Annotated in this window: 47 protein-coding genes (1 of these 47 running past the window's edge); 14 read left to right on the forward strand and 33 right to left on the reverse strand. The window is 72.5% G+C overall.

The window, feature by feature from the left end:
- A partial coding sequence (locus ACIRRH_RS10640) for a DUF6230 family protein (RefSeq protein WP_403064745.1) occupies positions 1–746 on the reverse strand: 746 nt, incomplete at its 3' end.
- Positions 747–1,153: 407 nt separating this feature from the next.
- Here ACIRRH_RS10640 and ACIRRH_RS10645 point away from each other — a divergent pair.
- Positions 1,154–1,402: a hypothetical protein gene (locus tag ACIRRH_RS10645; protein ID WP_403064748.1), complete on the forward strand. Its 249-nt coding sequence runs from the start codon at positions 1,154–1,156 to the stop codon at positions 1,400–1,402.
- Between the two features lie 177 nt (positions 1,403–1,579).
- Positions 1,580–3,424 (forward strand): ABC transporter ATP-binding protein, encoded by a 1,845-nt coding sequence (locus ACIRRH_RS10650; protein ID WP_403064751.1) that lies wholly within the window; start codon positions 1,580–1,582, stop codon positions 3,422–3,424.
- 51 nt (positions 3,425–3,475) lie between these two features.
- On the opposite strand, the gene ACIRRH_RS10655 is transcribed toward ACIRRH_RS10650, so the two are convergent.
- The 10 genes from ACIRRH_RS10655 to ACIRRH_RS10700 form a co-directional block, all read right to left on the reverse strand.
- Positions 3,476–4,684 (reverse strand): PP2C family protein-serine/threonine phosphatase, encoded by a 1,209-nt coding sequence (locus tag ACIRRH_RS10655; RefSeq protein WP_403064754.1) that lies wholly within the window; start codon positions 4,682–4,684, stop codon positions 3,476–3,478.
- A gap of 424 nt (positions 4,685–5,108) precedes the next feature.
- Positions 5,109–5,969 carry a universal stress protein gene (locus ACIRRH_RS10660; RefSeq protein ID WP_403064757.1) on the reverse strand — a complete coding sequence of 287 codons (861 nt, stop codon included), beginning with the start codon at positions 5,967–5,969 and terminating at the stop codon, positions 5,109–5,111.
- 129 nt (positions 5,970–6,098) lie between these two features.
- A complete protein-coding gene (locus ACIRRH_RS10665) occupies positions 6,099–6,896 on the reverse strand; it encodes a universal stress protein (protein ID WP_403064760.1) in 798 nt (265 codons plus the stop codon).
- A gap of 44 nt (positions 6,897–6,940) precedes the next feature.
- A complete protein-coding gene (locus tag ACIRRH_RS10670) occupies positions 6,941–9,319 on the reverse strand; it encodes a phosphoketolase (RefSeq protein WP_403064763.1) in 2,379 nt (792 codons plus the stop codon).
- A gap of 341 nt (positions 9,320–9,660) precedes the next feature.
- Positions 9,661–11,412 (reverse strand): beta-galactosidase family protein, encoded by a 1,752-nt coding sequence (locus ACIRRH_RS10675; protein ID WP_403064766.1) that lies wholly within the window; start codon positions 11,410–11,412, stop codon positions 9,661–9,663.
- 39 nt (positions 11,413–11,451) lie between these two features.
- A complete protein-coding gene (locus ACIRRH_RS10680; RefSeq protein ID WP_403065508.1) occupies positions 11,452–13,368 on the reverse strand; it encodes a glycoside hydrolase family 5 protein in 1,917 nt (638 codons plus the stop codon).
- 114 nt (positions 13,369–13,482) lie between these two features.
- Positions 13,483–14,319 (reverse strand): carbohydrate ABC transporter permease, encoded by an 837-nt coding sequence (locus tag ACIRRH_RS10685; protein WP_403064769.1) that lies wholly within the window; start codon positions 14,317–14,319, stop codon positions 13,483–13,485.
- A 5-nt stretch (positions 14,320–14,324) separates the two neighbouring features.
- Positions 14,325–15,293, reverse strand: a complete 969-nt coding sequence (locus ACIRRH_RS10690) for a carbohydrate ABC transporter permease (protein WP_403064772.1) — start codon at positions 15,291–15,293, stop codon at positions 14,325–14,327.
- 2 nt (positions 15,294–15,295) lie between these two features.
- On the reverse strand, positions 15,296–16,570 hold the full coding sequence (locus ACIRRH_RS10695; protein ID WP_403064774.1) for an ABC transporter substrate-binding protein: 1,275 nt from the start codon (positions 16,568–16,570) through the stop codon (positions 15,296–15,298).
- 213 nt (positions 16,571–16,783) lie between these two features.
- Positions 16,784–17,941 carry an ROK family protein gene (locus tag ACIRRH_RS10700; RefSeq protein WP_403064777.1) on the reverse strand — a complete coding sequence of 386 codons (1,158 nt, stop codon included), beginning with the start codon at positions 17,939–17,941 and terminating at the stop codon, positions 16,784–16,786.
- Between the two features lie 213 nt (positions 17,942–18,154).
- Here ACIRRH_RS10700 and ACIRRH_RS10705 point away from each other — a divergent pair, with 213 nt between their 5' ends.
- The 4 genes from ACIRRH_RS10705 (at position 18,155) to ACIRRH_RS10720 (ending at position 23,201) form a co-directional block, all read left to right on the forward strand.
- The gene (locus ACIRRH_RS10705) at positions 18,155–20,275 is read left to right on the forward strand and encodes an alpha-galactosidase (RefSeq protein ID WP_403064780.1); all 2,121 of its coding nucleotides are present in this window, start codon (positions 18,155–18,157) and stop codon (positions 20,273–20,275) included.
- A gap of 42 nt (positions 20,276–20,317) precedes the next feature.
- Complete coding sequence (locus ACIRRH_RS10710) at positions 20,318–21,163, forward strand: alkaline phosphatase family protein (protein ID WP_403064783.1); 846 nt, start codon at positions 20,318–20,320, stop codon at positions 21,161–21,163.
- Between the two features lie 225 nt (positions 21,164–21,388).
- On the forward strand, positions 21,389–22,255 hold the full coding sequence (locus tag ACIRRH_RS10715; RefSeq protein ID WP_403064786.1) for a hypothetical protein: 867 nt from the start codon (positions 21,389–21,391) through the stop codon (positions 22,253–22,255).
- Positions 22,173–23,201 (forward strand): alkaline phosphatase family protein, encoded by a 1,029-nt coding sequence (locus tag ACIRRH_RS10720; RefSeq protein ID WP_403065511.1) that lies wholly within the window; start codon positions 22,173–22,175, stop codon positions 23,199–23,201. The genes ACIRRH_RS10715 and ACIRRH_RS10720 overlap by 83 nt, the downstream gene beginning before the upstream one ends.
- A gap of 149 nt (positions 23,202–23,350) precedes the next feature.
- On the opposite strand, the gene ACIRRH_RS10725 is transcribed toward ACIRRH_RS10720, so the two are convergent.
- On the reverse strand, positions 23,351–28,054 hold the full coding sequence (locus tag ACIRRH_RS10725) for a multicopper oxidase domain-containing protein (RefSeq protein ID WP_403064789.1): 4,704 nt from the start codon (positions 28,052–28,054) through the stop codon (positions 23,351–23,353).
- A gap of 428 nt (positions 28,055–28,482) precedes the next feature.
- On the opposite strand from ACIRRH_RS10725, the gene ACIRRH_RS10730 reads away from it, so the two are divergent.
- Positions 28,483–29,148 carry a response regulator transcription factor gene (locus tag ACIRRH_RS10730; RefSeq protein WP_403064792.1) on the forward strand — a complete coding sequence of 222 codons (666 nt, stop codon included), beginning with the start codon at positions 28,483–28,485 and terminating at the stop codon, positions 29,146–29,148.
- Entirely contained in the window at positions 29,138–30,229 is a 1,092-nt protein-coding gene (locus tag ACIRRH_RS10735; protein WP_403064795.1) for a sensor histidine kinase, read from the forward strand. Before ACIRRH_RS10730 ends, ACIRRH_RS10735 begins: the two co-directional genes overlap by 11 nt.
- A gap of 114 nt (positions 30,230–30,343) precedes the next feature.
- Here ACIRRH_RS10735 and ACIRRH_RS10740 read toward each other — a convergent pair whose 3' ends face one another.
- From ACIRRH_RS10740 to ACIRRH_RS10760, 5 genes are read right to left on the reverse strand one after another with little or no spacing between them, the layout of a single operon-like run.
- Positions 30,344–31,114, reverse strand: coding sequence for a sigma 54 modulation/S30EA ribosomal C-terminal domain-containing protein (locus tag ACIRRH_RS10740; protein ID WP_403064798.1), 771 nt, complete (start codon positions 31,112–31,114; stop codon positions 30,344–30,346).
- Positions 31,115–31,135: 21 nt separating this feature from the next.
- Positions 31,136–32,131, reverse strand: a complete 996-nt coding sequence (locus ACIRRH_RS10745) for a carbamate kinase (protein WP_403064801.1) — start codon at positions 32,129–32,131, stop codon at positions 31,136–31,138.
- A gap of 2 nt (positions 32,132–32,133) precedes the next feature.
- Complete coding sequence (gene argF / locus ACIRRH_RS10750; protein ID WP_403064803.1) at positions 32,134–33,138, reverse strand: ornithine carbamoyltransferase; 1,005 nt, start codon at positions 33,136–33,138, stop codon at positions 32,134–32,136.
- Positions 33,139–33,157: 19 nt separating this feature from the next.
- Complete coding sequence (locus ACIRRH_RS10755) at positions 33,158–34,381, reverse strand: arginine deiminase (protein WP_403064806.1); 1,224 nt, start codon at positions 34,379–34,381, stop codon at positions 33,158–33,160.
- 19 nt (positions 34,382–34,400) lie between these two features.
- Positions 34,401–35,813 carry an amino acid permease gene (locus ACIRRH_RS10760; protein ID WP_403065514.1) on the reverse strand — a complete coding sequence of 471 codons (1,413 nt, stop codon included), beginning with the start codon at positions 35,811–35,813 and terminating at the stop codon, positions 34,401–34,403.
- Positions 35,814–36,371: 558 nt separating this feature from the next.
- On the opposite strand from ACIRRH_RS10760, the gene ACIRRH_RS10765 reads away from it, so the two are divergent.
- Both ACIRRH_RS10765 and ACIRRH_RS10770 read left to right on the forward strand, forming a co-directional pair.
- Complete coding sequence (locus ACIRRH_RS10765; protein ID WP_403065517.1) at positions 36,372–36,608, forward strand: universal stress protein; 237 nt, start codon at positions 36,372–36,374, stop codon at positions 36,606–36,608.
- Between the two features lie 53 nt (positions 36,609–36,661).
- Positions 36,662–37,297, forward strand: coding sequence for a hypothetical protein (locus ACIRRH_RS10770; protein WP_403064809.1), 636 nt, complete (start codon positions 36,662–36,664; stop codon positions 37,295–37,297).
- 246 nt (positions 37,298–37,543) lie between these two features.
- On the opposite strand, the gene ACIRRH_RS10775 is transcribed toward ACIRRH_RS10770, so the two are convergent.
- Positions 37,544–37,990, reverse strand: coding sequence for a pyridoxamine 5'-phosphate oxidase family protein (locus ACIRRH_RS10775; RefSeq protein WP_403065520.1), 447 nt, complete (start codon positions 37,988–37,990; stop codon positions 37,544–37,546).
- 68 nt (positions 37,991–38,058) lie between these two features.
- Entirely contained in the window at positions 38,059–38,778 is a 720-nt protein-coding gene (locus ACIRRH_RS10780) for a sigma 54 modulation/S30EA ribosomal C-terminal domain-containing protein (RefSeq protein WP_403064812.1), read from the reverse strand.
- A 510-nt stretch (positions 38,779–39,288) separates the two neighbouring features.
- Between ACIRRH_RS10780 and ACIRRH_RS10785 the strand changes: the two genes are divergently transcribed.
- On the forward strand, positions 39,289–39,639 hold the full coding sequence (locus ACIRRH_RS10785) for an ArsR/SmtB family transcription factor (RefSeq protein ID WP_403064814.1): 351 nt from the start codon (positions 39,289–39,291) through the stop codon (positions 39,637–39,639).
- Between the two features lie 60 nt (positions 39,640–39,699).
- Here the strand turns inward: ACIRRH_RS10785 and ACIRRH_RS10790 are convergent, their stop codons facing one another.
- From ACIRRH_RS10790 to ACIRRH_RS10800, 3 genes are all read right to left on the reverse strand, one after another.
- Positions 39,700–40,413, reverse strand: a complete 714-nt coding sequence (locus ACIRRH_RS10790) for a VIT1/CCC1 transporter family protein (protein WP_403064817.1) — start codon at positions 40,411–40,413, stop codon at positions 39,700–39,702.
- Positions 40,414–40,523: 110 nt separating this feature from the next.
- A complete protein-coding gene (locus tag ACIRRH_RS10795) occupies positions 40,524–43,268 on the reverse strand; it encodes a cation-translocating P-type ATPase (protein ID WP_403064820.1) in 2,745 nt (914 codons plus the stop codon).
- A gap of 68 nt (positions 43,269–43,336) precedes the next feature.
- Positions 43,337–44,254, reverse strand: coding sequence for a polyphosphate kinase 2 family protein (locus ACIRRH_RS10800; protein ID WP_403064823.1), 918 nt, complete (start codon positions 44,252–44,254; stop codon positions 43,337–43,339).
- 386 nt (positions 44,255–44,640) lie between these two features.
- On the opposite strand from ACIRRH_RS10800, the gene ACIRRH_RS10805 reads away from it, so the two are divergent.
- The 3 genes from ACIRRH_RS10805 to ACIRRH_RS10815 all read left to right on the forward strand — a co-directional run bounded on the left by ACIRRH_RS10805 (position 44,641) and on the right by ACIRRH_RS10815 (position 46,988).
- On the forward strand, positions 44,641–45,630 hold the full coding sequence (locus ACIRRH_RS10805; protein ID WP_403064826.1) for an ATP-binding cassette domain-containing protein: 990 nt from the start codon (positions 44,641–44,643) through the stop codon (positions 45,628–45,630).
- 2 nt (positions 45,631–45,632) lie between these two features.
- Positions 45,633–46,406, forward strand: a complete 774-nt coding sequence (locus tag ACIRRH_RS10810; RefSeq protein ID WP_403064829.1) for an ABC transporter permease — start codon at positions 45,633–45,635, stop codon at positions 46,404–46,406.
- A 144-nt stretch (positions 46,407–46,550) separates the two neighbouring features.
- On the forward strand, positions 46,551–46,988 hold the full coding sequence (locus tag ACIRRH_RS10815) for a MarR family winged helix-turn-helix transcriptional regulator (RefSeq protein ID WP_403064832.1): 438 nt from the start codon (positions 46,551–46,553) through the stop codon (positions 46,986–46,988).
- Positions 46,989–47,139: 151 nt separating this feature from the next.
- Here ACIRRH_RS10815 and ACIRRH_RS10820 read toward each other — a convergent pair whose 3' ends face one another.
- The 11 genes from ACIRRH_RS10820 to ACIRRH_RS10870 form a co-directional block, all read right to left on the reverse strand.
- On the reverse strand, positions 47,140–48,825 hold the full coding sequence (locus tag ACIRRH_RS10820) for an ABC transporter ATP-binding protein (protein WP_403064835.1): 1,686 nt from the start codon (positions 48,823–48,825) through the stop codon (positions 47,140–47,142).
- The gene (locus tag ACIRRH_RS10825; protein WP_403064838.1) at positions 48,822–49,811 is read right to left on the reverse strand and encodes an ABC transporter permease; all 990 of its coding nucleotides are present in this window, start codon (positions 49,809–49,811) and stop codon (positions 48,822–48,824) included. Before ACIRRH_RS10825 ends, ACIRRH_RS10820 begins: the two co-directional genes overlap by 4 nt.
- A complete protein-coding gene (locus ACIRRH_RS10830; RefSeq protein ID WP_403064841.1) occupies positions 49,808–50,848 on the reverse strand; it encodes an ABC transporter permease in 1,041 nt (346 codons plus the stop codon). The genes ACIRRH_RS10825 and ACIRRH_RS10830 overlap by 4 nt, the downstream gene beginning before the upstream one ends.
- Before the next feature lie 32 nt (positions 50,849–50,880).
- The gene (locus tag ACIRRH_RS10835; RefSeq protein WP_403064844.1) at positions 50,881–52,530 is read right to left on the reverse strand and encodes an ABC transporter substrate-binding protein; all 1,650 of its coding nucleotides are present in this window, start codon (positions 52,528–52,530) and stop codon (positions 50,881–50,883) included.
- A gap of 207 nt (positions 52,531–52,737) precedes the next feature.
- Complete coding sequence (locus tag ACIRRH_RS10840; protein WP_403064847.1) at positions 52,738–52,971, reverse strand: hypothetical protein; 234 nt, start codon at positions 52,969–52,971, stop codon at positions 52,738–52,740.
- 76 nt (positions 52,972–53,047) lie between these two features.
- Positions 53,048–53,614, reverse strand: coding sequence for a hypothetical protein (locus ACIRRH_RS10845; protein ID WP_403064850.1), 567 nt, complete (start codon positions 53,612–53,614; stop codon positions 53,048–53,050).
- A gap of 278 nt (positions 53,615–53,892) precedes the next feature.
- Positions 53,893–54,621: a nicotinamide riboside transporter PnuC gene (locus ACIRRH_RS10850; protein ID WP_403064853.1), complete on the reverse strand. Its 729-nt coding sequence runs from the start codon at positions 54,619–54,621 to the stop codon at positions 53,893–53,895.
- Between the two features lie 184 nt (positions 54,622–54,805).
- Entirely contained in the window at positions 54,806–55,231 is a 426-nt protein-coding gene (locus ACIRRH_RS10855; protein ID WP_403064856.1) for a riboflavin kinase, read from the reverse strand.
- On the reverse strand, positions 55,224–55,781 hold the full coding sequence (locus tag ACIRRH_RS10860) for a flavin reductase family protein (RefSeq protein WP_403064859.1): 558 nt from the start codon (positions 55,779–55,781) through the stop codon (positions 55,224–55,226). Before ACIRRH_RS10860 ends, ACIRRH_RS10855 begins: the two co-directional genes overlap by 8 nt.
- Before the next feature lie 35 nt (positions 55,782–55,816).
- Positions 55,817–57,163, reverse strand: a complete 1,347-nt coding sequence (locus ACIRRH_RS10865; protein ID WP_403064862.1) for an NtaA/DmoA family FMN-dependent monooxygenase — start codon at positions 57,161–57,163, stop codon at positions 55,817–55,819.
- 134 nt (positions 57,164–57,297) lie between these two features.
- A protein-coding gene (locus ACIRRH_RS10870) for a ribokinase (RefSeq protein WP_403064865.1) crosses the window boundary here: on the reverse strand, positions 57,298–57,671 show its final stretch. 562 nt of this gene lie beyond the right edge of the window; the window shows 374 of its 936 coding nt (coding positions 563–936); its start codon lies beyond the right edge, outside the window — the gene reads right to left on this strand; the stop codon is at positions 57,298–57,300.

Genomic DNA, 57,671 nt, shown 5'->3' on the forward strand with positions numbered 1-57,671 from the left:
ACCCCCCCCCCCCCCCCCCGGGGGGCCGCACCGGCCCCCCGGTCAGCCCCCGCGGGGGCCCGTGCCCGCGCAATCCGCGTGGCACGGGCCCTCTCGCGGTCACTCCGAGGTCGCCGGCTCCACCGGGCCACCGCTGTCGCGCGCGTGACCGTCAACGCCGCGCCGACCACGGATCTCACGAAGCTGCTCGCCGCCACCGCGACCGCGGTCACCCCTACGCCGGTCAGGTTGATCGAACGTGCCTGCTGTGCCGGGCTGTCGGGGTTGAAGAAGCGCGAGTCCCGATCGCCCCGGCTGATTTCGCCTTTGGTGACCGCTCCGGCGGCGACCCCGATGTCGAGGTGCTGGGCGCTCGACCGGGCGGCCGCCAAGTGCTTCGCGTCGATGAAGAACCCCTTCGCGGTGGCCGCTCGCTTGCCACCGGTGAGCCGCAGCGTGAAGGTGCCGAGCACCGGGATCGGGAAGACGGCGGACTGGCAGAGCCCCTGGATCGTGGCGGACTCGAACCCCGTCACCATGACCGGCACCGGGTCGTGCTCGCGGGTGAGGTCCACCGTGCCGTACAGGCTGAAGCCTTCACCGCGGAGCTCGTCGGCGGAGAGCTTGAACTCCTCCCCGGAGATGAGGAACGACGCGGCGAGCGCGTTCTGGGCCACCCCGGCCACGAGGGCCGCGGTGGCCGCGAGGCACGGCAGCAGGATGACGGCGAAGCGCTTCCAGCGGGTCCTGCCGAAGCGTTGCGACATGCCGCCCCTCCCCGACGTGGACCATGGCCCCGGGTGCCGTGCGACCGACCGGGAGTGGGCGCACGGGACACCGCACCGACTGCCCGAGATCGAAGAAGACCGAACACGGCCGATCATGCGATGCAGGAAATGGCTCCGCAAACCATTCGCGACCACATTGACGACCATGTCGCCGCACATCACTCCGCGGCCCATCGGCCACGGCACAGGAGCTCGCCACACGCGGCCTCTTGTTTGAGTCCAACCAAAAGATTTGACATTTTTTTGCCAAAAAAATCGCCGAGCTGACCGCCAGTTGCGATATTCTCATGCTTTTTTAAATCTTCAATTTTTCCCGGATTATGCTTGCCGATCCCAGGGGCTCGGATTGACGATGGTTTGAGGGGGAATCGTAGGAAGGTTTGATCATGGGACTCCTTGAGAACTTCCGCACCCTCGGCAGGTTTGACGACCACGGTGGCGGCGGCGGCTACGGCGGCGGCTACGGCGGCGGCGGCTACGACGACTTCGGCGACCACGGCGGCGGCTACGGCGGCGGCTATGGCGGCGGCTACGACGACTTCGGCGACCACGGCGGCGGCGGCTACGGCGGCGGCGGCTACGGCGGCGGCGGCTACGGCGGCGGTTACGGCGGCGGCGGCGACTGGGGTTACTGACATCCGCAGTAGCCGGACACTTGCAATCCGTTGCGACAGCAGGCCGGGCATGCTTCGTGCCCGGCCTGCCTGTCGCCCCGACCGGTCCGTCCGGCCCGCGCCACCCGGCGGGTTCCGGGCTCGGGGCGGGGTTCAGCGGGGTGACCGGTGCCGGGCAGCAAGCGGGAAGACCGTGAGATGACGCGAAAGCGGACTCTGCGAAAGGCTCTGCGAGGGCTGCTCGTCGTCGAGAGTTCCGACGCCCTGGTCGCCGCCGCACCGCCGGTCCCGCTCCGGGAGGTCTTCCGGCGCTTCTGGCCCTACACCAAGGGCGGCCGCCACTGGCTGGTGGTGCTGCTGGTCCTGGTCGTGGTGGGCCCGGCGGTCGAGGCAGCGGAGATCCTGCTGTTCAAGATCGTGATCGACGACATGCTCATCCCGCACAGGCTGAGCCTGTTCCTGCCGGTCGCCCTCGCCTACGCCGGGCTGGCCCTGCTCTCCGGAGCGCTGACCTTCGCCCGCAGGGTGACCTCCACCTGGGTCAGCGAGCGCTTCCTGCTCATCCTGCGATCGGACGTCTTCCGGCACGTCCAGGGCCTGTCACTGGGCTTCTTCGAGCGGCGGCAGCTCGGCGACGTGCTGTCCCGGGTGACCGGCGACGTCGACGCGGTCGAGACCTTCCTGCTCTCCGGGATCGTCACCGCGCTCGGCCAGGTGGCGCGGCTGGGCATCTTCGTCGGTCTCCTGCTGGCGCTGCGCTGGGACCTGACGCTGACCGCACTGGTCGCCGCGCCGCTGTTCTTCTTCACCGCCCGCCGCTTCGCCAAGCTGATCCGGGCGGCCTCACGCGAACGCCGCCGGCGCGGCGGTTCGATCAGCGCGGTCACCGAGGAGTCGCTCGGCAACATCGCACTCGTCCAGGCGTACAACCGCCAGGGCTGGGAGCACGCCAGGTTTCAGCGCGAGAGCGTCGGCCGGTACCACGCCGCGATGGCCTCGACCCGGATCGGAGCGCTCTACGGACCTACGGTCGAGTTCATCGAGCTGCTCGGCGGCCTGGCGGTGATGGGCCTCGGGACCTGGGAGCTGGTCCGTGGCCGGCTCACCCTCGGCGGCCTGATGGTCTTCCTCGCACTGCTGAGCCAGCTCTACGGCCCGATCCGGGGCATGTCCGGGCTCGGCAACACCTTCTACAGCGCTTCCGCCGCCGCCGAGCGGATCATCGAACTACTCGACCAGCGCCCGCAGGTCGCCGCCCCCGCGAGCCCGAGGGCGATCGGCCGGGCCCACGGTGGCATCGAGTTCGACGACGTGACCTTCAGCTACCCGGAGGCGGCGACGCCCGCGCTGTCCGGGGTGTCCTTCACGGTGGCGCCGGGGAAGACGCTGGCCCTGGTCGGCGCCAGCGGCGCGGGGAAGTCCACCGTCGCCAAGCTGCTGCTCCGCTTCTACGACCCGACCGCCGGCGCCGTCCGGCTCGACGGTGTCGATCTGCGCGAGCTGTCGCTCACCGAGCTGCGCGAGAACGTCGCCGTGGTCCTGCAGGAGACCCTGGTCTTCCACGGCACCGTCCGGGAGAACATCGCGTACGGGCGCCCGGAGGCGACCGAGGCCGAGATCCTGGCGGCCGCCAGGGCGGCGGACGCCCACGGGTTCGTCAGCCTGCTGCCCGACGGCTACGACACCGTGGTCGGCCAGCGCGGACGACTTCTCTCCGGCGGCCAGCGTCAGCGTCTGGCCATCGCCCGCGCGATGATCCGGGACGCACCCGTCCTCGTCCTGGACGAACCCACCACCGGCCTGGACGCCGAGTCGGCCCGGCGGATCATGGGCCCGCTGCGTGTGCTGATGGCCGGCCGCACGACGATCATCATCTCGCACAACCTGCTCACGGTCCGCGACGCCGACCAGATCGTCCTGCTCGAACAAGGCCGGCTCGCCGGCCACGGCACCCATGAGGAACTCCTCGCCCGCAGCCCCGCCTACGCCGGCCTCCACCGGCTCCACCACCCATGGGCCGAGTCGGTGAAGATCGTCCCCTGAGCCTCTGCCCGCTGCATCGACGGCCGCGCCACGCGCCGGTGCGACAGCCCGTCACGGGCACTGCGGGCGCCATTCGAAGAGCAGGATGGTCGCGTCGTCCCGCAGGCGATTGCGCTGGTGGTCGAGGATGGCGTGGATGAGCAGCCGCAGCACCTCGGCCGGGCGCTGGCCCGCGGCCGAGGAGCGGATGATGAAGTCGGTGAACTGGTCGAGGCCGAACTCCGCACCGTCCGTGTCGCGTGCCTCCACGACGCCGTCGGTGTAGAGCAGGACGCGGTCGCCCGGCTCCAGTGTCGTCTCGTGGACCTGCCGGGCTTCCGGGGCGAGGTGGCCGGCCAGACCGATCGGGGGCTGCGGGGGACTGTCCAGCGCTCCGTGGAGCACCCGCTTGGCGCGGATCAGCAGCGGCGGCGGGTGACCGCAGTTGACCCAGTGCAGCACCCCGGTCTCCGCGTCGAGCCGGCACAGCACGCCGGTGCAGAAGTGGTCGGGCAGCCAGTGGACGAGCGCCTGGTCGACGGAGCCGACGACGTCGGCCGGGGCACCGCCGGCGCGGCGCGCGTTGCGCGCCGCCGCCATGGCGACCGACGTGGTCAGGCCGGCGGTCAGATCGTGCCCCATGGAGTCGAGGATCATGGTGTGCAGCACGTTCTTGACCACCGAGTGGTCGAAGGCGTCGCCGGCGACGTCGTACGCCGGTTCCAGGACCGCGGTCGAGACGCACCTGCTGCTGCCGATGGTCTGGGGCGGCAGGAAGGCCCGCAGCATCTCGGCGGGCAACCCCATGGTCGCGGTGCGGGCGAGGGAGGCGAGCCAGTCGCTGTAGGTGCGCTTGGAGGTGATCACCATGGCGAACAGATGGGCCAGCATCCGGCTGCGGCGCATCCGCACCCCGTCGAGCGCGGCCGTCCGCACCGCCAGCACACCCAGCCGCTCCGCACCGTCGACCAGCGGCAGCCAGACGATCACGCCGCCGTCGTCGGCTGCCACCTGCGGGGAGACCCTGCGGTACGCCCAGCCGGCCCGCGAACGGTCCACCGGCAGCGGCTCCGAGGCCTCGTCGAGCGGGACGAGCAGCCGTTGTTGCAGGTCGACGAGGTAGATCAGCACGGTGTCCAGGCCGAGAGCCGCGGCGCACCGGTTCGCCAGGGCGGGCAGTTCGACCGGCAGGGCCGTCTGCGCCTCGATGATCAGCTCTTCCAGCCGATTCTCGTCGACGACGGTGTCGGGACCGGCGGACGCGTGCGGTGGGTCCGACACGGGGATCACCCCTCCCTGCCCAGTCTCACACCGATCACGGCCTCTCTCACATCAGGCGTGATCGCGCCGGGCGCGGCCGTGGCGGCACCCGGCCGAGACGACATCGGCCGCCGGTGCGCGAACCGATCACACGGCCGGCCGAACGTCCTCCGGTTCGCCCGCGCCCGCGCGGTCCCCTGCGGACACGCCGACGGGCGGGGGGGGGGGGGGCGGGGGGGGGCGGCCCCCCCCCCCGGGGGGGGGCGGGGGGGGGGGGGGGGCCCCCCCCCGCCCGCCGGCGGGGGGGGGGGGGGCCTCAACCCAACCCCCGGGGCCGCCGCCCGGCGCGGGGGCCCCCCGCCCCGGGGGGCCCCGGCCCCCCCCCGCGGGGGGGGGGGGGGCGGGGGGGCCCCCCCCCCCCCCACGGCCGTGCACGGGGCCGGTCTCAGTCGTGCGGCACGACCGCGACCGGGCTGTGCGCGTGGTGGAGGACGGCGTGGGCGACGGAGCCCAGCCAGGGCGCGGCCGGGTGGAGCCTGGGCCGGCGGCGCCCCACCACCGTCAGGCAGGCGCTCCTGGAGGCCTCGACCAGCGCCCGCCCGGCCGACCAGGCGGTGAGCTCGGCCTGCACCCGGACCTCCGGGTGCTTCTCCCGCCAGGGAGCCAGGGCCTCCTGGAGCCGCATCAGCTCCCCGGCTTCCAACGCCTCGCGGACCTCCGGCTGGTAGACCACGCCCTCGGCCGAGTACGGCCCCGCGGGCACCTTCTGGCTCTCCAGCACGCGTAGCGTCGCACCCCGTGCCGCGGCCTGTTCGAAGGCGAAGGCGATGACGTCCGGGCAGGCCTGGTCGCTGTCCAGCCCGAGCACCACGTCTTCGGCGCCGCCGTCCTGCCCCTCGGCCCCGGCACGGACCACCACGACGGGGCAGTTCGCGTGGCCCACCACGCGCAGCGAGACGGAGCCGACCAGCAGCCCGGCGAAGCCTCCCAGGCCTCGCGAGCCGAGCACCAGCAGGTCGTTCCGGCCCCCGGCGGCGACCAGCGCGTCGGCCGGGTTCCCGGGCACGTGCTCGCAGGTCAGCTCCAGCCCGGGCAGCACGCTCGCGATGTGGTCCCGGGTGGCGAGCACCGACGGCGGCAGCGGCTCGTCACCGCGGTCGGCCTCCCCGGGCGCGGGCGAGCTCGCGTCCCCGGCGTGGAGCAGCCGCAGCGGCCTGCCGCTGCGGTACGCCTCCTGGGCGGCCCACTCGGCAGCGGCCGTGCTCGGCTCCGATCCGTCGACTCCGACCACTACGGCGTACGGCACGATGACGGCCCTCCCTGGTTCGACGGTCGCGGCATGGATGCCGGCGACCCGGTGTGCGATCCATGATTGCGGTCGCCGCAGGCCGGTCCCAGGGGCCGAGCAGCCCCAAGGACGGCCCGAAGGTCCCGGTCACGCCTCCGGGACGACGGCGACCGGGCAGAGCGCGTGGTGCAGGACGGCGTGGCCGACCGGGCCGAGCGCGCCGACCAGGAGCACGGGCCGCCTGCCCAGCACCAGCAGTCGGGCCTTGGCCGACGCCTCCACCAGCGCCGGGCCCGCTCCCACGCCTGTGCTCTCCGGGACGGCCTCGACCTCGGGATGGGCGGCCTGCCACGGTGCGAGGACACGGGCGAGGAGTCCGTCCTCGTCGTCCGACGCGCCGGTGGCCGAGGCGTGCACGACCCGCAGCGGCAGTCCGTGGCGGTGTGCGGCGGCGAAGGCGAACTCCAGGGCCGCCTCGGCGGGTCGGCGGGCGTCCAGCCCGAGCACGATCTGCTCGCGCGGATCCGGGCCCGGCGGGTCCACCGGCAGCACCACGGTCGGGCAGCCGGCCCGGGCGGCCAGGTGCAGGGCGGTGGACCCGACCCGCAGGTCCGGGAAGCCGCCGGCACCGCGGGCGGCGACGACGAGCAGTTCGGCGTCCTCCCCCGCGGCCAGCAGCGCCGTGGGGGCGAGGTCGTGGACCTCGTCGGAGCGGATCTCCAACCGGGGGTACCGCACCGCCAGGACGTGGCAGACCTCGTGCAACAGGGCATCAGGGTCCGGCCGGCGCCCGGCGGGCCGGCCGGGGAGCAGCTGGGGCGTCAGCGGCAGGGCGTGCAGGACGCGCAGCGCGCGGCCGAGCAGCAGCGCCTCGCGGGCGGCCCAGTCGGCGGCGGCCAGGCTGGGGTCGGAGCCGTCGACTCCGACGGCGACGGGTAGGTCCACGGTGCTGGTCTCCTGACGGTCGGCCCCCTGGTTGCACGTCAGCCCTACCAGGTCCAGTCGGTGATCTCGGGCAGGTCGGTGCCGTGCTCGCGGATCCAGTCGTGGTGGCGGGTGCGCCGGTCGGCCATCTCCTGGCGCAGGGCGGCGGCCCGGACGGCGAGGCCGGGCACCCGGTCGATGACGTCCATGACGAGCCGGTAGCGGTCGAGGTCGTTGCGGACCACCATGTCGAAGGGCGTCGTGGTGGTGCCCGACTCCTTGTACCCGCGCACGTGCAGGTGGGGGTGGACGGCGCGCCGGTAGGCGAGGCGGTGGATCAGCCACGGGTAGCCGTGGTAGGCGAAGATCACCGGCCGGTCGCGGCTGAACAGGGCGTCGAACTCCGCGTCGGGCATGCCGTGCGGGTGCTCCTCGGCGGGCATCAGCCGGGCCAGGTCGACCACGCTGACCACTCGGACGGCCAGGTCGGGCAGGTGGCGGCGGAGCAGCTGGGCGGCCGCGAGGACCTCCTGGGTGGGGACGTCCCCGGCGCAGGCGAGCACGACGTCGGGCTCTCGGCTGCCGTCCTCGGTGCCGGCCCACTCCCAGATCCCGGCGCCCCGGGCACAGTGGGTGCGGGCCTGGTCGAGGGTGAGCCAGTCGAAGCAGGGCTGCTTGCCGGCGACCACGACGTTGACGTAGTCGCGGCTGCGCAGGACGTGGTCGGCGATGGCGAGCAGGGTGTTGGCGTCCGGCGGGAAGTAGACCCGGACGGCTTCGGGGCTCTTGTTGAGGACGTGGTCGACGAAGCCGGGGTCCTGGTGCGAGAAGCCGTTGTGGTCCTGGCGCCAGACGTGGGAGGTGAGCAGGTAGTTGAGCGAGGCGATGGGGGCGCGCCAGGGCAGGGCCCGGGTGGTGCGCAGCCACTTGATGTGCTGGTTGACCATGGAGTCGACGATGTGGACGAAGGCCTCGTAGCAGGAGAACAGCCCGTGGCGGCCGGTGAGGAGGTAGCCCTCCAGCCAGCCCTGGCAGGTGTGTTCGGAGAGGATCTCCATCACCCGGCCGTCGGGGGCGAGGTGTTCGTCGACGGGCAGGGTCTGCGCCTGCCAGGCCTTGCCGGTGGCCGCGTAGACGGCCTGGAGCCGGTTGGAAGCGGTCTCGTCCGGGCCGACCAGGCGGAAGTCTCGGCGCTCGGCGGTGTCCGCCATCAGTTGTTCGAGCAGGTCGCCGAGGACCCGGGTGGGTTCGTGCAGAGTGGCGCCGGGCTTGTCGACGGGCACGGCGAAGCGCTCCAGCGGCGGCATCGGCAGGTCGCGCAGCAGTAGACCGCCGTTGGCGTGCGGGTTCGTCCCGAGGCGGCGGTCGCCCTCGGGGACGCAGGCCAGCACCTCGGCGCTGGGCCGGCCCTGCTCGTCGAAGAGTTCCTCGGGCCGGTAGGAGCGCAGCCACGCCTCCAGCTGGGCGAGGTGGGCGGGGTTGTCCCGCACCTGGTCCAGCGGCACCTGGTGAGCCCGCCAGGTGCCTTCCACCGGCACTCCGTCGACCTCCGCGGGGCCGGTCCAGCCCTTGGGGGTGCGCAGTACGATCAGCGGCCACTGCGGGCGCTGGGTAGCGCCCTCGGCACGGGCCTCGTGCTGGAGGGCGGCGATCCGGTCCAGTGCGGTGTCCATGGCCTCGGCCATGGCCCGGTGGACGGTGAGCGGGTCCTCGCCGGTGACGTACAGCGGGAGGTGGCCGTATCCGCGCAGGAGCGCGTCGAGTTCCGCCTCGGGCAGCCGGGCCAGCACGGTCGGGTTGGCGATCTTGTAGCCGTTGAGGTGCAGGATCGGCAGGACGGCGCCGTCGTGCACCGGGTCGAGGAACTTGTTGCCGTGCCAGGAGGCCGCGAGCGGTCCGGTCTCGGCCTCGCCGTCGCCGATGACGCAGGTGACCAGCAGGCCGGGGTTGTCGAAGGCGGCGCCGTAGGCGTGCGACAGCGCGTAGCCGAGTTCACCGCCCTCGTGGATGGAACCCGGTGTCTCGGGGGCGACGTGGCTGGGCACGCCGCCGGGGAAGGAGAACTGCCGGAACAACCGGGCCATGCCGTCCGCGTCCCGGGTGACGCTCGGGTAGGTCTCGGTGTAGCTGCCGTCGAGCCAGGAGTTCGCCAGCACGGCGGGCCCGCCGTGCCCCGGCCCCCAGACGCAGACCGCGTCCAGGTCGCGGGCCCTGACCACCCGGTCGAGGTGGGTGTGGACCAGGTTCAGGCCGGGCGAGGTGCCCCAGTGGCCCAGCAGGCGGGGCTTGATGTGCTCCGGGCGCAGCGGCTCGCGCAGCAGCGGGTTGGCCATCAGGTAGATCTGGCCCGCCGACAGGTAGTTGGCGGCCCTCCAGTGGGCGTCGAGCGCGCGGACCTCCTCCTCGGAGGGTCCACCGGGAGCCGGACTGGGGGTGACGGACATGGCTGGGCTCTCCTCAGGTCTGTCGGAACCGCCGACGGTGGGCGTACCCAATCCTCCCCCCTCGGCCGAGGCCCCCGCAGGGCCGAACAGGCCACACCGGCGAGCCGCGAGGGGTCGATGGTCCCGCTGCCCACGGCCTTCACCCGAACGGCCCGGCACACCGGCCCGCCCCGGCCGAAAGCGGGGGCGGGCCCGATGCCTCCCTCGGCCGGGACATTGGTCCCTGGAGTCCCGTCGGCCCCCGGCGTGAGACTGGCCCGACCACACCGCCGGAGCCCGGCACCGTTGGCTCCTTGCCGGTTCGGTGGGGGGTCGTTCGGCGTGGGGGCACCGGGCGGGATCTACTGCTCGGTCGGTCCGAGGTCGGCGCGGTCCGTCAGTTCCACGGTCCGGCCTGCCGCGGCGTGCAGTTCCAGCACGGTGACCTCGTTGCGGCCGGGTCGCAGCACCGGCGCCGGCACGTAGAGGGTGCGTTGCGGGCCCCGGGACCAGTAGCGGCCGAGCGCGAAGCCGTTGATCCAGGCGTGCCCCTTGGTGAAGCCGCCGAGTGCGAGGAAGGTGTCGGCGGGACGGTCGATCTCGACCCATCCGCGGTGGAGGGCCGGCCCGACGGGGGGCGGCGCTGCGGGGGTGAACTCCAGGGCGTCCAGGTCCGGCCCCTCCAGGGGCAGGGGTCGGCTGTACCAGCCGTGCAGGGCCTTCCCGTTGGCGCTGATCTCGCCGAGCAGGCCCTTGCGGTCGTGGATTCCGGGCCCGTAGTTGACCCGGCCCTGGTTCTCCACCAGGACCTCCAGCCGCGCTGCGGCCCGGGGGACGGTGAAGGCGAGGGCGTGTTCCCGGTTCTCCCGTTCCAGGACGCCGACCGGCTGCCCGTCGACGAAGAACTGGGCGCGGTCACGGACCTGCTCCACGTGCAGCACGCACGGCCCCGGGGAGGGGAGTTCGGTCCGGTAGAGGACGAAGCCGAAGGACTGGCCGAGCTGCTCCATGGTCAGCGGCCGGTCGGCGGCGACGGCCGGGCCGAGGGCGTCGGCCTGCTCCAGCAGGCTCGCGGTGTGGGTGAGGTGGACACTGCCGGCGGCGAGTTTGGGCTGCGGTCGGGGCGGCGGGGCGGCGGGGACCGGTGCGTACCTGGCGATCACCTCGCGGAAGGCCGCGTACTTGGGGCCCGGGTCGCCGGCCTCGTCGAGGGGGGCGTCGTAGTCGTAGGAGGTGGCGGTGGGCCGGTAGGCGCCCTTGTCGTTGGCGCCGTTGGTGAAACCGAAGTTGGTGCCGCCGTGGAACATGTACAGGTTCACCGAGGCTCCGGTGGCGAGCAGCCGGTCCAGCTCGTCGGCGGCCTCCTGCGCGCTGCGGGTCACGTGGGCGGAGCCCCAGCGGTCGAACCAGCCGATCCAGAACTCGGCGCACATCAGGGGGCCTTCGGGCTGGTGGGTGCGCAGTTCGGCGAGGCCGGCCTCGGCGCGGCTGCCGAAGTTCGCGGTGCGCAGGACGCCGTCCAGGCCGCCGCGTGCCAGGTCGGCGGGTTGGTCGCTGGTGAACAGCGGGGTGTCGGCGCCGTGTCGGCGCAGCAGTGCGGCGAGTTCGGCGAGGTAGGCGGTGTCGTCGCCGTAGGCGCCGTACTCGTTCTCCAGCTGCATGGCGATGACCGGGCCGCCCTTGCCGGCCAGGTGTGGTTCGACGGCGGTGAGCAGCGCGCCGAGGTACTCGTCGACGGCGGCGAGGAAGCGCGGGTCGCGGCTGCGCAGGGCGATGCCGTCCTCGGCGAGCAGCCAGGCGGGCAGGCCGCCGCCGTCCCATTCGGCGCAGATGTAGGGGCCCGGGCGGAGCAGGACGTGGAGGTTCTCGGCGGCGCAGAGGTCGAGGAAGCGGGGCAGGTCGAGACCCGCGTCCAGGCGGAACTCGCCGCGCCGGGGTGCGTGCAGGTTCCAGGGGACGTAGGTCTCGACCGTGTTCAGTCCCATCAGGCGTGCCTTGCGGAGCCGGTCGGCCCACTGCTCGGGGTGGATGCGGAAGTAGTGCAGTCCGCCCGAGATGATGCGGAACGGTCGGTTGTCGAGACGGAATCCGTCTGCGGCGATCTCCAGGGGCATGGCCTGGCTCTCCTCAGGTGACGGCGGGGTGGCGGTGCGTCAGGCGAGCGGTCGGCAGAGCAGGGCGTCGGGCACGCCGTGCTCGTTGTAGCGCCAGGTGTCGGCGACGCCGGCGATGTACTCGTTGTCGGCGCACTGGCCCTTGTAGTAGCCGGGCGCCCAGTCGCTCGCGGTGGAGCCGGCGCCGGCGGGGCGGTTGTCGCCGTGGTCGAACCACGCGACGCGGCCGGTGGTGGGCAGGGTGGCGGCGGAGGGGGCGCACAGCAGGGCGGTCATCGAGTTCGTCCGCTCGCTGTAGCCGATCGCGTAGTACTGGTCGGGGCACTGGAGTTTGTCGTAGCCCGGCGCCCAGTCGCCCTGTGCGGTGTTGGTCCAGCCGGTGACGGTGACGTAGGCGCCGGCCTTGGCGGGGGGCTGGGCGCTGTCGGTGCACAGGCCGCGGCCGTCGCTGCGGCCGAGGCCGATCAGGCGCTGGGTGTCGGGGCAGACGCCCTTGCGGCTGCCGACGCTCCAGTCGGGCTGGGTGAGCATCCGGGCGGAGGTGATCTGGTCGCCGAAGTCGAGGTCGAGCATGTTCCAGCGCGGGGTGGGTGCGACGGGTCCGGTGAGGCCGGGCGCGTTGACGAGCTTGTTCCAGTCGGCGGCGCGCCAGTCGCCGGGGTCCTGCAGGCCGAGCCGGGTGCCGGTCGCGGTGTAGGAGAGCAGGGCCCAGCTGTCCTGGGGCTTGCCGGTGGCGTCGGCCCAGCCGACCAGGGGCCAGACGGCGAAGTCGGTGTCGTTCTTCACCAGGATGTCGGTGAAGGCGGTCCACCAGGCCTTTTCCTTGCTGTCGGTCTCGTCGCGGCCGGCGGCGCCGAACTCGCTGATCCACACGGGTGCGGTGAAGTGCTGGCCGGACTTGGTGACGAACAGGGCTTCCTGGTCGACGACCCGGGCGAGCTGCTCGGGGGTGAGGTCCTGGTAGCGCGGGTCGTGGGTGACGCCGGGGCCGCTGGTGGCGCCGGTGTTGGCGGGGCCGGTGTATGCGTAGAAGTGCGCGGCGTAGACCAGTTTGTCGGACCTGATCAGGGTGTTGGAGAGGTTGGCGACGGGGGTGAGCATCGGGCGGCCGTGGGGGGTGATGTCGGTCGGGATGCCCTGCCAGTTGATGCCCTCCATGACGACCAGCATGTCCGGGTCGGCCTGGAGGATGCGGTTGCCGGCCTCCTCGAAGGCGGCGTACTCGTCGTGGCTGTCGCCCCAGCCCCAGTTGGGATTGTCCCAGACGTCCCGGCGGACCTCGTTGCGCAGGTCGGCGCCGACCACCCGTTTGTCGTCCTTGTAGCGGTTGACCAGGAACAGCCAGTCGGCTTCCCACTGCTGGGTGCTCTGGCCGCTGTTCCAGCGCTCGTTGCCGTCCAGGCCGCAGCAGAACCGGTAGCTGGTGGTGTGGTTGTTGAGGATCACCGCGAAGCCGTCGGCGGTCAGCGCGGCGACGGCGGCGTCGTACACCTGGAGCGGGGTCAGGCCCTTGAGCTGGGGGTTGGCCGCGACGGCCGCGTCCGGTACGGGGGTGGTGTCGTGGATCACCGCGTTGGCGAACGGCAGCCGGACGGCGTTGAGGCCCAGGCTGTGGAAGCCGGTGAGGATCTCGCCGAGCGGGACCCGGTCCAGGCCGAGCGGGATGTTGTACGACACCTGGCCGGCCTGGTTGTTCGCCGGGTCGGTGGTGGAACCGCTGCCCTGCCAGGTGCCCTGCGCGCCGGCCCAGTTGCCGGCCTTCAGCTTGAACCGGTTGCCGCCGGCGTCGACGATGTAGCGGCCGCGGGTGCTGAGCGGTCCGGTCCAGGACGCCGCGAGCTGGGGGCCCGTCAGCGGGGTGGGCGCCGCGGTGGCGGCGGGCGAGGTGACGGCGGGCGAGGCGGTGGGCGAGGCGGCGGCGGGGCCGCTGCCGGCCAGCAGGCTCGCCGCGGCCATCACCAGGGGCAGCACGAGGGGCAGGGCGCGGCGGGCGGTTGCCCGGCCGGGGCCGGTTCGGTCGGCTCTCACGCGTGTTCTCCTTCGGGTGGGCAGGAGCGGGCGGGTCACGGGTCAGCCCTTGAGACCGGTGGTGGCGATGCCTTCGACGATGTGGCGCTGGGCCACCAGGAACATCGCGACCAGAGGGGCGATGGTCACCACGGCCCCGGCGAAGAGCCCGGGCAGGTTGATGGTCTGCGAGGTGAGGAACGTCGACAGCGCGATCTGGGCCGTCCAGGAGGACGGGTCCTGTCCGATGACCAGTGGCCACAGGAAGGCGTTCCAGCTGTCGATGAAGGCGAGCGCGCCGAGCGAGGCGAGCATCGCCCCGGAGCTCGGCAGCGCGATCCGGCGGTAGAGGCCGAGCCAGCCGAGGCCGTCCAGCCGGCCGGCCTCCTCGATCTCGGTGGGGAACTGCAGGTAGAAGTTGCGGAACAGCAGCACCGCGAACGGGTTGAACAGCCCCGGCGCGATCAGCCCCCACAGGGTGTTCACCCCGCCCATCGAGCCGACCACCACGAAGGTCGGCACGAAGGTCGCCGAGCCGGGGATCATCAGGGTGGCGACCACCAGGCCGAGCAGGATCCGGCGTCCGGGCACCGGGATCCGCGCGAGCGCGTAGCCGGCGGCGGAGGCCAGCAGCGTCGACACCGGCGCGGTGATTCCCGCGATCAGCAGCGAGTTGCCCAGCGCCTGGGCCATGTGGACGGTCGGGTCGCTGAACAGCGCGCCGAAGTTCTCCCAGTGCGCCTGCGCCGGCCACCAGGTCCAGTGCGGGGAGGTCAGGCTCCGGCTGTCCATCAGCGAGTTGCGCAGCATCAGGTAGAACGGGAGCAGGAACAGCACGGTGAGCAGGCCCACGAGCACGGCCCGCAGGACCGGCCGTACGCGTCGCAGGACGGTGTCCAAGGCGCTCACCCCTCGGCCTTGCCGAAGCCGGTGACCCGGCCCTGCACGAGTGTCACGCCGACGATCAGCGCGGTCAGCAGGAACGCCCCGGCCGAGCCGATCCCGTAGTTCTGGTCGCCCATCGCGGTGGTGTAGAGGTGGATCAGCGGGGTGCGGACGGGCATCGATCCGAGGCCCGACTGCCCGCTGTTGAACAGGTTGTAGAACTCGTCGAAGGCCTGGAACGCGGCGATGAACTGCAGCATCAGCACGGCCACCGAGGTGTTGCGCAGCATCGGCAGGGTGATCCGGCGCAGCAGCCGCAGCCCGGTCGCGCCGTCCAGCGCGGCGGCCTCGTGGACGTCCCGCGGGATGGCCTGCAGGCCGGCCAGGAAGAGCACCATGTAGAAGCCGACCTGGAGCCAGAGCCGCAGCGTGACCAGGACCACCCAGTACAGCGGTGGCGAGGTGGTCTGCAGCCAGGGCACGGGCTCCATGCCGAACCAGCCGCCGACGGTGTTGGCGATGCCCGCGGGCAGGGAGTTGAACAGGCACATCTTCCACAGCAGCGCACCGGCGACGTAGGAGACGGCGGCGGGGATGAGGAAGGCGGTGCGCACCAGGGCCCGGCCGCGGCGGATCCGGTGCACCAGCAGCGCGAGCCCGAGGGAGGCGGCGAAGGTGGTGGGGACGATGAACAGGGTGAACAGCAGGATCTGGGTGAGCGAGTCACGGAACGCCTGATCGCCCAGCAGGGTGCGGTAGTTGGCCAGCCCGACCCAGTGGCCGAGTCCGATGGTGCCGCGGGCGTCGCTGAGGCTGAGCAGGAAGCTCCAGCCGATCGCGACGTACTTGAACACGCCCAGCCCGATCAGCACGGGTGCGGTGAGCAGCGCGAACGCGCCCCAGGTGGCCGCGGTCGGACGGCTCCGGCGGGCCGCCGCACGGCGTCGGGCGCGACCGGGGCGCAGCGTGGTGTCCGGTGCGGAGGTCATGGTCAGCCGCGCTGCTTGTCGATCTCGCTCTGGGCCTGCCCGGCTGCGTCCCTGAGCAGGGCGGCCACCTCGCCCTGCCCGTTGAGGGCCTTGGTGGCGGCGGAGGTGAACGCGGCGGAGACCGCGGTGTTCCAGGTGCCGGGGTTGCGGCGGCCGTGGGCGGCGGCCAGCTCGACGGTCTGCTGGGCGGCGCCCTGGGAGAGCTTGTCGGTGCTCGCGGCGACCGACTTGCGCGCCGGGATGTGCAAGCCGTACGCCTGCGCGAAGTCCTTCTGCAGGTCGGTCTGCTGGATCCAAAGCCACTGGACGTACTTCTTGGCGGCCTCCACGTGCTTGCCCTTGGCGTTGACGCAGGCGGTCCAGCCGCCGACGCGCAGCACCGGGCTGCCGCCGGGCTTGAACGCGGGCCAGGGCAGCACCCCGAAGTCGTCCCCGAGTGCGGCCTGGACGGCCGGCATCGCCCACAGGCCGCACCACTGCATCGGGACAACGCCCTGGACCAGGGCGGAGGGGTCCCACCAGTCGGTGGTGAAGCCGAGCAGCAGGGACTTGTCGTCGTGCAGGCGTTTGAGGCCGGTCACCGCCTCGACGGCCTGCGGGGAGTCGAACGCCGCCTTGCCGTCGCCGGTCACCAGTTCGCCGCCGTTGGAGAGGATGGCGAGGAGCGGGCTGTCGCCGACCCCGTCGTTGCCGAGGAACAGGCCCTTGTTGTCGCCGGTGCTCAGCGCCTTGGCGGCGCCGGCCAGGGCGTCGAAGCTGTCGGGCGGGGTGAGGCCGGCCTTGGCCAGCGCGCTCTTGCGGTAGTAGAGCATCATCACGTCGTCGAGCATCTTGACGCCGTAGACCTTGCCGCCGACCGTCTCCTGGTCCAGGTTGCCCTGGTTGAAGTCCGCCCGGGTGTCCCCGTAGAGGTCGTCGAGGGCGGCGATCTGGCCGCGGACGGCGTAGCTGGCGGCGAAGTCGCCTATCTCGAAGGCGTCGGGGGCGGCGTCGGTCAGCAGGGTCGCGTTCAGCTTGCTGGCATAGTCGCCGGGGACCCAGGTGATCTTCACCGCGATGTCGGGGTTGGCCTTGGTGAACGCGGCGGCGTAGCGGGTGGCGGCCTGCTGGGTGCCGCTCTCGCCGTAGGCGTGGTACCAGACGTTCAGGGTGGTGGCCGCGCCGGAGGCGCCGCCGCCCGTCGGGTCGGTGGTGCAGGCGACGGCGGCGCCGGCGACGAAGAGCAGGGAGCCGCCGAGGAATCCCCGTCGGCTGAGCTGCGGTGTGGCTGCACTCATGGCGCATCCTCCTGGGTGGGGGGAGGGTGGATGGTTCCGGCCCGGCCGGTGCGCGCGTTCGGTGCCGGCTGCTGGGAACGGAGCTGGGCTGGTGGTCCGTCATCGGGCTGTGGTGGTGCGGCTCTCGTGGTGCGGCTGTGCGATGGGTCGTCCGGCGGGCGGCCGGCCCGGTCCTGGCGGTGGGGCTCGGTGGGGACGGTGGCCGGCGGAGCGTCAGGGCAGGAGGGCCTGGATGCCCACGACGGCGGCGCCGCGAGCCCATTCCTCCCAGGGGAGCGGACGGAGGATCAGTGGGCACTGGGCGGCCGCGCCGAAGCAGCGCGCGGCGTAGGAGTCCCTGATGTGCGTGTCGAAGAGGTCGTAGGTGTCGAGGCCTTCACCGGTGACCACGACCCGTTCGGGGCCGATCAGGCTGACCAGTGTGGCGATGCCGACGCCGATCGCCCGCCCGGCCCGGGCGAAGGCGTCCCGCGCGACGGGATCGCCGGTGCGGGCTGCCTCCACGGCGGCGTCGAAGTCCAGGTCGGGTCGGGTGCTGTCGCGGCGGACGGCGCCCAGGACCGCGTCGGTGGAGGCGATCGCCTCGACGCAGCCGACGGATCCGCAGTGGCAGCGCGGCCCGGTCGGGTCAACGCTGATGTGCCCCAGTTCACCGGCCACCCCGTGTGCGCCGGCGATCAGTTGGCCGTTGACGACGAGTCCGGAACCGATGCCCGCGCCGATGGTGACCAGCGCGAAGTACTCGGTGCCGATGCCCTCGCCGAACCAGTGTTCGGCAGCGGTGAGGGCTTTGACGTCGTTCTCCACCGTGACCGTCAGGCCGGTCGACGCGGCCGCCAGTTCGGCCAGCGGCACGTCGCGCCAACCGGGGAGTACGGAGTACCGGACCCGGCCGGCGGCGCGGTCCACGTCCCCGGAGACCGCGATCCCGAGGTGCCGGGTGCGCGGGCGGTAGGCCGGGTCGGCGTCGAGCAGTTCGGCGACCAGCTCGGTGAGCAGCGCGCACACGGCCTCGGGGCCGCGGTCGCCGAGCGGGCGGCTCAGGGTGGTCCGGACCTGGGCGCGCAGGTCGCAGACGGCGCCGTACAGGGTGTCCGCGCTGATCTTGACGCCGACGAAGAACTCCCGGTCGGGGCTGACCGCGAGCGGGTTGACCGGGCGGCCGGCGCCCGGTGCGGTGCGCTCCGGGGGCAGTTCGTACAGGTAGCCGTCCTCGACCAGCGGCTTGGCGGCCTTGGTGACCGCGGTCGAGGACAGGCCGGTACGCCGGGCCAGCTCGACCCGGCTGAGCGGCCCTTCGGCCAACAGCAGGGCGAGGACGGCCGTTTCGGCCGGCGCGGAAACCAGCGGACGTGATGGATTCGGGAACACGGCGGCAACCTAGCGCCAAATAAATAACTTCGTCCAGTATTGATTTCGGTCACCGGGCGGCCCTACGCTCGGGCCCGCTTCCGTCCCCGACGCACCGCCGGGTACCGGGCACCGCCCTGCACGCCCGGGGCCGGCTCCCGCCCCGGCGCGTCCGCCGGGGTCGGCGGCGCGCACCCGCTCCGCGTCCCGACTACGTACCCCTGGGGACCTTCCGTGCCTGCCGTGCTCCCGCCCGTCTCCTTCGACCCGGCCCGCGGTGTCGCCGAACTCCGCACGCCGAACAGCCTCTACGCCCTGCGCGTCGACGCCGACGGCAGCCCCCGGCACCTGTACTGGGGCCCGCCGCTCGACCGCGCGGCCCTCGACACCCTGCCCGCGCCGCACTCCCCGGCCCGAAGCAGCTTCGAGGCCGAGGCCGCCGCCGACGAACTCGCCCCGCAGAGCGGCGCCCGCTTCGGCCCCGCCGGCCTCCAGGTCCGGTTCGCCGACGGCACCCGCGGCGCCCAGTGGCGCCCGGCCGACCACCGGATCACGGGCGGCGAACTACGGATCCTCCTGACGGACCGCCACTTCCCGCTCGCCGCCGAGCTCTGCTACCGCGTCCGCCCGGACAGCGACGTCATCGAACGCTGGACCGAGCTCCGGCACACCGGCGGCCCCGGTGACGGGCCGATCACCGTGGACCGGCTGGACTCCGCGTCCTGGGCCCTCCCCCCGCTGTCCGACTACCGGATCAGCCACCTGGTCGGCGGCTGGAACAGCGAGTTCCAGCTCCTGCGCGACCGCCTGCCGGTCGCCGAGACCGTCCTCACCAGCCGCCGCGGCCTCACCGGCCACCACGCCGGCCCCTGGCTCGCCCTCGACGACGGCAGCGCGACCGAGGAGCACGGCGAAGTCTGGAGCACCACCCTGGCCTGGAGCGGGAGTTGGCGCATCACCGTGCACCGCGATCCGGTCGGCCGGACCACCTGGACCGGCGGCTTCGGCCACGAGGGCCTCAGCTGGACCCTGCACCCCGGCGAGCGGCTGACCACGCCGATCTTCGCCGGACTCCACACCTCCCACGGCTTCGGCGCCGCCAGCCGCGCCTGGCACGACCACGTGCGCACCCACGTGCTGCCCGACGCCGCGCACGACCGGCCCGTCGTCTACAACTCCTGGGAAGCCACCCACTTCGACGTCGACCACCGCGGGCAGCTCCTCCTGGCCCGACGCGCCGCCGCTCTCGGCGCCGAACTCTTCGTCCTCGACGACGGCTGGTTCGGCGCCCGCCGGCACGACCGCGCCGGCCTCGGCGACTGGACACCCCACCCGGGCGCCTTCCCCGACGGCCTGCGCCCGCTCGCCGACGAGGTGCACCGCCTGGGCATGGCCTTCGGGCTCTGGGTCGAACCGGAGATGGTCAACCGCGACAGCGACCTGTACCGCGCCCACCCCGACTGGGTGGTCCACTCCCCCACCCGCACCGCCACCGAGCTGCGCCACCAACTGGTGCTGAACTTCGCCCGCCCCGAGGTCGAGGCCTGGGCGCTGCGCACACTGGACCGGCTGGTCCGGGACAACGGCGTCGACTGGCTCAAATGGGATGCCAACCGGGCCTTCACCGAGGCCGCCTGGCCCGGCCGGCCCGACCCCGACCGGCTCTGGATCGACCACACCCGCGCCGTCTACCGGATCATGGACCGGCTGCGCGCCGACCACCCGCACCTGCGGATCGAGGCCTGCGCCGGCGGCGGTGGCCGCGTCGACCTCGGCATCCTGGCCCGCACCGACCAGGCCTGGACCTCCGACAACACCGACCCCGTCGACCGGATCGCCATCCAGCACGGTTACAGCCAGCTCTTCCCCGCCGCAACCATGGCCGCATGGATCACCGACAGCCCGAACGGCGCCACCGGCCGCGCCACCCCGCTGCGCTTCCGCGCCCACGTCGCGATGGCCGGCGTCCTCGGCCTCGGCGGCGACCTGACCGCCTGGAGCGAGGACGAACTCGCCGAGGCCGCCGACCTGGTCGCCCGCTACAAGCGGATCCGGCCCCTGGTGCAGCGCGGCCGGCAGTACCGGCTGTCCGCCCCGGACGGCGTCACCGCCGTCCACTACGCCGCCGCGGACGGAGCCGAGCACGCCGTCCTCGTCTGGCGCCCCGCCACCCGGTTCGGCCACCAGCCCCCCGCGCTCCGCCTGCCCGCACTCGACGCACACACCGACTACCTCGATGCCGACACCGGCCGACGGTACAGCGGCGCCGTCCTGCGCCACCGCGGCATCGACCTCGACCTGCCTTCCGGCGACTATGCGAGCCGGCTCATCCACCTGCGCCGCCACCGCCCCTGACACGGCCCCGTACCGCCCACCGACCCGAGGAGCCCACCAGCCGTGCACCGCCCCTGCGTCATGGTCGTCGGCATCGACGGCGTCCGCCTCGACCTGCTGCCGCAGCTCGACACCCCCCACCTGGACGCCGTCACCCGAGCCGGCTTCCTCGCCCCCGTCGAGATCGACCAGGCCACCCCCACCATGTCCGGCCCGTGCTGGGCCACCGTCCTCACCGGCGTCGGCGTCACCAAGCACGGCGTGTGGAGCAACAGCCCCCGCGGGCACCGCCTGGACGCGTTCCCCGACTTCACCACCCGGCTGGCCGCCGACCACGGCCGCCGGACCTTCGCCGCCGGCGGCTGGGCCCCCATGTTCCTCGCCCAGCAGGGCGGCCCCCTGATCACCGCGCCGAGCCGCCTCAGCTACATCGCCCCCACCGCCGACACCCCGGCCGGCTGGGACGCCTGCGACCAGGCCGTCACCGCCGAAGCCGCCCGGATCATCGGCTCCGACGAAGACCTGGACGCCTGCTTCGTCTACCTCGGCGCCGTCGACGAGACCGCCCACTTCCACGGCTGCGGTCCCACGTACCGGCAGGCCGTGGAAACCGCCGACCGACGCCTGGGACAGCTCACCGCCGCCCTGCGCAGCCGGCCCGGCCGCGACCGCGAGGACTGGACCGTCATCGTCGTCACCGACCACGGCCACCGCGACGAGGGCGGCCACGGCGGCCACAGCCCCGAGGAACGCACCGCCTGGGTCGCCGCCTGCGGCCCCGGCCTGTCGGCGGCCACGCCGCCCGCCACCATCCGCCACGCCGACGTCGCCGCCCACGTCTACACCGCCGTCGGCCTTGCCCCCGACCCGCACTGGTCCCTGGACGGCACACCGCTCACCACCCCCTGAACCCGCACCGCACCGTCCTGTCCCGTCTCGTCTCGCCCCGTCTCGTCCCGGAAGAGCGGTGCCGGGGGCGCCCGCTGCGCCCCGCCGGCGTACGACGCCGGCCCGAAGTTATCCAGCCACGTTCGACCGGTGTTCTTCCGCCGGACAGCGGCGGCCGATACCTGTGTCCCCGCTCATGGTGAACAGCCATGGCACCCACCCTCACCAACGGACGAGGTACCCCCCATGCGACTGCGCTGGAACCCCCTCGGCGGGCTGCTCGCCACCCTTCCCCTTCTCGGCGCGCTGGTCGTCGCCGCTCCCACCTCCGCCGGTGCGGCGGGCAGCAGCGGCAACCTGATCGTCAACGGCGATGCGGAGGCCGGTGGTTACTGCACCGACGACTGGAGCGCCGCCGGCACTGTCCCCGGCTGGACGGTCCAGGCCGGCGGCGTCGACGTCATGTGCCACTCGGCGGGCTCCTTCGGCCTGCCGGGCGACGGCCGGAGCCCCGGCAGGGCCTTCTTCGGCCCCGGCAACTTCGGGGACGGCTCGATGTCGCAGACCGTCGACGTCTCCTCGGCGGCCGCCGCCATCGACGGCGGCGGAGTGCACTTCAACCTCTCCGGCTGGCTGGGCGGTTGGACCACCTACGGCGGCTACGCCGCGGTCAGCCTGCACTTCCAGGACGTCAGCGGCCGCCCGCTCGGCGCGACCGCCAAGCTGCCGACCGTCTCCGCCACCGACCGCGGCCTGGGCACCAAGTTCCTCTCCCGCAACGCCACCGGAACCGTCCCGTCCGGCACCCGGTCGATCCAGGTCGAGGTGCAGTTCCTCTCCACCACGAACGAGACCGGCTACCTGGACAACCTCTCACTCACCCTCGACACCCCGGTCGTCGCACCCGCGCCGCTGACGGCCCCCGTCCGCCGTGCCGGGCTACGACCACGTGTTCATGGTCATGATGGAGAACACGGACTACTCCCAGATCATGAACGACCCGACGGACACGCCGTACATCCACAGCCTGATGTCCCGGGGCGCCACCCTCACCGACTCCCACGGCGTCTACCACCCGAGCGACGAGAACTACCTCGCCATCGCCGGCGGTGACACCTACGCCAAGGGCGCCACCTACTGGCCCAACATCAACTCCCCCCAGCGCAACCTCGGCGACACCGTCGAGGACGCCGGCAAGACCTGGAAGGCCTACGAGCAGGGCATGGGCACACCCTGCAACACCAACAAGAACTACGACAGCTACTACATGCCCGACGACGCACCGTTCATCAACTACACCGACATCAGCGGCAATCCGACCCGCTGTGCGGCGCACCTCTTCGACACCTCGCAGCTGACCACCGACCTGGAGTCCGCGGCCACCACACCGAACTTCTCCTGGATCGCCGCCGACGACTACGACGACGGCGAGGCCTCCGGCAACGGCAGCGCCACCAGTCTGAAGACCCAGGACGGCTGGCTGCAGCAGACCCTCGCCCCCGTGCTGTCCTCCCCGGCCTGGACCCAGCAGCGCTCGCTCCTCATCCTGACGTGGGACGAGAGCCAGAACGAGGGCTACAACCACCTCGCCACCGTCGTCGTCGGCTCCCAGGGCACCGTCCCGGCCGGCACCAGCAGCCCGCTGCACTACGACCACTACAGCGTCGGCCGCACCATCGAGTCCGCCCTCGGCCTGCCCGGGCTGACCGGCAACGACACCTACGCCACACCGCTCAACGCCGCCTTCGCCCCCTCCGCGGCGACCGGACCGACGCTGACCGGCGACCTCACCGCGGTGGCCAACGGCGGCAACGTCACCCTCCGCCACACCCTGCCGAACGCCTCCCAGGCCGGCGCCAGGAACTGGGTCGGCATCTACCCGGCGGGCGTCACGCCCGGCTCCCGCTCCGCACTGACCTGGTCCTACACGCCCAACCAGAGCGGCGCCGTCACCTTCTCCACCGGCAAGCTGAACGGCGCAGGCAGCTACGACGCCTACTACCTGGCCGACGACGGCTACTCGGTGCTGGCCGGCCCGTTCCGACTGGCCATCGGCTGATCCCTCCTGGCACCGGCCGGGCCAGGCAGTTGCGCACCGCCACTGAGCCGGGCGCCAGCCGAGAGGCCGAGGCAGGAGGGCGGGCCGGCGGCCCGCCCTCCTGCCGTACGTGATCACTCAGCCGTGATCACGGTCCCGCCCTTCCGGCATCACGGTGCCGGGGTCACCTGGAGCGGGTCCGAGACCGACTTCACCGTCATGCCCGGAAACTCGCCGCCGTACCCGACCGTGTTGAGCGCGACGACCCGGTAGAGGTACGGCGTGGTCACCGATGCCGTCGGGTCGACGAAGGCGCGGGTCCCGTGGGTGTTCGGCTGGTCCAGGGGCGACTCGGCCGTGCCGGCGTCGACCCACGTGGCGCCGCCGTCACTCGTCCGCTGGATGAGGAAGGCGGTCTCGTTGATCGAGTCGTCCTGCCACTCCAGCCGGATCCGGGCGCTCTCGCCCGTGCCCACGACGGTCGACGCGAGCCCGCTCGCCTTCGCCGGCGGCAGCGCCAGCAACTGGGGCCGCATCATGTCCATCTCCTCGTGGCTGAGGATGTGGCAGTGGATGACGTACTCCCAGCCGAAGTTCACCAGCTTGTTGGTGATGGCCGCCGTCGGGTTGCCCTGCGGATCGACGTTGTGGAACATCGACGTGTCACCGGCCGGCATCGTCGGATCGAGCAGCCGGACGGAGTTCGGCACTTCGAACGGCACCGTCGGCACGATCGGCCGCAGCGCGACGATCGTGTCCTCCAGTGGGCTCATCCGCACCGTGTCCTTCCAGCCCAGCTCGTTGGCGTCCGGTTTGATGACGATGTTGTCCCAGGTCACCCTGTTGAGGACTTGCACGTCGTACAGGTGGAAGTGCATCGGGTGGGTGTCCACCCCGTTGTGGGTGAACCGCCAGATCTGCGTCCCGTCCGCGCTGGTGCTGATCGGCGTCACCTTCACGTCCGCTCTGGGCAGGCCGGTGCCGTCGATCAGCTCGGTCGGCGGGTTGACGTACGGGTACAGCGTCGCGTTCTGCGCCCCCGGCGTCGGTGGCGAGGCCTCGACGCCGAGGTTGGTCGACATCCGGCCGTAGGCGTCGAACGTCGTCGCGTTCATCTCGTCGTGGATGGCCTTCGGCTGCAGCGGCATCGTCATCTTGGCGGTCGGTGCCTTGAGCGTGTTGAAGCCGAACGTCGACGTGTCGTTCACGCGGACCAGGCCGTCGCAGGTCTTGACGGTGCTGTTCCTGACGTTGCAGTTGCTGCTGGCGGCGAAGCTCGTGCCGTACGCCGAGTTGTAGGCCGCCTGACCGACGATCACCGGGTTCTGCCCGGACTCGAAGACACCCGAGCCGTCCGCGTGGTGCCTGAAGGCCGCCTGCAGCTTCGCCAGGTTGAACGTCGGAGCCGGCGCCGTGTTCGCGATGGTCACCTGCATCACGGTGCGGGTGTTGGGCCCGTACCCCGGCAGGATCTTCGGTGCGCCGCCGGACTGGGTGAGGTCGGGGGCACCCGTGTAGTAGTCGTACGAGGAGACGCGTGCCGGGTAGGCCGCGGGTGCGTCGTTGTAGAGGATGAGCGTCTTGCCGGCGAACTTCGAGAAGTCCACCAGCACGTCGGCGCGTTCGGCCGGCGCGACGGTCAGCGAGTGCTTGTCCACGTTGCCGACGTCGAAGCGCGTCGGGTCGGTGATCCAGGTCGTCGGCTGCTGACCGTCGATGACGGCCGGTGCCGGCAGGAAGCCGCCCTCGCCGGCGATCTGGATCCAGTCCGGCCCGGCGGCGTCGTTGTTCGCGTCCGCCGGGGTTGGCGACACGTTGGGGTCGGTCTGCGCGGCCGCCAGCTCGTCCGCGTTCAGCGCCACCTCGGTGGTGCCGTCACCCTGCTTCGGATCTGCCTTGTACCACTGGAAGTTGAAGAACCGGTCGTTCGCGGCGTTGACCAGCCGCATCCGGTAGGTCTTCGGCTGGAGCGTCACCTTCGGGTAGGCGACCCCGTTGACGATGGGCGTGTCGTTGAACTGCTCCATGCCCATCGAGATGTTCGGCGTGCCGGGGATCTGCTCCGGCTCGCAGAACGGGGCGCTCTGGTACTGCCAGGTCGACGAGTCGTCCAGCTTGCACTTCGGGTCGTAGTACGGGTTGGCGATCGGCCCGAACCTGGTGTCGCCGGCCGGCGGCCAGAACCACGGCCCGTACATCCAGCGCCCGTACGAGCTCATGCCCGACGGGTCGCCCGGGTTCTGCGCGGGCATGTAGACGTGGTGGTACCAGAAGCTGCCCTTGCCACCCCACCGCTTCGTGTCCCAGGTGGGGTCCTGACCGTAGGAGACGGTCCTGCCGGTGGCGTCCTTCCGGTCCTTGAGCTGCGAGTCGTCCGGCACGAAGGTGCGGTCCTGGACGAGCAGCGGGATGGTGTCGGCCGCGTCGGGGATCGTGCCGCTGTTGACCAGCGCCTTCTCCGTGTCGTCCGTGATGGTGTAGCCCGCGGCCTCGCCGGCGTACACGTTCAGCCGGGTGATGCCGTAGGTGTGGTCGTGGTAGAACATCAGCCGGGCGCTCTGCTGGTTGGTGTAGTAGAACGTCGAGCAGCCGTCGTCCTTCGCGGCGCAGAGCGTCGCCCCGGTGCCGTCCACCATGTCCGGCACGTTCTGCACGCTGACGCCCTGAGGCCACTGCGTGGCCTCGCCGGCCGGGGTGATCCACTGGTGCGGGGTGCCGTCGCTGATCCACGGCGTGACGCCGCCGTGCAGGTGCAGCGTGGCCCGGTTGTCCGTGAAGCAGCCGGCCTTGTCGTCGGTGCACTGCGGATTGCGCACCTCGTCCGTGACAGTGCCGTCGTTCTTCGGCGGGGGCATCGTCATCGGGACCATGCCGGCGCCCATGCCGCTGCTGTCCACCGGCAGGAACAGGTCTCCGTCGGCGCCCTTCGGGAGCAGGTTGCGGAACACGATCCGCACCGGCCGGTCCTTGGTCGCGGCGATGAGGGGGCCCATCCACTGCGGCGAGGTCACACCCGTGTACGGCAGCGGCTGCCTGGTGCCGTCCATCAGCTCGTTGTAGAGCGGGACCTTCCGGCCGGGCACCGCGTCCGTCGACAGCTGGACGTAGCCCCGCACCAGGGTCGGCGGCAGGTCGGAGGAGAACCGGGTGAGGTACTGCACGAGACCGATGACGTACTCGTCGGCCGGCTTGCCGCTGGTGGTGACGGACTCCGGAACGGCCACCGGGACGAACTTCTCCGACGGCTTCGTCGACGGTGCCTGCAGCTGTGCGACGTCGGGACAACCCGTGCCGTCCGCCCCGGGGTTGCAGGTCAGCGGCAGGGTGTCCTGGAACTTCTTCATCCCGACCGTGAGGTAGCCGGCCCCCGGGCCGGTGACCTCGATCCCACTGATCGCTCCGGTGTCCGTCACGGCCTTCGCCGCCGCCCCGGTGCCGCCCCTGCCCGTCGGGTCGGTGATGGTGACGGCGGGCGCTGCGGTGTAGTCGGAGCCGACCTTGTCCAGTTTGACCGCGACCAGTTTCAGGCCGGCGGCGGCCGCCGCCTTCGTCGCGCCGTTGATCGGGTCGGCGAGCGTCCCGTTGCGGATCACCACGCCGGGTGCGCTGCTGTAGCCGCTGCCGGGCTCGTCGACAGTCACCTTGGTGACGTTGCCGTCGGCGGTGAGATCGGCCGGGTCGACGTGGCCCTTGGCCACCGTGCCGTTCGGGTCGTCGGGAAGGTCGAAGTCGACCGTCGGCATGGTGTAACCGGCCCCGCCGTCCGTGACCGTCACGGCGTCCACCCCGCCGGAGGCCGTCGCGGTGGCACCGTTGCCACCGCCGCCGGTGATGCCGACCGCGAAGCCGCCGTAGCCGCTGCCGCCCGCGTCGACCGTGAGGCCGACCACGGCCCCGGTCGCCTTGACGGTGGCCTTCGCGGTCGCCGCCGTGGTGCCGCCCTCGATGGTGACCGAGGTCGCGCCCGCGACGTAGTGCCGCCCCGGGGAGGTCACCTCGATGCCGGAGATGCCGCCGGTCTGCGGGTCCACTGTGGCCGTCGCCGTGGCGCCGAGCCCGGTGCTCGCCGGGATCACCTGCGCTCCGAAGGAGTACTGCCGGTCCTGCGCCGGGTAGCGCGGGTAGACGGTCGAACCCAGCGTCACCGTGCCGCCCGCGGCCGGGGGCACGTTGGCCGGCGGAGTCGTGGTGCTGTCGACGCCGGCCGGGTACACGAAGGCGTCGGTGGCGGAGCCGAGACCGGTGTCGACCGGGATGCCCTGACCGTAGAAGCCGATGACGTCGCCGTCCTGCACGGCGACGTCGGGGACCTCGTAGGTCGCGACCTCTCCGGCCGCCGCGGCCGGCTTGGGCACCGTCTTCAGCCCGCTGTCGGCCACGACGGTGTACGTGTCCGGTGTGCCCGTCGGCCGCAGGACGTAGGCGTGGAAGAGGCCCCCCTCGGAGGCCGAGGGGCTGCCCCCCGGCTTGGTCTGGTTCCAGGTCTGGAAGCTCTTGAGGGTGCCGGCGGGCAGCGGAGAGCCGCCCAGGACGACGAGCACCGGCCCCAGCGCGCCCGGCGGTGTCGCGAAGTCCGTCGCGTACGCCCGGTCGACCAGCGGGTTTCCCGCCGACATCGTGGTGGACGCGATGGACACCTTGGCCTTCGACAGGGTCAGCGGGCTGTTGGCCCAGTTCGGCCACGGGCCGAAGTAGTGCGGTGCCTTCGTCTCGTCCGTCGCGCTGCCCGACCCGCTCGCGGCAGCCTCCGGTATCGGCTGGAGCGGCGACGGCGGCAGCCCCAGCAAGGCCGCCACCATCGTCCCGACGCCGACCAGAGCGATGGTGCCCCGTCTCGGTTTCAGCAGCGCTCTCACTACCTGTTTGGTGAACACGTCTTTCCTCTTTCCTTGGCGACCTGCGCCCGCTTGCGCGCTCGGGTCCGGATCGCTTGGCCCACCGGGAGGCGGCCAGACCGAGGGCACGAGCCCTTGCCGCCGACCGGTGACGCGCGCGCGACAAGCCTGTGGCCGGCCGCCGGGAACGGGGGCGAAGATGACAGGTCTCTCATCCGGCTGTCATGACGGGCGCCACGAGGCCGGGCCACCCGGGACGCCGGTGCGCCGGGCACGCCCTCGCCCGGTGCGCACGGATACTGACGCACCGTCACAGCACCTGCTGCCGCAGGGCGGCAAACCGGGTCGATCCCGACGCCTTCGCCGGATCGTTTGTGGAATGACGGGTTCGGCACTTGTAGGATCCGACGCAGCCGCAGATGACAGCCCGGGGGCGAGAGCGGCAGGGGAGGAGACGGTAGCCCACCATGGCCCGGCTGTTGGTCGTCGAGGACGAGGCGCGGCTACGTGCCTATCTCAAACGCACGCTGGAAGCGGACGGTCACGTCATCGACGCCGCGGAGTCCGGTCCGGACGCCGTGGACCGCCTGCGGGGCGGCGAGTTCGACCTGGTCGTGCTCGATCTCATGCTGCCCGGGTTCGACGGGTTCGAGGTGATGCGGCGCGCCTTCGACCGGAAGCCCGATCAGCGGGTCCTCGTCCTGTCCGCCGTGATGGACGTCGCCACCAGGGTCCGCTGCCTCCAGCTCGGGGCCGTCGACTTCCTCGGCAAGCCCTTCGCGACCGCGGAGCTGGTGGAGCGCGTCCGGACCAGGCTCCGTACGCCCTCCACCGGCATGTCCCAGCGGTGGCTTCACGTCGGGGAGGTCACGCTCGACCTCGAACGGCAGGCGCTCAGCCTCGGCGGGAGGGAAGTTCCCCTGTCGCACCGCGAGTTCATGCTGCTCGGTCACCTGATGCGGCGAGCCGGGGAGGTGTGCAGCCGGCGTGAACTCCTCGCGAGCGTCTGGGGCTACACCGACGACCTCGGGAGCAACGTGGTCGACGCGACGGTCCGCCGGATCCGCGGCAAGGTGCCCCGGCCGGTCATCGAGACGGTGCGCAATGTCGGGTACGCCTTCAGTGCCGGCTGACCGCAGGCGGCTGGTCTTCGCCGGCTGGGTGCTGTTCGCCGGGTGCAGCCAGCTGCTGCTGCTCGTCGAACCCGCCCTCGAAACCGTGGTGTTCCACCTGGTGTGGATCAGCATGTCCATCGTCTACGGCTTCCAGAGCTGGTCGGCCCGTCGCACGTCCGCCGTGCTGACCGTGGTCACCCTGGTCACGGGTACCGCACTGAGCCGGTTCATCGCGGAGGGCCACGCCGAGTGGGACGAACTCGCCGAGGTCCCGCTGATGGCGATGGTCTTCCTCAGCATGGTCTGGCACGTCCGACGGCGGGCCGCCGCCCTCGCGCAGACCCAGAACCTCGTCGAGCGCGAGCGCCGCGCCCAGGAGGTCAAGGAGCTGTTCGTGCGCAACTGCTCGCACGAGATGCGCACGCCAGTCACGGTGGCCCGCTGCTACGCGGAGATGGTCCGCAACGAGCTGTCGACCCCGGAGAGCAGGGACGACCTCGACGTCGTGCTGGACGAGCTGGACAAGCTCGGCGGCCTCGCCGGCCGGCTGCTCGTCCTGGCCGACGCCTACGAGCCCACCACGTTCGAGTGGGCCCCCGTCGACCTCGGCGCCCTCCTGCGGCGGACGGTCCAGCGGTGGCGGCCGGCCTCGGACCGTGACTGGCGCCTGGACGCGCCGTCCGTCCTGGTCGAGGGCGACGAGTCCCGGCTTGAGGCCGCCCTCGACGCCCTGGTGGAGAACGCCGTGAAGTTCACCGTGGACGGGGACACCATCGCGCTGCGCTGTCGCGCGACCCGCGACGGTGCCGTGGTCGAGGTGGAGGACACGGGCATCGGATTCGCCCGGTCGCAGGCCGACGACGGGAGCGGCCGGCCCCGGTCGTCGGGCCGCCCCGGCACCGGGCTCGGCCTGGCGATCGTGCGCGCCGTCGTCGAGGGCCATGGCGGTGGCCTCACCGTGGTCTCCGAGCCGCCGAGCGGTTCGCTGCTCCGGATGGCTTTGCCGTCGCACCCGTCGGCGGCCGAGCCGAGGCCGGCACCGGCCGGTCCGTCAGGGCGGTCGCGCCTGCGAGGGGTTCAGGTCGAGGAGTCCGCCTGAACCCGGCCCGCATGCGGGGTTGCGAAGGGCCCGGCGGGCCCGGGCCAGCGGGACCTCCGGCCCACCGGGGCCCGGTCGGGCCACCGCGACCGACCGGGCCCCGCCCCTCGTTCCCTAGTCCGCGGGAGTGATGACGCCGTAGTGGCCGTCGTACCGGTGGTACAGGACGTTGCCGCGCCCGGTCTCGCTGTTGGTGAAGAAGACGAACGGCAGGCCACTGAGGTCGAGCCGCGAGACGGCGCCGGCGACGGTCAGTTCGGGCACCGCGTCGGTGCTCACCGAGATGCCCGGCTCGGTCTCCGGCGCCGTTCCGGCCGACGCGATCCGGTAGTCCCCCGTCGCCTCGTCGTGGTGGACGACGCTGTCGCAGCCCGTCACCGCGTCGGTGTACAGGTGGAAGTCGTAGTCCATCGCGTCCAGGTCGAACACCGCCGCCCACGTGGTCTGACGCGTGAAGCTGTAGCTCTTGTGCCGCACGATGCGGCGCTCCTCGGCGTCCAGCACCCGGCGCTGCGGCCGGTGTTCCTGCCCGGCGACGGGCCGCTCGGCGTGCTGGCGGTGGTGCCGGTGGTGGGTCCGGACCCGGGCGATCCTGGCGTTCAGCCGGTCCTGGAGCAGGTCGACGGCTTCCTGCATGGTGGCGGCGGCGACGTGGGCGCGCACGGGCCGGCCGTTCAGGTCGAGCGTGGCCTGGGCGGTCGACGGCTTGGCCACGGCGTGGTTGGGCTCCTGGGTGAGCTTCACCCGGACGGCGAGGACCGGTTCGTCGAGCTTCTCCAGGACGGCGAGCAGCTTCGTCCGGGCGTAGTCGGGCGCGGCCAGGGTGACCTCACCGCGGGTCGTCACCGTGATGGCGGGGGCGGGTCGGGTCTGCAGTCGGTTCATCGTGGTTCCCTTCCTGGTGCGTCAGACCGTGGTGTGCGTTTCGGCGGGGTCGTGGGCCGCAGTTCCGGCCGGCAGGACCTCGTGCTCCGGCTTCGCTCCTGCGGGGGCGGTCCGGACGGTGGTGCCGGTGGTGCCGAGGAGCGTGCCCAGCGCGTTGTCCAGCGGGCCGATGGCGGCGATCCGGCCTGTCTGCTCGGCGAAGGTGGCGGCGGCGTCGGCCTTGGGCCGCATCGAGCCCTCGGGCAGGTCCAGTGCGCGCAGCCGCTCGGGGGTGGCGGTGACCAGCGGGCCGGGGTGGGCCGTGCCGTAGTGGGTGAACACGTGGGTGACGTCGGTGAGGATCAACAGTGCGTCGGCGTCGAGCTGTCGGGCGAGCAGGGCGGCGGTGAGGTCCTTGTCCACGACCGCTTCGACGCCGCGCAGCCGGCCGGTGTACGGGTCGCGGGTCACCGGGATGCCTCCGCCCCCGGCGGCGATCACCACGGCGCCGGTCGCCAGCAGGGTGCGGACGGCCGGTACCTCGACGATCGCCTTCGGCTGCGGGGAGGGAACCACGCGGCGCAGTCGCGCGCCGTCGCGCGCGGTGGTCCAGCCGCGCTCGGTCTCCATCGTCCTGGCCTGCTGGTCGGTGAGTTGCCCGCCGATGAACTTGCCCGGCCGTCGGAAGGCGGGATCGTGGGGGTCGACCTCGGTGTGGGTCACCAGTGCGGTGACGGCGCGGCCCGGCAGCCGGTCCGTGAGCTCGCGGACGAGCAGGGTCCCGATCATGCCCTGGGTCTGGGCTCCGAGGACGTCCAGCGGGTACGGCACGGTGAGCGCCGGGTCGGCCTCGCTCTCCTCGGCGAGCAGGCCGATCTGCGGACCGTTGCCGTGGGTGATCACCACCTCGTGCCCGGCGGTGACGAGTTCGGCGAGCGATCGGGCAGCGTCGTGGACGTGGTGCTGCTGGACGGCGGCATCGGGGTGCTCGCCCCGCTGGAGCAGGGCGTTCCCGCCGAGGGCGGCGACGATGCGCATGGTCACTTCCTCCCCAGGGTGGCGACGAGGACCGCCTTGATGGTGTGCATGCGGTTCTCGGCCTGGTCGAAGACCAGCGAGGCGGGCGACTCGAAGACCTCGTCGGTGACTTCGAGGCCGTCGAGCCCGTGTTCCTCGGCGAGTTCGGCGCCGAGGTCGGTGCGGCGGTCGTGCAGGGCGGGCAGGCAGTGCAGGAAGGCGGTGTCCGCCCTGCCGGTCGCCGCCATCGTCTTGGCGTTGACCTGGTACGGCAGCAGCCGGGCGATCCGCTCGGACCACTGGGCGTGGTCCTCGCCCATGGACACCCACACGTCGGTGTAGAGGTAGTCCGCGCCGCGCACGGCCTCCTCGACCTCGTCGCTGAGGGTGATCCGGGCGCCGCTGTCCTGGGCGAGCCGCCGGCATTCGTCGACCAGCAGCGGGTCGGGCCACAGCTCGCGCGGAGCGGCGACGCGCACGTCCATGCCGAGCAGACTTCCCATCATGAGAAGGGAGTTGGCGGTGTTGTTGCGGGCGTCACCGAGGTAGCAGAAGGAGATCTCCTCCACCGGCTTTCCGCTGTGCTCGCGCATGGTGAAGACGTCGCACAGGCTCTGCGTGGGGTGGCACTGGTCGGTCAGGCCGTTGTACACGGGGACGCCGGCGTGGCGGGCGAGTTCGGTGACGGCGTCCTGGTCGAAGCCGCGGTACTCGATGCCGTCGTACATCCGGCCGAGGACCCGGGCGGTGTCGGCGACGGTCTCCTTGTGGCCGATGTGCGACCCGTCCGGGCCCAGGTAGGTGGTCATGGCGCCCTGGTCGGCCGCCGCGACCTCGAAGGCGCAGCGGGTCCGGGTGGAGTTCTTCTCGAAGATCAGGGCGATCCTGCGGCCGGTCAGCCGGGGCGTTTCGGTGCCCGCGCGCCGGGCGGCCTTCAGCTCGGTGGCGAGGTCGAGGAGGTGGTGGATCTCGGCGGCGGTGAAGTCGAGTTCGCGCAGGTAGTGGCGGCCGTTGAGGTCGACGGTCATGGCGGGTTCTCCTTGCCGGTCAGTTGGCGGGCTCGCGCTGGATGGGGCAGCTCATGCAGCGCGGGCCGCCGCGGCCACGGCCGAGCTCGGAGCCCGCGATGGTGACGATCTCGATGCCCTGCTTGCGCAGGTAGGTGTTGGTGGTGGTGTTGCGCTCGTAGCCGACGACGACCCCGGGTTCGAGGGCGAGGAAGTTGCTGCCGTCGTCCCACTGCTCGCGCTCGGCGGCGCGGGCGTCCTGGTCGGCGGACAGGAAGCGGACCTTGTCCAGGCCGAGGGCCTCGGCGAGCGAGGCGGCGAGGTCGGTGTCGGTCCGTACGTCGAAGCCGGCCGCCCGCTCGGGGGCGGGGGTGAGGGTCCACGAGCGCAACTGGTGGGCCAGGCCCGGGTAGAGCGCGAAGGTGTCCCGGTCGATCATCGTCATGACGGTGTCCAGGTGCATGAACGCCCGGCTCTCCGGCAGCCGCACGGCGATCAGCCGGTGCGCGGTGTTGGTCAGGAACAGTTGCTGGGCGAGGTTCTCGACCGCCGGTGCGGTGGTGCGCTCTCCCATGCCGACCATGACGACGCCCGGGGCGATCACGTGGACGTCTCCGCCCTCCACGCTGAGCCCCGGCGCGGTGGTGGTGCCGTCGAACAGCGGGGGTGCGGTCTCGGCGAACAGCGGGTGGAAGCGGTAGATCGCGGCGGTGTGCAGGGTCTCCCGCCGGCGGGCCGGCTTCGCCATCGGGTTGAGGCTGTACCGGGCGCCGATCCAGCAGGAGTTGTCGCGCGGGAAGAGGTGGTTGGGCAGCGGCGCCAGGGCGAAGTCCTGGTCACCGAGGGTGTGCCAGTGCAGGCTGTGCGGGCTCTTCAGCGGCAGGTCGTCCTTGAGGACGCCGCCGATCAGGTACTCGGCGAGCGTGGCGCCGTCGAGTTGTTCGCTCAGCTCGCGCAGCGGCTCGACCAGGGCGGGGCCGACGATGGCCGGGGTGGCCACCTGGCCGAGCAGCCAGGACCGGGCGGGGGCCAGGTCGAGGGTCTCGGCGAGCAGGTCGGCGTAGTGGTGCACGCGCACGCCGTGGTCGCGCAGCACCTGGGCGAAGGCGTCGTGCTCCTCGCGGGCGCGCTTGGCCCACAGGATGTCGTCGAACAGCAGCTCGTCGACGTTGCGCGGGGTCAGCCGGGCCAGCTCCAGGCCCGGTCGGTGCAGGATCACCTGGTGCAGGCGGCCGGCTTCGGAATCGACACGCAGGGTGGACATCGGTGGCGCTCCTCGGAGTTCAGTGGGGGTGGCGCGGGGTCAGCGCGCGGCGCAGGATGGTCGGAAGGCCGACGGGCCGGGCGGTGCGGGCCGCCTTCAGCGGCGGCTCGTGGCGGGCCGGCCCGGTGCGGGTGACCGGGGCGGCGGTGCCGATGGCAGCCGCCGTGGCGGGTCGGGCGTGCGGTCGCTTGAGCCAGATGTAGACCGGGATGCCGAGCAGGACGGTGAACAGGCCGTAGTAGACGGTCTGGTAGCCGCTGCCCTGGATCGACCAGTACGAGAAGGCCAGCGCCAGGACGGTGACGGCGACGTCCCGGGCGAAGCGGCGCCGGTCCAGCTCCTCCCGGCCGCGCCTCACCAGCCAGTACAGCTGGGCGGCGGCCGAGGCCAGGTACGGGATCACGGCGGTGAGCACGCTCAGCAGCACGATCTCGGTGAACACCTGGGTGAAGCGGGTGTAGCTGATCACGGTGAGCACCGACGCGAGGACCGTCGCCGAGACGATGCCGAAGACGGGTGTCTCGCCGCGGCCGCGGGTGCCGGCGAAGGCTGCCGGGAACAGGCCGTCGCGGGCGGCGGCCATCGGCATCTCCGCGCAGATCATCGTCCAGCCGTTCAGCGCCCCGAGCCCGGAGACGATCGCGGCGACGGCGACCAGGTTCCCGGCCCAGGTGCCGCCCGCGATGCTGTTCATCGCGTCCGTGAACGGCGCCACGGAGGAGCCGAGTTGCGCGTGCGGGACGGTGCCGAACACGGCCAGGGTGCCGAGCAGGTAGATCGCCGCGCAGGCCAGGGTCCCGTACACCGTGGCCCGGGGCACGTTGCGCTTCGGGTCCCGCACCCGCCCGGCCGCCACCGAGGCGGTCTCCAGGCCGATGTAGTTGAACAGCGCGATCGCCCCGGCCGCCGAGACCGCGCCCAGTGCCGAGCCGCCACTGGCGTTGAAGGCCCCGAAGTTGCCGGACTTCACGAACAGCAGCCCGGCCGTGGCCATGAAGGCCAGCGGAAGGAACTTCAGCACCGTGGTGACCACCTGGAAGGCCCCGATGCTGCGCACGCCGGCCAGGTTCACGATCGCCGGCAGCCACAGGCCCGCCAGGGCGATCGCGATCGAAGCCCCGGTGTGGTGGCCCTTGTTGACGAACACCTCGACGTAGCCGACCCAGGCCACCGCGATGGCCGCGTTCCCGGCCCAGGCGGTGATCCAGTACGACCAGGCGGTCAGGAAGCCCGCGAACTCGCCGAACGCCTCGCGGGCGTAGACGTACGGCCCGCCACTGCCCGGCACCCGCTCCGACAGCCGCCCGAAGGTCACTGCCAGCGCCAGCGCCCCGATGGTCACCAGCACGAACGCCACCAGCGCGACCGGCCCGTACGGCGCGAGCGCCGACGGCAGTGCGAACACGCCGGTGCCGATGATGCTGCCCACCACCAGCGCCGTCGCCGCCGGCAGCCCGAAGGACGTGCTCCGCCCCTGCGGGCCGTCCTCCGGCGTGCTCGCCGGTGGTCTTCCGCGGTCGTCTACGGACATCACAGGCTCCTTCGCCAGATGCTCAACCGGGTGGACGGGCCCCGTTCGCGTCGTGGCCCGTCGTTGAAGATCCTCGAACCGGCGAGCGGCGCATCCCATGGGCCAACGGTCCCGCTCCCCGCACCGGCGGTCCCGGTTTCCCCGCCCGATGGTCCTGGGGCCCCGGACCGTGGCGCGCACCGGCGCACGTCGTACGCCGCTTGACGTGCTGCCGGATTCGTCGCTGTCGGGACCACCGGCCCACCGACAGGTTCCGTCCGGCCCTGGGGTTCCGCAGGGCCCGACGGGAGATTGGTGCTCACCGGGCGACGGTCGTGCCCGGCCCTCGACCCGACCTCAAGGGAGCATCCGTGACGACGCGACACGTCCTGGCCGGCCTCGACGGCTCACCGCGGAGCGAGAGCGCCGCCATGTGGGCGGCAGCGCAGGCCCAGCGGCCCGGGGGGCACGGAGGCGGCCCTGCTCTCACAGCACCTCGCGGACCACCGCAGGAGGCATCCGGGCGTGGCGGTCGTCGAGGACGTCCGGCTCGGCGGCGGGGCGAAGGCCGTCCTGGACGCGGCGGCCGCCGGTGCCGAGCTGGTCGTCATCGGCCGGCGCGAGCGCCGTCATCGCCTCGGCATGCTGCTCGGACCCGTCGCCCACGCCGTGCTCCATCACTCCACCGCCCCGGTGGCCGTGGTCCCCCATCCGTGAGAACGGACCGCACCCGCCGCCGTCCACCCGGCAGTTGGAGAAGGAGTACCGACATGACCGCCGTTTACGGGCCGCCCGGTCCGGTCCCGCGCTTGCGCAACCACCTGCGGCAGGCCTTCCGGCGGGGCGGCAACCCGTTGGTCCGCCCGATCGACCGCTCACGCAGCCGGGCCCTGCTGCTGGCCGCGCTCGGCATCGGCCTGGCCCTGCCCTGCTGCGCCGGTGCGGCGACGGCCGACTTCGTCTCGGCCCGGCACCGGGACTCCGTGACGGCCGGCCGCCTGCACGGCGTCCAGGCGGTCGCGCTCACCCCGGCACACCGGCGGATCGAGCCCGGCACCGGAAGGGCGCGGTACGAGGCCGACGCCGTATGGACCTCCCCCGACGGCCGCAGCAACACCGGAACCGTTGCCGTTCCCCGCAGCACCGTCCCCGGTTCGGCCGTCGGGATCCGGGTCGACGACACCGGCCGGCCCGTCCCCGCCCCTCCCGGGACGATCCATGCCGCCGCCGAAGCGGCCTGCCTCGGGCTCCTCGCGTTCGGCGGCCTCACCGCTCTCGTCATCGCCGGCCTCAGCATCCGCCTGATGGTCCTCGACCGCCGGGCCGACCAGGCCTGGCAGCACTCCTGGGGGCTTCTGGAGCCCCTCTGGAGCGGCCGCACCCCACGCGACAACCGGGCGGGCTGACACCACCGGCCGCGTCCGCGGACGAACCACACCGGCGGCACCCGACCCCCGGCATCCGGATGGGGACGGCACCATGTCCGAACAGCCGTCGACAACGACGCCACCGGCCCCGTCACCGGGACCTCCCCACCGCCGCATGCGCCGCCCCGGCCGGCCACGACCGTCAGCCGTGGCGGACCTCCTGGCGCCGCGCCCCATCAGGACCGGGAGCCGTTCCCCTTCCCGCGGTCGCGGGTCGGACGGGCCCTACGCCAGGTGGCCGGGCCGGTGCCGGGTGGCGCTGCCCGCCTTGGGTCCGGCGGTGAGGAGGAAGCCGGTGACGAGCTCGGGGCGGATGCGCACGACATGGTGCATCGTGGCGTCCACCCAGGGGACGACCAACTCCTCGTAGCGCCGCAGCTCGGCCGGGTCGGTGACGAGCTCCGCGTAGCCGGTGGCGACGACGCTCCACCCCAGGTGGGTGTCGAGGTCGATGGCGTCGGCCTCGTACGCGACGACCGGGCCGGGCACGCCGGGTGCGCCCGCGACGCCGGTCAGGGCGGCGCCCTCGTGGGTGCGGATGATGATCGCGCCGTCGGCGACGACGTGGTTGACCGGCCGGATGGCCGGCAGGGCGTCCTTGGTGAAGACGACCCGGCCGAGCGGCACGCCGGCGAGCAGACGCAGGCACTCCTTCCGTTCCAGCGGCGCCATGTGCCGGGCGGCGACGGCCGGCCGGGGCCGCAGTCGTGCCTTGATGTGCCGGCGGACTGCTTTGTCGCTCACGGCCGGCCCGCGATCAGGCCGAGGTGGCCTTCGAAGCGGCGGTACAGGACACGGCCCCGTCCGGTGGCGGGATCGGCGTAGAACAGGAACGGCAGCTGCGCGTCCTCCATGCGGCTCACCGCCTGTTCGTCCGTCAGGTGCCGGGCGCCGAGGGGGCTGAGGGTGAGCGGGGCGGTGGACCGGCGGGGCGGGGCGGCGGCAACGGTACGGGCCAGCCGGTATCCGGTCGGCCCGATGCGGTAGACGACGGCGTCGGTCTCGGTGGCCGGGTCGGTGAACAGGTGGATGTCGTAGTCCATCGCGTCCAGCGTGCGGATCGCAGCGTCCGGTGAACACCACACCAGCGACGGCGACTTGACGCGGGTGATCAGCCGGGCCCCGTCCCGGGGGGCCGCGCCCCCGGGCTGGACCGGTCGAGGCCAGGGCCGCGGTTTCCAGGTCCCGGTGACGGCCGCGATGCGCCGGCGCAGCTGCTCACCGATGCGGTCCACGGCCTCGGTGAAGTCCTGCGCCGCCTCCTGGACCCGCACCCGCCGGCCGTCCACCTCGGCGTTCACCTGCGCCAGCACGCCCGATCCGGTGGCCGACAGCTTGACCTTCAGCGCCTCGACGAGCGCGTTGGCGCTCTGGGAGGCCGCCGCGATCCTGGCGCGTCCCTCCGCCAGCACCTCGCGCGGGATGCCCCCGAAGGCCACCACTGCGATCTCCGTGCTCATGCCCGTCCTTCTTCTGATGTCCGGCCCCGATCCGATGCACGCCTACGCTGCGCGCAAGCCGGACCGGCCACAAGGGCCGAACGGCCCCATCACCCGGGATGCTTGCCGTCGACGCCGCGTGGCATCGTCCATCGGCGACCTCACGATGTGCCCCGGCGTGACGCGGAAGGCGCCCCCTTCCCGTGATCGGCGAGGCCGCCCCGGCGTCGGTTCCAGGGCGGCCTCCCGGCGGCAGCGCGCTTCCGGACGCCCTGCCGCACGATGATGCGGTGGGACGTCACGACGGCGCACGGCGTCGGCGTGACGACGATCACCGGCTTCGTCAGCGAGGCGCGGCGCAGGTCCCGACCACAGCCGGCCCCCGGCCTGGACGCGGCTCCGGCCGCGCTCGCGGCACCCTGGCCGGTGGGTTCACTCCGTCCGGCTGGTTGCTAAGGTCAACCCCTTGATGATGTTCCGCCCGATGGAGACGGTGAAGACGTGAACGCCGAACCGCCCACCCCGCCTCCCTTGGTCGCCACGCCCCTGTACCAACTGAAGGCGGAGTTCTTCAAAACCCTCGGCCACCCGGTGCGCATCCGTGTCCTGGAACTGCTCAGCGAGCGCGAGCACGCCGTCGCCGAGATGCTGCCCGAGGTCGGCGTCGAGGCCTCGCACCTGTCCCAGCAACTCGCGGTCCTGCGCCGCTCCAACCTCGTCATCGCCCGCCGCGAGGGCTCCACCGTCTACTACCGCCTCACCAACCCCCAGGTCGCCGAGCTCCTGCGCGTCGCCCGCACCATCCTCGGCAGCGTCATCAGCGGCCAGGCCGAACTCCTCGACGGCCTGCTCTCCCAGCCCAAGGGCCCCACGCGCGACTGACCCGGCCCGACGCGCCGACCTCCCCACTGCCAGAGCGTCGGCTCCTCGGCGACGACCCGTTCAGACGCCCGAGACATGGGCGATCTGGCCGACGGCGGCCGTGACAGCCATGGCGAGGCCGCCGCCGATGACCACACGGGCGGCGGGCCCCAGCACGGTGGTGCCGGCGGCGCGGGCGCCCAGCACGCCGGCGAGGGCGAGGCCGGAGAGGGTGACGACGACGATCAGCCACAGGCGGGCCGTGCTGGAGGGCGCGAGGAGACCGAGGAAGGGCAGGAGTCCGCCGACGAGGAAGCTGGCGGCGGAGGCGAGGGCGGCCTGGAGGGGGTTGGCGGAGGTGTTGTCGCTGTGGCCGAGTTCGTCGCGCAGGTGGGCCTGCAGCGGGTCGGCCGCGTGCAGGGCCTCGGCCACCTGGCGGGCGAGGTCGCGGGGGACGCCGCGGTTCTCGTAGATGGCGGTGAGTTCGGCGAGTTCGGCTTCGGGGGCTTCGGCGAGTTCACGGGCCTCCTTGGCGCGGTCGGCGGTCTCGACGTCGACCTGGGAGCTGACGGAGACGTACTCGCCGGCGGCCATGGACATGGCCCCCGCCGACAGACCTGCCAGGCCGCCGGTGACCACGGTGGAGGTGCTCACGCCACTGGCGGCCAGGCCGACCATGAGGCTGGCGATGGAGACCAGGCCGTCGTTGGCGCCGAGCACGGCGGCGCGCAGCCAACCGGCCCGGGAGGCGGTGTGCGTCTCGGGGTGAGGGGTGAACCGGTCGTGGCGGGTCATCGGGCGGGATGCTCCTGTCTGCTCGTCAGGGCCATGGTCACGGAGGTGGTGTGTCGTTCGGCGATCCGCCGCCTCGCGCCCGGGATCTCCTCAAGGGCTCCGGAGCACCGTCACGGACGGGAGGCGATCGCCGCCCCGCCACGGGCGGCCGACAGTCTGCGGGCCACGAACTTGCCCAGCTCCCACAGCAGCAGGAGCACGACGGCGGCCAGCAGGGCCCATCCGAACTGCCGGGCGTTGATGTCGGTGGTTCCGAGGATGCGGTTGAAGCCGTCCATCTGGGTGACCAGCACCGCGAGGGCGAACTCGCCCAGGGCCGCCAGGTTCATCTGCTTGCTGTCGAAGGTGCTGACGGTCAGCACGGAACCGCGCTCGCTGCGGCACTCGTAGGCCGCCACGATCAGGCAGAGCGCGAAGGCGGTGAACGCGATCGAGTTGCCGACCTGCGTGCTGTGGTAGTGCGCCTCGCCCAGCTTGGTCAGCCCGAGCAGCGCGACCGTGACGGCCAGCCCGGCGAGTCCGACGGTGATCACCACGGGCCTGGTCAGCACCGTCTCGCCGCGCGGGCGCGGGGTGCGCCGCATCAGACCGGGGCTCTCCTGGTCGAAGCCCAGGGCGAAGCCGAACGGGGCGTTGACCACGAAGTGGACCCACAGGACCTGCGCCGGGGTGAACGGCTCGCCCGCGGCGATGTTCAGGAGCGCGGCTCCGAGGAAGGTCAGCACGAACGTCACCAGCAGCACCAGGACGAACCGGATGTACTTGGTGAGGTTGTCGTAGAGCTTCCGGCCCTCCTCCACCGCGTAGACGATGGTGACGAAGTTGTCGTCGGCGAGGACCATGCGACTCGCGTTCTTCGCCGCGTCGGTGCCGCTGCCCATGGCGATGCCGATGTCTGCGGCCTTGATCGCCGGCGCGTCGTTGACGCCGTCGCCGGTCATGGCGACCACGTCGCCCTTCTGCTTGAGCGTGGCGGCGAGCAGCACCTTGTGCTCGGGCGCGACCCGGCCGACCACTCCGATGCCGTCGATCCTGGCCAGTCGCTCGTGCTCCGGCATGGCGGCGAAGTCTGCGCCGAGGACCGCCTCCCCCTCGATGCCGAGTTGGCGGGCGATGGCCGCTCCGGTGGTGACGTCGTCGCCCGTCACCATGCGGACCCGGATGTGGGCGGCCTGCGCGCTGGCGACCGCGGCCCGTGACTCCTCGCGCGGCGGGTCGACCATGGCCACCAGGCTGGTCATCCGCAGATCCTCGACGAACGCCAGCAGGTCGCCGTCCGGGTCGAAGTCCGCCGGGTCCAGGTCCCGGACGGCCCCGGCCATCACCCGCAGTCCTTCGCCGCCCATCCGCTCGGTCTGTGCCTGGGCGCGCCCGCTGAGGTCCGCGTCCCAGGGGATGACGACGCCCTCCGAGACGGCCGAGGAGGCGCGGGCCATGACCGCGGGGGCCGCGCCCTTCACGAAGCACCGCACCACCGCCCGGCCGTCCGCGTCCTTCGCCTCGTTGAAGCTGGCCATCAGCTTGTAGCTCGGGTCGAACGGCAGCGTGGCGAGCCGGGGGAAACGCTCCCGGCTGGCCTCGATGTCCAGCCCGGCCTTGTGGCCGAGGACGAGCAGGGCGCCCTCGGTCGGGTCGCCGACGACCTTGCCGTCGACCAGTTTCGCGTCGTTGGCGACCAGGTAGGGCAGGACGGCGTCCTCGATGCTGGGGGCGGAGCCCACCGCGTGGTGGATCCGCCCGTCGAGGCGGTAGCCGGTGCCGGAGACGGTGTAGCGGTCGGTGGGGCTGAGCACCTCCACGACCGTCATCTGGTTCATCGTCAGGGTGCCGGTCTTGTCGGAGTTGACGGCCGACGTGAAGCCGAGGGTCTCGACGGACGGCAGATCCTTCACGATCGCGTGCCGCTTGGCCAGGTTGAGGCTGCCGACGGAGAGGATGACCTGGCTGACCGTCGGCAACGCCTCCGGGATGGCCGCGATGGCCAGCGAGACCGCACTGACGAAGAGGGCGTCCCACGCCTGGTCGCGGCTGCGTCCGAGCGCGAACATCACGACCATGGTCAGACCGGCCGCCCCCGCGATCCACAGCGTCAGGGTGTTGAGCTCCCTGGTGAGCGGCGACTGCTCCCTCTCGGTCGCCGACAGCATCCCGGCGATCTTGCCCAGCTCGGTGCCGGCGCCCGTCGCGGTGATGACGAGCAGTCCGCTGCCGTGGGTGACCGGGGTGTTCATGAACGCCATGTTGGTCTGGTCGCCCGGGCCCAGCCGCTCGGCCGGCAGGGTGCCGGCGTCCTTGGCCGCGGGGACGCTCTCGCCGGTCAGCGCCGACTCGTCGATCTGCAGCGCGCTGGCCTCGACGATCCGTCCGTCCGCCGGGACCTCGTCGCCCGCCGAGACGAGCACCACGTCGCCCACGACCAGCTGTTCGGCCGGGATCTCCGCCTCCGTCCCGTCCCGCCGCACCCGTGCGGTGGCCTTCATCATCGACCTCAGCGCGTTCATCGCGCTCTCGGCCTTGCCCTCCTGCCGCAGGCCGACCACCGCGTTGAACAGCGTCAGGACGATCAGCAGGACCCCGGTGGTCCACTCCTTGATCGCCAGCGAGACCACCGCCGCCGCCAGCAGGATGATCTGCATGTAGCTGCGGTACTGGTCGAGGAAGCGCAGCCAGTCCGGCCTCGGTTTCTCCTCGGGCAACGCGTTCGGCCCGTTCGCGGCGAGCAGTTCGGCCGCCCGGGCGGCGGTGAGCCCGGTCGCCGGGTCCACCCCGAGCGAGGACGCGACCTCCCGGGGAGGACGCGCGTACCAGGGGTCCGGGGACTCCCGCGGGCCGGACGGCCCAGCCTGCTCCGTCATCTTCGCTCCTCAGGATCCGGGAACGTCCACCCGGGCGTCGGCCGGTCCGACGCGTCTGCGAGTACGGGTCACGCGCGGCCGCCTCGGGGGGCCTCGCCCTCCAGCCGGCGCTTGGCCGCGCGCAGTTCCTTCCGGGCCTGCTCGTCGACCGTGGGGAACTGCGGATCGATCTCGATCAGTGTGTGCGCGAGCACCGCCGCCGAGCAGATGCGCGCGAACCACTTGCGGTCGGCCGGCACGACGTACCAGGGCGCCCACGGCGTGCTCGTGGCCGACAGCACGTCGGAGAACGCCTCCTGGTAGTCGTCCCAGCGCTCGCGCTCGCGGATGTCGGCCTCGGAGAACTTCCAGTTCTTCTCGGGCAGGTCGATCCGCGCCAGGAAACGCCTGCGCTGCTCCTCCTTGGAGAGGTTCAGGAAGACCTTCACCACCTTGATCCCGTTGTCGGTGAGGTAGCGCTCCCAGTCGTTGATCTCCCGGTAGCGGCGGTGCCAGACCCCCGGACCCTTCGCCTCCTCCGGCAGCTTCTGCCGGTCGAGGTTGTCCGGATGGACACGCACCACGAGGACCTCCTCGTAGTGCGAGCGGTTGAAGATCCCGATGTCCCCACGCGACGGGAGCCGCTGCGCGTACCGCCACAGGAAGTCGTGGTCGAGCTCCTCCGCGGAGGGCACCTTGAAGCTGCTCACGTGGACGCCCTGCGGATTCACCCCGCTCATGACGTGACGGATCGTTCCGTCCTTCCCGCCGGCGTCGAGCGCCTGGAGGCAGAACAGCACTCCGTAGGTGTCCTGGGCGGCCAGCCGTGCCTGGTACTCCGAGAGCAGCGACACGCCGGTGTGCAGCAGCTCCACGCCCTCGCGCTTCTTCATGCCCGCCTTGTACCGGGGGTCGAAGTCCTCCGCGAGGTTCACCCGCGACCCCGGCTTCACCCGCAGCGGCTTGATGAACTTCGCAATGCGCCTGGCCGTACGTCCGTCCGACATCGCCTGTACCAGTTCCTCTCGGGTCCGGCGGGCATCGCGAGGCCTGCCGTGCCGCCCCGTCCGCACCGACGTCCTTGACACGGCGGAACCGGGACCGACCAGCACGGGAGAGTGCTACCTGCCACGCTGTGGCCCCCGGATGGCCGTGTCAATCCGACGGCGTCCTTCCGGGCCGGGCCCACCCACGGCGACGCCATCGACGGGGGTTCCGACGGCGGGAACGAGACTGTCAGCAGACCTGACAGAGACGTCATTGACGCTTCTAAGCTCTCAGAAGTCAAGAGCCCAGGGCCTGACTTCTCCTCCGCATGCCCGGGGCCGTTCCGGTCGGCCCGCACGGCAGCCGTCACCTCCGCGCCCCCTCCACGCCCTCGTACGGGAGACTCATGATCCACACCCACGGACTCACCCGAAGGTTCCGCGTCAAAGGAGGGACCGTCGACGCCGTACGCGGTCTCGACCTCGACATCGAGGCCGGTTCCGTGGTGGCCTTCCTCGGCCCGAACGGCGCCGGGAAGACCACCAGCCTGCGGATGCTGGCCACCCTGCTCCCCCCGACCGCGGGCACCGCCACCGTCGCCGGGCACGACGTCACGGCCGACCCCGCCGGGGTGCGCCGCCGGATCGGCTACCTCGGCCAGGGCAACAGCGCCGGTACCGGCTTCCGGGTCGTCGACGAACTCGTCACCCAGGGCCGCGCCCACGGCCTGCGCCGCGCCGAGTCCCGCGTCCGGGCCGAACGCCTGCTGGACGCCCTCGACCTGGAGGGGTCGGCCCGGCGCACGGTGGGCACCCTCTCCGGGGGCCAGCGCCGCCGGCTCGACATCGCCATGGCCCTGGTCCACGAACCGGACCTGCTCTTCCTCGACGAGCCGACCGCCGGGCTCGACCCGCACAGCCGCGCCGACATCCGGCAACACGTGCTGCGCCTGCACAAGGAGCTCGGCACCACCATCGTCTTCACCACCCACTACCTGGAGGAGGCCGACCTCTGGGCCGAGCGGGTACTGGTCGTCGACCACGGCCGGGTGATCGCCGACGACTCCCCCGAGCGCCTCAAGGCCGATCTCGCCGGTGACCTCATCACCTTCACGACCGCCGAGCCTGCCGACACCGGCCCGGCCGCGGCCCGGGCCCGCGCCCTGCGGGCCGTCCGGGACGTGACCGTCGACGACCGGGAGGTGCGGGTGCGGGCCCGCGACGGCGACGTCCGGCTGCCGGAGCTGCTGCGCGACCTCGACGCGGCCGGGATCCGGGTGCACAGCACCCGGCTGGCCCGCCCGACCCTCGACGACGTCTTCCTCGCCCTGACCGGCCGCACCCTCCCGGAGGGCACCGACGCCGGCATCCCGACCACCGCGCACCGGGGAGCGTGACCATGAAGGTGCTCACCGACACCCGCACCGTGTTCGCCCGCGAACTCGGGCCCGAGCTGCGCCGGCCCGCCGGCCTGCTCTTCACGATGATGCTGCTGTTCCTGCTGCTCGCCCTCTTCGCGCCGCTGCTCCCGGGCCCGGGCGAGGGCGGCGGACCGGCGGGTGCGGGCTCGCCCTGGCAGTGGTTCGTGCCCGGCATGCTCGTCCTGCTCGGACTGTCCGCCACCGCCGGGGCGGGGGCCTCGCTGCTGGGCGAGATGTCCTCGGGCGCCTTCGAGCGGTTGCTCGTCACCCCGCTCGACCGGGCCGCCATGCTCGTCGGCCGGATTCTCAAGGAGGTCGTGGTCCTGCTCACGCAAGCCCTGCTGATCCTCCTCCTGCTCCTGCCGACCGACTTCCGGCTTCACCTGCCGGGCGCCCTGGGCGCAATGGCGCTGCTGAGCGTCTTCGGCGTCGGGATCGGCGCACTGTCCTTCACCCTGGCGCTCCACTCCCGCCGGCAGCAGACCCTGTTCTACGGGGTGCAGCAGGTGGTCTTCTTCCCGCTGCTGCTGCTCTCCGGGCTCCTGCTGCCGATCACCCGGGAGGCCGCACCGACCTGGCTGTACGTGCTGAGCCGGATCAACCCGGTGACGCACGTGGTCGAGGCCGAACGCGCCCTCTTCGACGGCCGTTTGACCGAGTCGGGCGTGCTGTACGGATTCGCCGCGGCCGCCGCCGTCGCGACGCTGGGTGTCGTGGCCGGAATCCGCGGCATGCGCAGAGCCGCGCTGTGAATCCCGCCGCCCTGCCGCGCCCGCCGACCTGGCGCCGCGGTGCCGGCCTGCCCGCCGGAGAAGCCGACCACCACGCCATGGCCGGACATGACGTACCGTCGGCGACGGAATGACCACGCTCTCCCCCGGTTGAGGTGAACCGCCTTGAGGACCCACATCCCCTATCTCCTGGCCGCGGCCAGCACGGTGGCGACGCACCGGGCGGACGGGCGCCTGCACGACTACGCCCTGACGCTCCGTCAATATGGTCTGCTCGTCCAGCTTTCCCTCGAACCCGGACTGACCATGGCCGACCTGGCCCGCCAACTCGGCATCGCCCGGCAGTCGGTGCACCGGCTCGTCAACGAGCTGGTCGAGGCCGACCACGTGCGCCGGCGCCCCGGAGCCGATGATCGCTCACGACGGCTGGAGCTCACCGACACGGCGCGCTACCTGCTGACCCGGATCGACGGCCCGCTCGACCGGGTGGAGGCGGAACTGCTCGGCGATCTCGACCCGGACGAGGTCGAGACCCTGCGCCGGCTGCTCCAACGCGTGCTGGCACACGCCACCGACGACGAGGCCTGGCTGCCCGCCCGATGACGCCGCCGGACGGATGCCGGTCGCGCTGCCGGGACCGGGTGTTGAGGGGGCGAGGCCCACGTCTTCGTACCGGCGCCCCGGGCCCTGACAGCCCGACGGGTGGAGCCCCCGACGCGCTTCGGGGGCTCCACCCGCGGTGGCGCGGGGCCGGTCAGGCGTCGGCGGACGCCAGTCGGGCGTGCCGGCGGGCGGTCGCCTCGGCGGGGTCGAGCACCGGGACGGCGGCCAGCAGGCCCTTGGTGTAGTCGTGCTGGGGTGAGTCGTACACGGCGTCGGCGTCGCCCTGTTCCACGATCCGTCCGGCCCGCATGACCGCGACGCGGTCGCTCACCTGCCGGACCACGGCGAGGTCGTGGGCGATGAAGAGCAGCGCGAGGCCGAGGTCGCGCTGCAGCTCGCCCAGCAGCTCGACCACCTGGGCCTGGGTGGTGACGTCCAGCGCGGAGACCGGCTCGTCGCAGACGATCAGTCGCGGCCGGGGCGCCAGCGCCCGGGCGATGCCGACCCGCTGCCGCTGCCCGCCGGAGAACTCGTGCGGGTAGCGGTGGTACCAGTCGGCGTCGAGCCCGACGCGTTCGAGGAGGTCGCCGACCCGGGTGCGGATGCGGCGTTCGTCGCTCTCGCCCGCGACGCGCAGCGGGTCGGCCACGGACTCCCCGATGCTGCGGCGTGGGTTGAGCGAGGAGATCGGGTCCTGGAAGACCATCTGCAACTCCCTTCGGAGCGGGCGCAGTTCCTTCTCCCCGAGTGCTCCGATGTCCCGGCCGCGGTAGTGGAGCCGGCCGCCGGTCGGCTCCAGCAGCCGGACGAGCATCCGTCCGAGCGTGGTCTTCCCGGAGCCGGACTCGCCGACGATCCCCAGCGTCTCGCCGGCCCGTACGGTGAGCGAGACGCCGTCCACGGCGGTCACGGGGGCGGCGCGCCGGGTGAGGCCGCCACGGGCGGCGAACTCCCGGCGCAGGTCGACGGCTTCGAGCAGGACGTCGCCCCCGGCGGGCCCGGTGGAACCGGCAGGCCCGGCGGGCCCGGCGGGGGCCTCCGCGGCGTCGACCCGCGGCACCGCCGACAGCAGCGCGCGGGTGTACGGCTCGCGCGGAGCGCCCAGCACCTCGGTGACCGGGCCGTGTTCCACCGCCCGGCCGTCCTTCATCACCAGCACCCGGTCGACGCTCCCCGCGACCACTCCCAGGTCATGGGTGACCAGGACCAGCCCGGCCCCGGTCTCGGCACGCAACTCGTGCAGCAGGTCGAGGATCTGGGCCTGGACGGTGACGTCGAGCGCGGTCGTCGGCTCGTCGGCGACCAGCAGCCGCGGCTCGCAGGCCAGGGCCATCGCGATCAGCACCCGCTGGCGCATGCCGCCGCTGAACTCGTGCGGGCGCGACCGCGAGCGGCGTGCCGCGTCGGCGATGCCGACGCGGTCGAGCACCTCGACGGCCCGGGCCCTGGCGTCCCGGCGGGAGACGTCCCGGTGCACCCGTACGACCTCGGCGATCTGGTCCCCCACCGCGTAGTACGGGTCGAGGGCGGAGAGCGGGTCCTGGAACACCATGGCCGCCAACCCGCCGCGCAGGCGCCGGAGTTCCTCGCCCTCGGCGGCGACGGCGTCGACGCCGGCGACCTTGACCGAGCCGCCGATCCGGGCGCCGGTCCCGCGGTGCAGGCCGAGCAGTCCGTAGGCGACGGTGCTCTTGCCGGAGCCGGACTCGCCGACGATGCCGAGCGCCTGCCCGGTCTCCAGGGTGAAGCCCACGCCGTCGACGGCGCGGACGTGGCCGTCGCCGACCGGGAAGTCGACAACCAGGTCCCGGACGTCGACCAGCGGTTCGGCGCTCACGTCAGGACCACCCTTCGGTCGGACACCGCGTAGAGCACGTCCGCGATGACGTTGGCGAGGACCACGCAGAACCCGGTGACGAGGGTGAGGCCCACGACGGCCGGAAGGTCGATCAGTCCGACCGAGGTGACCAGCAGCTTGCCGAGCCCCGGGAGGCCGAAGAGCGACTCGGTCAGCACGGCGGACCCGAACATCGTCCCGAGGTCGATGGCGGTGAGCGCGATCACCGGGGTGAGCGCGCCGCGCAGCGCGTGCCTGGTCACCAGGCGCCGTTCGCTGACGCCGTACGCCCGGAAGGTCCGGATGTGGTCGTCGGCGAGGGCCTCCAGCATGGACGAGCGGGTCAGCCGGGCGTACTTGGCGGACTCGATGAGGGCGAGCGAGACCCAGGGCAGCAGCAGGCCCCAGAACCACTGCTGCGGGTCCTCGGTGAGCGGCACGTAGCTCGGGAACGGCAGCCACTGGAGCTGGGCGCACAGGACGATGAGCAGCACCAGTCCGATGATGAACACCGGGACGGAGCTGCCGGCCAGTGTCAGCCCGGTCAGCAGGCGCTCGCCGAGCCGGCCCCGGCGCAGCGCGGAGACCATCCCGGCGCCGACCCCGAGGACCAGCCAGACGACCATCGCGCCGAGCGCCAGCGAGGCCGTGACCGGGAGCCGGGCGGAGATCATGTCGGTGATCTGCTCGCCGCTGCGGTAGGAGACGCCGAGGCAGGGCGCCGGGCAGTGCAGCAGGCCCGTTCCGGCGCTGAAGTCGCGGCCGGCCACGATGCCCTGGAGGAAGTGGGCGTACTGCAGGTGGACGGGCGCGTCGAGGCCCAGGCGTTCGCGTACCTGGGCGACCTGGGCGGGGCTGCACTTCTCGCCGCAGGCCAGCTGGGCGGGGTCGCCGGGGGCGATGTAGAAGACCGCGTAGACGATCAGGGAGAGCGCGAGCAGGACGCCGAGCATGCCGACGGCCTTGCGGAGCAGGAAGCGGGTCATGCGGTGGCCTCCTCGGTGGTGCTCGGAGGACGGGTGCCCGAGGCGGGCCGGTCCGCCGACGAACCGGCGCTGCCGCGCGCCGTGCCGACCCGCAGCCGGGAGGCCGCGCGGGGGTCGAGCTCGGTGCGGACGGCGTCGCCGAGCACGGTGAAGGCGAGCACGGTGACGAACAGCAGCGCCGACGGCAGCAGCACGTACATCGGGTCCGCACGGAACCAGGTGGTCGCGCCGGAGAGCATCTGGCCCCACGACGAGGTCGGCGGCTTGACGCCCACGCCGAGGAAGGACAGCCCGGCCTCGGCCATCACGTTGGACGGCAGCAGGACCGCCGCGTAGGTGATGACCGGCGCGGCCAGGGACGGCAGCAGCTCCCGGCGGGCGATCCGCCACCGGGTGGCGCCGGCCAGCCGGGCCGCGGCCACGTAGTCGAGCTGCCGGAGGCTGAGCGTCTGTGCCCGGACCAGCCGGGAGGTGCCGCCCCAGCCCAGCAGCCCGATGACCAGGGTCAGCAGGAGCGGGCGGGGGAAGCCGGAGGGCACGACCGCCATCAGCGAGATGGCGAAGACCAGCGAGGGCAGCGCGAGCATCACCTCCGTGGTGTTGCCGATCAGCTGGTCGAGCACCCGGCTGCCGAGGCCCGCGGCCAGACCGAGCAGGACGCCGATCGCGACCTGGACGAGGGTGGCGCCGACGGCGACGAGCAGCGAGATCCTGGCGCCGTCGACCAGTCGGGCGAACACGTCGCGCCCGGTGCCCGGTTCGACGCCGAGCCAGTGCTCGGCGCTGACACCGCCGAAGGAGCCGTTGGGCACTCCGCCGGCTGCCGAGTCGAGCAGGTCGTTGTGGTAGCTGGTGGGGTCCTGGCCTTCGATCGCGCTGAGCAGCGGTGCCGCCGCCGCGATCAGGACGAGCAGGACGATGACGAGGCCGGCGGCGAGGACGGCGCGCCGCGCGAGCAGCCGCCGCCACACCTGTCGTCCCCCGGCGGCCGGGGAGGCCGCGAGGCCCTCCCCGGCTCTGGGTTCCTGTGGAGCCATGGTTGTCCGATCGATCCGTCCGGTCCCGTCCGCTACTTGACCGCGACCTGGGAGATGTCGAGCACGCCGGTCCAGTCGCTGATGACGATGTTGCGGACGTCCTTGCCGGACAGCCGCTTGTAGACGGGGTGGAACAGCGGGACGGTGAGGGCCTGCTCGCCGATCCGCTGGTCGAGGGCGCCCCAGCGCTTGGCGGCTTCGGCGTGGTCGGTGATCTTGTTGATCTGGTCGATCTCGTCGTTCACCGACGGGTCGTCCAGCTGCGCGGAGTTGAAGTTGTAGCCGTCGGTGACGATCTGCCGGCCGTCGAAGATCGGCGCGAGGAAGGGGCCGCCGGACGGCCAGTCGGCGCCCCAGCCGGAGAGGAAGAGGCCGGGCTCGGTGCTGACGGTGTGGATCGTCTTGGAGTACCTGGTGGAGTCCAGGGCCTCCAGCCGGACGGTGATCCCGGCCGCCTTCAGGCCGTCCTGGACGGCGGTGGCCAGGTCCGGGCCGTAGCCCTTGCCCGTAGCGCTGGAGTGGGTGAGCGTGATGGTCAGACCGTCCGGGTAACCGGCCTCCTTCAGCAGCTCCTTGGCCTTCTCCGGGTTGCCGGTGGCGCCGGCCGGGAACGGGTCGTACGGCGTGTACCCGAAGGTCTCCTGGTTGGGCAGGTAGGTGGTGGCGGCCTCGGCGAGCGAGGAGCCGCCGGCGGCGTTGACGACCGAGGTGCGGTTGATCGCGTAGGCGACGGCCTGCCGGACCTTGGGGTTGTCGAAGGGCTTGACCTTGGGGTTGAACGCCAGGTAGTTGACGTAGCCGAAGTGGCCGGTGCCGACGCGTGCGGCGAGGGCCTTGTCGTCCTTCACCTGGGCGAGTTCGGAGGGGCCGAGGTTGGTGTCGGTGGTGACGGCGGCCGCGTCGGCGCCGGTGCCGGCGGAGAGCCGCTGGTTGATCACCGCCGGGTCGAGCCCGGACTGCACGTCGATGGTGTCCGGGTACGCCTTGCGCTGGTCGTCCGTCGCCGCGGACCAGTTGGGGTTGCGCGTGAGGACGAGGTGGGCGCCGTCGTTCTCGTTCTTGACGACCTGATAGGGGCCGGAGGAGACGGGGTGGTCCTGGTACTTCGTCCCGGTGTCCTTGGCCTTCGGGACGGGTGCGAACTGCGTCTGGGTGGCCAGGTACGGGAAGTCGCCCTCGGGCTTGTCGAGATGGAAGACGATGGTCTTCTCGTCCGGGGTCTCGATGGCGCTCAGGCCGCCACCGTCCTTGTACGGGCCCTGGTAGTCCGCGGCACCGACCAGCCAGTCCCTCAGGAACGGTGCGCCACCGGAGAGTTCGGGGGCGAATGACCTCTCGATGCCGTACTTGATGTCGGCGGTGGTGATCGGCGAGCCGTCCTCGTACTTGAGGCCGTCCTTGAGCCGGTACGTCCACACCGTCGCGCCCTCCGACGGGGTGCCGGTGTCGGTGGCGAGGTCCGGGACCACCTTGGTGCCGGCCGCGCCGTCCGCCCGGTTGCGGGTGGTGAGGGTGCGGAAGACCAGGGAGGGCACGTTGCCGCCGCCGGAGGTGTAGAGCCGTGCGGGGTCGAACTGGTCCTGCGGGTTCTGGTTGAGGACGGAGAGGGTACCGCCCTGCTGCGGCGCGGCGCCCTTGTCGGCGCTTCCACCGCCGTCCGCCTTCGGTCCGCACGCCGCCACTGCGACGACCAGGGCGACGGTGACGGTCGCCGCGGCGAGGGGTGAAGGTGGTTCGAGACATCGGAAAGGGGGCCTTTCGCTACCGATGGTGCACGGAGGAAGGCGGGCGACAGTGAGGCCTTGGGAAGAGTGAGCGGCACCGCGCCCGCAGGAAGGGGCGACGCCCCGACGCGGCGATCACCGCAAAACGCGTCGGGACAGGCGGATTCAGCGACAGAGATTGTCGGAAACGCAGTGCGCGGCCACGCCGATCAGCGCCAGCTCAATGGCGGCGCACTCGATCGGGTGACGGTCAGACATGCCGAGAAGACTGTATGAATTTAAGTGCGATGTCAAAATCCCGGACACCATCCGGCCTTCGCCGACGCGATCCGGAACGGCGGCTCGCGGCCGTGCGGTAAACATCTCCCCCACCGCCCGGGTGAGTTCCGTGAACACCACGCCGCCCCGATACGGGCGCCACCCGCCTCCTTCGACAGGACGCCGGTCGGCGCGCCTGCGACCGTGACCGGCCCGGTCAGCCGCTCCAGGAGCCGGTCGAGGTGGTGGTCCGGACCGGGGCCGCCGTCCCGGACGAGGTGGTGGTCCAGGTCGCGCCGCCCGAGGTGGTCGCCCGCACGCCCGGGGCCGTGCCGTCGCTCGCCGGGCCGGCCGAGGTGCGCGACGCCCGGCCCGCAGAGGCGGCCGGAGCGGGGTGCGCAGCGGTGGTGCGGCGCGCGGCGGGGGCGGCGGGCGCAGTCGAGGGACCGCCACCACCCGGCACGACCCGCTCGATCCGCAGCACCATGTTGCGGTCCTGCCGGTCGCCCGCCCGGTCCTGGTTGCGGCTGTGCACGACCTGCGTCAGCACGCCCCGGATCTCCTGCCACCGGCCCTGCACCGCACGGACGTTGGGACACCACTCGCCCCGGTCCCGGTGCTCCAGGTCGAGCTGCCAGCTCTCCGCCTCGACGACGAGGACGGCGCCGACCTCGCCGGGGATCTCCACCGGAGCGGCACCCCGGGCGGTCACCACCGCCCGCTGCGGGAACCGCCCCTCCGCCGCCGTCACCGTGATCCGGCTCGACCCCTGGTACCAGGCCATCGCTGTCCTCCTCGTCCGTTCCTCGGGCCGGCTGCCGACCGCCCTCAGCCGGTAGCACGGACGGCGCCCCCTCCGGGGTTCGACAGAACCGCCTCCGGTCCGAACCCGACGGCCCACGGCTTCCGTTCGGCGGGGCGGATCCGTGCGGGACTGACGGCCATATTGGTCTATGCCATTTTCCGATCGCGCTGCCCGGCCTCCGAAAACCGCCGGCGCCGGGCCCCGGGGACAGGGTCCGGCCCGCGGGCGGAGTGCGATGCGGATGCGGTGACGGACCGTCAGTCAGCAGCCCCGACCCGGGAGGAGGAGCCGCCGCCCGTACGGGCGTCGTCCCGGCCCTCGACCAGGACGGCGGACTCCAGCGGCGAGGCGATCTCCTGCGGTCTGCTGCGGGACGCCCAGTCGCGGATGCCGAGCAGCACCATCACGAAGAAGATCCCGTAGACGATGCCGGAGAAGTACAGCTCGGAGTGGACCGCGAGCGGCACGCCCACCAGGTCGACGGCCAGCCAGACGAACCAGAACTCCACGTAGCGGCGGGCCTGGCTGTACATGGCGAGGATCGAGCCGACGAAGATCCAGGCGTCCGCGAGGACCATCCACCACGGCGCCCCGGGGTAGAACGAGGCGTCCGTCCCCTTCAGCACCGCGCCGAACGCGGCCGTCCCCAGCACCATCGCGGCCATCAGCACCGCGCGTTCCCGCCCGGACGCCCAGCGGACGTTGATGGCGCCTTCCTGCTCCCGGCTGCGCTTCCAGGTCGCCCAGCCCCAGGAGGCCGAGACGATGATGACGATCTGTCGGGCGGCGTTGCCGCCGAGGTGCACGTTCAGGCTGGCGATCAGCAGCAGCACCGAGCCGAGGATCTGCACCGGCCAGGCCACCAGCGAGCGCCGCAGGGCCAGCCAGACGGTGGCGAGCGCCAGGATGTTGCCGAGGAAGTCGGACCAGTAGACGGGGAGGCCGAAGAAGTCGAACTGCTCGTTCAGCCAGTGGAACGCGCTCATGACTCACACCTTTGTTCGTGCGGAGCGAGGTGGGGGAAGGGACGGTCGGCCCCGCCGAAGCGGGGTGCGGGGCCGACCGGGCTCGGGGCGCGGGGCGCGCGCGGCCGCGAGGGGGCGGGTGCGCGCCGGCAGGTGAAGGGCGGTGGTGCCGGTGGATCAGGAGGGGAAGGGCGGCGCCGGTGGATCAGGAGAGGGCGGCGAGGACGTGCCGTCCGTGCTCGGAGTCCAGCAGGGTCTCGGAGCGGCGGACGTCCTCCCGGGCGGCGAGCAGCAGTTCGTCGACGGAGGCGAACCTCTCGGTGTCCCGGATCCGGGCGACGAACCACAGGTCGACGCGCTCGCCGTACAGGTCGCCCGGGGCGTCGTGGCAGTACACCTCGGTGTGGATCTCGGAGGTGTCGCAGAAGGTGGGGTTGGTGCCGATGCTGATCGTCGCGCGGTGCACGGTGCCCGTCGCGCGGCGGGCCAGCCAGCCGCTGTAGATCGCGGGCGGTGGGACGGGTGTACCGGGGTCGGAGGCGATGTTGGCGGTGGGGAAGCCCAGCCCCCGCCCCCGGCCGGCACCGTGCACCACGGTGCCGGACAGGGGGGTCGTCGGAGCGTCAGCCATGGGGGGTGAGCTCACGGAACTGGCTGGTGTGGAAGACCAGTGGCTCCACCCCGGGGAACAGCTCGACGGTGAGCAGCTCCATCAGGACGATCTCGTGGTCGCCGCCGTCGTACACCGCGTTCACCCGGGCGGTCTGCCACAGCGCCGCGTCGTGGATCAGCACCGCGCCGTCCGGCGTCGCCTGCCACCCGGTGCCGTCGAAGCGGTCGCCCTCGCGGGAGGCGAGCCGTCGGCAGAGCGCGCCCTGACCACGGCTGAGCACGCTCAGCCCCAGGACCGGCGCCTCCGTCAGCCTCGGCCAGGTGGTCGAGGTGCGGGCCACGCTGACCGCGACCATCGGCGGCTCCAGCGAGATCGACACGAAGGAGCTCACCGCGAGCCCGACGGGTTCGCCGTCGCGCAGCGCGCCGAGCGCGACCACCCCGGTGGGGTAGGCCCCGAACGCCTGGCGCAGCGCCGCGGCGTTCAGCTCCGCCGTGTGCGGTACGACCGCGTTCGGTTCCGCGGGCGCGGCGGCCGGCGGGTTCGGATGGTGGGCGGGAGTGACCATGGTCGTCGCCGTCCTCTCGTCGCGAGTGGGGTGGTTCAGTGCCGGTACTGCGCGGCGGGGTGGCTGGCCGGCAGCGCCCGGTCGGACGCGCCGGTGAGCCGCTCGCGCAGCGACTCGCCGGCCCCGTACTCGCCGCGGAAGACGCCGCGGGCGCGCAGGATCGGCAGCACCGACTCGACGAACTCCGTGGTGGAGGCCGGCTGCACGGTCGGGGAGAGCAGGAAGCCGTCCAGGTCGGCGCCCTCCGCCAGGGCGCAGATCTCGTCGGCGATCTCCTCGGCGGTGCCGACCACCGGACGGGCGCCGACGCCGTGGGTGTGCCAGTCGGCGAGGACGTCACCGACGGTCTTGCCGGCGAACCGGGCGACCTGGGTCTGCGACATCTCGGTGGACAGCTCCGACATCGGGGTGTCCGGCGCGTACGAGGACAGGTCGAGGCCGGTGAACATGGCGTAGCTGGCGACGGTGACCTCCGGGCGCTGGGCGTCCAGGACACGCTGCCAACGGCGTTCGGCGTCCGCGGTGGTGGCGCCGACCACGCAGGAGAACGCCGACATCACCTTGACCTCGTCGGCGCGGCGGCCCGCCCGCACGGCCTCCTCGCGGATCGCCGCGGTGTGCCCGGCGAGCTGCTGCACCGAGCCGCTGCCGACGAACATGCACTCCCCGTGCCGCCCGCCGACCCGGCGCCCGGCCGGGGAGGCGCCGGCCTGGAACAGCACCGGGGTGCCCTGCGGGGAACGGGCGGTGTTGCCGTAGCCGTGCGAGCGGAAGTACGGCCCCTCGTGCTCGACCAGGTGCACCTTGGCCGGGTCGGCGAACCGGCCGTCCTTGTCCTTCTCCAGGGCGTCCGGCTCCCAGGCGCCCTCCCAGTACTTGTAGACCAGGTCGAGGAAGTCCTCGGCCATCTTGTACCGGTCGTCGTGCGCCACCATGTCCATGCCGAAGGCCTTGACCGCGGTGTCGGCCGTGCCCGTGGTCACGATGTTCCAGCCGAGCCGGCCGCCGGACAGCTGGTCCAGGGTGGCCAGCCGGCGGGCGAACGCGTACGGCGGCTCCACCAGCACCGAGCCGGTCACCACCAGTCCCAGGTCGGTGGTGCTCGCGAGCAGCGCCGAGGCGATCACGAACGGGTCCAGGCGCGGCAGGTCCAGGGTCTCCTCGGTGGCGATCGGCGGGCGCACCCCGTTGATCTCCGACCAGCCCCAGGCGTCGGCCAGGAACAGGAAGTCAAGCTTGGCGTCCTCGCAGATCTGCGCGATCTCGCGCCAGTACCCGAGGGTGTCGAACAGGTGCCGGCGGCTGTCGGGGTGGCGCCAGGTGGCGGTGCCGCTCGCGTTGGTCTGGGCGTTCTCGAACAGTCCGAGCTTGAGGTTGCGCATGGGTGTTCTCCGTTGAACCGATGGTGCGGGGGGGAGGTGGGGAAGCCGAAGGTGCGTCAGGACGCCGGGGAACCGGGGGTACGTCAGGGCGGGGAGACCGGGGTCCGTCTCGGCCCCGGTGAACCGAAAGTACGTCAGGATGCGGCGGGAACCGCGGGAACGTCGGGGGCGGCGGCCGCGTCGAGCTGCGCCGCGGACGGCATGGAGGACTGGGCGCCGAGACCGGTCACGGCCAACGAGGCCGCGCGGACGGCGCGGCGGGCGGCGGCCGGCAGGTCGGCGCCCCGGGCGAGGGAGTCGGCGAGGGCTCCGCAGAAGGTGTCGCCGGCGCCGACGGTGTCGACGGCGTCCACGACGGGGGCCGGCAGGTGCAGGGCGGGGCGGCCGGGCTGTTTGATCAGTGCCCCGTCCGCGCCGAGCGTCACCACGACGGCCCGGCAGGGCAGCACGGCCCGTTCCAGCAGCTCACGCACCCCGTCCGGGCCGGCGGGCGGCTCCGCGCCGAGCA

Source organism: Kitasatospora sp. NPDC101235 (assembly GCF_044767505.1).
Lineage (GTDB): Bacteria > Actinomycetota > Actinomycetes > Streptomycetales > Streptomycetaceae > Kitasatospora.

Bases quoted from the DNA above. Each gene is read 5' to 3' on its own strand.
- ACIRRH_RS10695 (WP_403064774.1), bottom strand. From the start codon at position 16,570: ATGAGTGCAGCCACACCGCAGCTCAGCCGACGGGGATTCCTCGGCGGC.
- ACIRRH_RS10825 (WP_403064838.1), bottom strand. From the start codon at position 49,811: ATGACCCGCTTCCTGCTCCGCAAGGCCGTCGGCATGCTCGGCGTCCTG.
- ACIRRH_RS10650 (WP_403064751.1), top strand. From the start codon at position 1,580: ATGACGCGAAAGCGGACTCTGCGAAAGGCTCTGCGAGGGCTGCTCGTC.
- ACIRRH_RS10860 (WP_403064859.1), bottom strand. From the start codon at position 55,781: ATGGTCACTCCCGCCCACCATCCGAACCCGCCGGCCGCCGCGCCCGCG.
- ACIRRH_RS10755 (WP_403064806.1), bottom strand. From the start codon at position 34,381: ATGTCCACCCTGCGTGTCGATTCCGAAGCCGGCCGCCTGCACCAGGTG.
- ACIRRH_RS10645 (WP_403064748.1), top strand. From the start codon at position 1,154: ATGGGACTCCTTGAGAACTTCCGCACCCTCGGCAGGTTTGACGACCAC.
- ACIRRH_RS10810 (WP_403064829.1), top strand. From the start codon at position 45,633: ATGAAGGTGCTCACCGACACCCGCACCGTGTTCGCCCGCGAACTCGGG.
- ACIRRH_RS10805 (WP_403064826.1), top strand. From the start codon at position 44,641: ATGATCCACACCCACGGACTCACCCGAAGGTTCCGCGTCAAAGGAGGG.
- ACIRRH_RS10680 (WP_403065508.1), bottom strand. From the start codon at position 13,368: ATGGCCGCGGCGAGCCTGCTGGCCGGCAGCGGCCCCGCCGCCGCCTCG.
- ACIRRH_RS10740 (WP_403064798.1), bottom strand. From the start codon at position 31,114: ATGAACCGACTGCAGACCCGACCCGCCCCCGCCATCACGGTGACGACC.
- ACIRRH_RS10690 (WP_403064772.1), bottom strand. From the start codon at position 15,293: ATGACCTCCGCACCGGACACCACGCTGCGCCCCGGTCGCGCCCGACGC.
- ACIRRH_RS10865 (WP_403064862.1), bottom strand. From the start codon at position 57,163: ATGCGCAACCTCAAGCTCGGACTGTTCGAGAACGCCCAGACCAACGCG.
- argF (WP_403064803.1), bottom strand. From the start codon at position 33,138: ATGACCGTCGACCTCAACGGCCGCCACTACCTGCGCGAACTCGACTTC.
- ACIRRH_RS10720 (WP_403065511.1), top strand. From the start codon at position 22,173: ATGTCCCGGGGCGCCACCCTCACCGACTCCCACGGCGTCTACCACCCG.
- ACIRRH_RS10800 (WP_403064823.1), bottom strand. From the start codon at position 44,254: ATGTCGGACGGACGTACGGCCAGGCGCATTGCGAAGTTCATCAAGCCG.
- ACIRRH_RS10670 (WP_403064763.1), bottom strand. From the start codon at position 9,319: ATGTCCGTCACCCCCAGTCCGGCTCCCGGTGGACCCTCCGAGGAGGAG.
- ACIRRH_RS10775 (WP_403065520.1), bottom strand. From the start codon at position 37,990: ATGGCGCCGCTGGAACGGAAGGAGTGCCTGCGTCTGCTCGCCGGCGTG.
- ACIRRH_RS10845 (WP_403064850.1), bottom strand. From the start codon at position 53,614: ATGGCCTGGTACCAGGGGTCGAGCCGGATCACGGTGACGGCGGCGGAG.
- ACIRRH_RS10675 (WP_403064766.1), bottom strand. From the start codon at position 11,412: ATGCCCCTGGAGATCGCCGCAGACGGATTCCGTCTCGACAACCGACCG.
- ACIRRH_RS10770 (WP_403064809.1), top strand. From the start codon at position 36,662: ATGACCGCCGTTTACGGGCCGCCCGGTCCGGTCCCGCGCTTGCGCAAC.
- ACIRRH_RS10715 (WP_403064786.1), top strand. From the start codon at position 21,389: ATGCGACTGCGCTGGAACCCCCTCGGCGGGCTGCTCGCCACCCTTCCC.
- ACIRRH_RS10830 (WP_403064841.1), bottom strand. From the start codon at position 50,848: ATGGCTCCACAGGAACCCAGAGCCGGGGAGGGCCTCGCGGCCTCCCCG.
- ACIRRH_RS10795 (WP_403064820.1), bottom strand. From the start codon at position 43,268: ATGACGGAGCAGGCTGGGCCGTCCGGCCCGCGGGAGTCCCCGGACCCC.
- ACIRRH_RS10780 (WP_403064812.1), bottom strand. From the start codon at position 38,778: ATGAGCACGGAGATCGCAGTGGTGGCCTTCGGGGGCATCCCGCGCGAG.
- ACIRRH_RS10730 (WP_403064792.1), top strand. From the start codon at position 28,483: ATGGCCCGGCTGTTGGTCGTCGAGGACGAGGCGCGGCTACGTGCCTAT.
- ACIRRH_RS10855 (WP_403064856.1), bottom strand. From the start codon at position 55,231: ATGGCTGACGCTCCGACGACCCCCCTGTCCGGCACCGTGGTGCACGGT.
- ACIRRH_RS10850 (WP_403064853.1), bottom strand. From the start codon at position 54,621: ATGAGCGCGTTCCACTGGCTGAACGAGCAGTTCGACTTCTTCGGCCTC.
- ACIRRH_RS10745 (WP_403064801.1), bottom strand. From the start codon at position 32,131: ATGCGCATCGTCGCCGCCCTCGGCGGGAACGCCCTGCTCCAGCGGGGC.
- ACIRRH_RS10790 (WP_403064817.1), bottom strand. From the start codon at position 40,413: ATGACCCGCCACGACCGGTTCACCCCTCACCCCGAGACGCACACCGCC.